The sequence below is a fragment of the Spirosoma endophyticum genome, assembly GCF_900112365.1.
GTDB lineage: Bacteria > Bacteroidota > Bacteroidia > Cytophagales > Spirosomataceae > Spirosoma > Spirosoma endophyticum.
Map to the genome: position 1 here is coordinate 56,089 of NZ_FOLQ01000019.1, position 57,671 is coordinate 113,759.

Genomic DNA, 57,671 nt, shown 5'->3' on the forward strand with positions numbered 1-57,671 from the left:
ATTAGGGTGGGGCAGTAGGCTCTTATACAAAGTAACGTGTTCTCATTTGTTTTGTCGCTGAAACCAGGTAAAAAAATCATCCTCTGGGGTAAAATCGCCGTTTTTGTCGGCCTTATTGCCTACATCGGCTATGTACTTCGGCAACAGCAGTTCGACTGGACAACGGTGCGCACGCAACTGCAAACAGTCGATCACCCGGAGCGTTGGGCCATAACGCTTTTGGTGCTTACGCCCATTAACTGGGGATTGGAAGCTTTAAAATGGCAAATCCTGCTCCAGCGTGTTCAGAAAACCTCCTTTTGGGATGCCTACCGAGGGGTGCTGGCGGGTGTTTCGCTGGGGTTTGCGTTACCGGCGCAATTGGGCGATACAGCCGGTCGGGTGCTCTCGTTACGTACTAACCGGGCTGAGGCCGTTGGCGCGTCGCTGGTGTCGGGCGGCATGCAGTTCTATGTCGCACTGGTCTTTGGAGCAGTTGCCTGGGCGCATCACCTGACCGTTGTCCCAGAGCGAGCGACACCGACTGGCCAATGGTTGCTGGTTTTATTCACGATTCTGTCTTTAGGTGGTGTGGGATTCGGGCTGGTACGCAGACGGCTTGTCAGGTGGTTGGAAAAGCGTCCGGGCCTGAACCAATTTTCGGAATATTGGAACGTAGCGGGACTCTATTCGGATAAAGAAATTGGGCTGGCGCTCAGTGTTGCTGGCTTGCGCTACGTTATTTTTTTGATACAATTCTATCTGGCGATGCGTCTGGTGGGAATAACCTTGCCGTTGGATATTTCGGCGTCGGGCATTGGCTTGGTATTTCTGGCGAAAACCATCACACCAGCGTTCAACTTACTTAGCGATTTGGGTGTTCGGGAAGCAGCTTCGCTTTGGGTTTTTGCTCCGTTTGGCGTGCAAGCTCCAATACTGATTACGGCAACGCTGACGCTCTGGATCGCCAACGTATTGACACCTGTATTGGTAGGACTTATTTGGGTCTGGAAACTGAAGATTAGTCAATAGTTGTCAGTCAACAGTCGATAGGGGGGGGCTGGTAGGCTATTAAGTAAGAAGTGACGACTGTATAGTAATGACTTTAATGACTATTTTTTTACTGGCAGTCAGTTTGCTTTATGCGCTGTTTACACTAACGCTCTGGGTTACCTGGTTACGAATGCCTTCGTTTAATGCCGGAGCCAGTCTGCCTAACGGTCCATACATTACGGTCATTATCCCTGTCCGTAACGAAGCTAACAACATCGCAAACTTATTGAATGACCTCACTGAGCAAACTTACGCTCGTTTTGAGGTCATTGTTGCTGACGACTCATCCACGGATGATACGCTCCGTATCGTTACAGAATACGCTGGAAAGGCTCCCTTTGCCCTTCATCCTCTGCCCTTAACCAACGAGCGAACGGCGTCGCCCAAGAAGCGGGCAATCACGCAAAGTATCGCGCTGGCAACTGGTGATCTAATTGTTACGACCGATGGTGACTGTCGGGTGGGTACACGTTGGCTAGCTACCCTGGCTGCTTTCTACCAGAAGACAGGGGCAAAACTGATTTCGGCCCCTGTAACCTTTACCGCCGAACGTAGCATCGTTGATTCGTTACAAACGGTCGAATTTTCCAGCCTGATCGGTACCGGTGCCTGTACGCTGGCCCTTGGCTACCCAACCATGTGCAACGGGGCCAACCTTTGCTACGTAAAAGAAGTATTTAGCGAAGTGGGCGGTTTTTCCGGAGTCGATCATCTGGCGTCGGGCGACGATGAATTTCTGATGCATAAAATTGCGGCTCGCTATCCAGATGGCGTTCAATTCCTGAAAAGTCCTGATGCAATTGTCAGAACACAGGCGCATCAGTCGTGGGCGGCATTTTATAACCAGCGGAAACGATGGGCCAGTAAGTGGAAGGCTTACGAAAGCTATTTGCCCTCGCTGCTGGCGGTGTTTGTTTTCCTGAGTAACGCGGCTCCAGTTGTGGCGATGGCTGGCTGGTTACTAGGATTTTTAAACGGAAATATGGGTCTTTTCGTTATTGGCTTGAAAGCCATCCCGGAGTTTTTGTTTTTACGTCAAGTTCTTGTTTTTTTACAAAAAAAATCGTCCGTAGGCGTCATTCCATTGACCCAATTGATCTATCCGCTCTATGTACTTTTCTTCGGGCTGGCCGCTCAGGGAAAAGGCTATGAATGGAAAGGACGAAATCTTAACTGATATAGGATATATGGTATAAGATGTGTGCGTTTTGAGTACATCCTATACCATATATCCTATATCATAAATCATACATCCCTTTGTCATTCTTTCTCCATAAGTCCAATTTTTTGCTCCGAACGGTGTACCCCGAGTTCTGGTGGAAGATCGAAGATAGAGTCGAACCAACGATTTATCTGACGTTCGATGATGGGCCAATCCCGGACGTGACGGAATTTGTGCTGGAGCAACTGGACAAATTTGCGGCACAGGCTACGTTTTTCTGCATTGGCGATAATGTTCAGAAACATCGGGACATTCTGTATAAAGTGCTCGAAGCGGGGCATATGGTCGGGAATCATACGTTCAATCACCTGAACGGCTGGAAAACGGACGATGCGATCTATCTGGAAAATATCCAAAAATGCCAGGCGCAGTTAGGCGTTGAAACGTCCCTGTTTCGGCCACCCTATGGCCGGATTAGAAAGTCGCAGGTGGCGGAGGTGCTGGAAAATTACTCAATTCTTATGTGGGACGTATTGACCGGTGATTTTGACCGTAAATTGCCCGCTGATGTGTGTTTGCGTAAAACCATTCAATACACCGAACCGGGTTCCATCGTCGTCTTCCACGATAGTTTGAAAGCCTGGCCGACGATGCGCTACGTGTTGCCGCGGATGCTGGCTTATTTTTCTGATCGCGGCTACTCATTTCGGTCTGTTCCGCAGCCTACCTATGCTGGCTACTGACCAACCAGCCGCGCATCGGTCAGACCGGGATTATCCGCAGATCAGTATCCTGATTGCCGCACGCAATGAAGAAGCGACTATTCTTGATTGCGTGCAGGCCATAACCCAGCTTGATTACCCGTCTGATGCCGTTGAGGTGCTGATTGGCGATGACCAGTCTACCGACCGAACCGGCTCCCTTATAACCGACTTTATCGCTGACAAACCGAATTTTCAACTGGTTACAATAAACGAAAGTCGGATAGGCCTGATTGGTAAAGCCAACGTACTGGCGCAGTTAGCGCACGTGGCGCGTGGCCAGTTTCTCTTTTTCACGGATGCCGATACGCAGGTGACGCCCGAATGGCTCACCGAAATGAGCCGTCAGTTTATGGAATCGGTTGGTATCGTTACGGGCGTTACGTTGCCCATGGGCCCAAAACTCTTTCACAAACTTCAGACCATCGACTGGCTTTATAACCTCACCCTGACGCATTTGATGAGTAGTATGGGCGTTCCCGTTACCGCTATGGGCAACAATATGGCTGTCAGTCGGGTGGCTTATGAGGCCGTTGGCGGGTATGAATCGCTGCCGTTTTCAGTGGTTGAGGATTATATACTGTTTCAGGCAATTGTGGCAAAAGGATATGCTTTTCGAAATTTGCTGAGTGAGCAGGTGCTGGCGCACACTAAGCCGGTCGATACGTTCCGGGCGTTCCTGCAACAACGTAAACGCTGGATGCGTGGTGCGATGAGCTTACCTGTCTGGATGGTTGTTTCACTGTATGCACAATACCTGGCGGTGCCGCTATTGTTGCTGCTGGCCTGGTTCTCGCCCGTGCTGGCCGTTGGTTTATACGTAGTGAAATTGTTCATTCAAACGCTGGTCATTTCATTCGGATCAGGCCGACTGCGGCAAACCAACTTATGGCCTTACGCGTTGCTATTCGAGATTTACCAACTCATTATCGGGCCGCTATCGGTTATTTATTACTTTTTACCCACGCCCATTGATTGGAAAGGAAGGAAATATAACTAGTCAACAGTTGCCAGTCGTTGGTTAATAGCAATTTTTCGCTGACGACTACAACCATTAACTAACGACTACCAGCTTATGACTTTTATCGACACCCACGCCCATATTTACGACGACCAGTTTGACGACGACCGGGACGTAATGCTGCATCGCGCTGAAACACAGTTGGTAAGCCAGATCTGGATGCCTAATTGCGCTCGTGAAACCGTGCCCGGCATGATGGCTCTCGCCGAACAATACCCGGAACGCTGCCTACCGATGATGGGCCTGCATCCAGCCTACGTTACCGATACGTTTGCGGATGAACTGGCGAATGTGGAAGACCAATTAAGTCGCCATGCGTTTATGGCCGTTGGCGAAATCGGCCTGGATTTTTACTGGGATATGAGCTTTGTGGATCAGCAGTTCGTCGCCTTCGAAACGCAGTTGCGTTGGGCAGCAGAACAGAAGTTACCCGTTTCGATGCATACCCGTTCCGGTCACGATCGAAACGCCTTTTCCGAAGCGGCTGACCTCATTGAGAAATTGGCACTACCCGGGCTAACGGGTATTTTTCATTGTTTCGTGGGTACGCTCGACGAAGCTAATCGAGCTATTAACTTAGGGTTCAAACTCGGTATTGGAGGTGTTAGTACGTTTAAAAACGGCGGTTTACACACTGTTCTGCCGCACGTTGACCTGGCGCAACTGGTGCTCGAAACCGACGCTCCTTACCTCGCACCAGTGCCGTATCGGGGGAAACGTAACGAACCTTCTTACGTACAAATCATAGCCCAACGCATTGCCGATCTAAAACAGATTAGCCTGGACGACGTAGCTCGCCATACCACCGCCAACGCGCTATCCTTACTACCAGCCCTTTACGCGAATTTATTACCGGATTGACATATCCAGGGAACGAGCCGCATTCGGCTTCAGCCCATGTTGCTTTTGACAAAAATTACGGGCTGAAACCCGTACATACCGATGCCTTACAAGACAGTTTACATTAACCCAAGTATTCTGAATCGCCCGCGCGCTTCGGTCTTGGTCATTTACACCGGTGGTACCTTAGGTATGGTTTATGACCAGAAAGCCAATCAGCTTATTCCCTTCGATTTCGAGCGCGTACTGGATCGTCTGCCCGAATTGCACCGCCTGGATTTTGAGATTACCATGCTCACGTTGCCCGAAATCATTGATTCGTCGAACATGAAACCAGCCATCTGGGTCGAGTTGGCACAAATCATTCAACAGAATTACGAGCAATATGACAGCTTTGTCATTCTACACGGTACTGATACGATGGCGTATACGGCGTCGGCACTTAGTTTTATGCTGGTTGGCCTGAATAAACCGGTTATTCTGACGGGCGCGCAATTACCCATTGGTGTAGCACGTAGCGACGCCCGCGAAAATTTTATTACCGCGCTTGAAATTGCGGCCGCCGTGGATTCGGCCGCCGTGGACGCTGCCGCTGTGGATTCGGCTGCTACTGGAGACCAGAAAAAAGGTCGCCCGATTGTTCCGGAGGTTTGCGTTTATTTCAATTCATTTTTGCTGAGAGGCAACCGTTCTACCAAGCACGAGAGCGTTCAATTCAACGCGTTTACGTCGGAAAACTACCCGCATCTGGCCACCGCTGGCGTCAGTATCGACTACAACCGACCATTCATTCGTCCGTATCAACCAGCTCAGCCCCTGGCACTACGTACTACTCTGGATACGAACGTAACGATTCTAAAACTCTTTCCAGGCATCACGCAGCCAGTGGTTGAATCCATTGTTAACCTAAAAAACCTGCGGGGCCTGGTACTCGAAACGTTTGGGGCGGGTAATGCGCCTACCGATAGCTGGTTTCTAGACACAATCAAGGAGGCTATTGATCGTGGGGTAATGATCTTTAATGTATCCCAGTGTGAGGGCGGTCGCGTTACGCAGGGCCAATATCAGACCAGCAAAGAACTTCAGCAAATCGGTGTAGTAAGTGGAGCCGACATTACAACAGAAGCGGCCATTACCAAACTCATGGTGTTTCTGGGTGGCGAAAGCAACCCATCAAGATTGCGAGCACTGCTAGCCCACTCGCAAAGTGGTGAAATGAACGATCAGGTAATGGTATAGGCTTTTCGTTTATCTCCTCAGTTCCAATAAGTTAGTAACAACTACATTTTTTCTTCCAACCTAGTCCTTGCTTTTCTAATTCTCTTCTTGTTATTTCGCGTTCCGGTTTGCGGTTACGCTCGTATTTTATTATAATCTACGAACAAAAGTTCTAAAAAAACGCGCAAATAGAAATAATTAACTGCCTGTTAATCAACCAAATGGGTAGTTTTACTAGAGAGGTGTCCGAGTGGTTGAAGGAGCACGCCTGGAAAGTGTGTATGCGGGAAACTGTATCGAGAGTTCGAATCTCTTCCTCTCTGCACCGCTCATAAGCGGACGTACGACCAACAAATAGAGAGCTGCCAGAGTGGTCGAATGGGTCTGATTCGAAATCAGAAGTACTCGCAAGGGTACCGGGGGTTCGAATCCCTCGCTCTCTGCTTAAATGATGCGTAACCAACTTATTTAAAGCTGGTTACGCATTTTTATTTGGCCTTATAGTAAACAGTACCCTCCACTTCACTGTTTACTGCTGACCATTGACTAACGACTATTTTTATGTGGCAGGAACAGGACAATCAACTTACCCGCGAGTTTACGTTTGCCAATTTTAGTGAGGCTTTTGCCTTCATGACCCGCGTGGCCCTCGCTGCCGAAAAGATGGATCATCATCCCTGGTGGTCGAATGTGTATAACCAAGTGACAATTAAACTGTCTACGCACGATGCCGGTAACGTAGTGACCGAAAAAGACCATAAACTGGCGGCTCAGATAGATAAGTTGGTTAGTCAATAGTGCCAGTCATCAGTACGGAGAAGATGACTATTGACCAATGACTGACGACTATTGACTAGTTTTGCGTCATGAAATTGTACCTCGTGCCGACGCCCATCGGTAATCTTGACGACATTACACTACGGGCCATTAAAATCCTGCAAAGCGTAGACGCGATTCTGGCCGAAGATACCCGCACGTCGGGCGTGTTGCTACGTCACCTTAACATCAGTAAGCCGCTGCACAGCTACCATATTTTCAACGAACATCAGACCGTACAGCGATTGGTGGCCCAGTTGAAAGAAGGGAAAACGCTGGCCTTGGTGTCAGACGCCGGAACGCCGGGAATCTCAGACCCTGGTTTTTTACTGGTACGCGAGTGTATCAAAAACAATATTCAGGTGGAGTGCCTGCCTGGCCCGACGGCCTTTGTGCCAGCCCTTGTCAATTCGGGCTTGCCCAATGATCGGTTTACGTTCGAGGGATTTCTGCCGCATAAAAAAGGGCGCCAGACCCGATTGGCTGAGCTGGCGGGGGAGGAGCGAACCATGGTTTTCTACGAATCGCCCCATCGATTACTCAAAACCCTTCAACAGTTTGCGGATACGTTCGGGGCTGAACGGCCTGCCAGCGTATCGCGTGAATTGACCAAACTGTTTGAAGAGAACCAACGGGGTCCGTTGTCGGAGCTTATTACGTATTTTGCTCAAAAAACGATAAAGGGTGAACTTGTCGTTTGTGTACAGGGAAAAGAACCGAGCCGGGGAAAAGCTAAACGAGTGTATGACAACGACAGTGATGACAATGAAGACGATGAGTAATTGGGTAGGGGCAAGGGGCAAGGAGCATGGGGCAAAGGGCAAAGGGTGTGGGGCATGGGGCAAAGGGTTATTTGTTTTACTCTTTATTCTTCATTCTTCATTCTTCACTACTCATTCATCAGTCGCCCAAAGTATACCCGTTAGCCAAACGCTGTCGCCTGCTGCGCGGATGAGTCTGATTACGTACGGCCCCGGTGATGATGACATTTCGTCGGTGTTTGGTCATACCGAAATACGGCTTGTTGATCCTGCCCTTGGCATTGATCGGGATTACAGCTATGGCGGCTTCGACTACAGCGCTGACGGGTTTATTCTTAAATTCTTACGTGGTACGTTGCCGTATCATGTCGCGGTTTACAACATCTACCAGGTCATGTATTACTATCAGCAGACGAACCGGAGTATTCGGGAACAGTCGCTGAATCTTTCCCCTGCCCAGCGGCAACGGTTGTTTGCCGCTCTGGAGAAGAACTACTTACCCGAGAATCGCGAATACCGGTATAAGTTCTATTATGACAACTGCTCGACTCGTCCCCGCGACATGATTGTCGACGCCTGTGGTGATAGCCTGACCATTCCATCCCGTTCGCGCATGACCGGCAAGTCGTACCGCGATCTGATGAATGAGTATCTGAATGAGCGTCCCTGGTATCAATTGGGCATGAACCTGGCGATTGGGCAGCCAGCCGACGAGCAGACCGATGGCTGGCGGGCCATGTACCTGCCCAATGAATTGCACGACCAGTTAGCCCGTGCTACGTTGCTACAGGCCAATGGACAAACGGTTCCACTGGTTCAGAGTGAGCAAACGATTTTTGCGGCTCAGAAACTATTTCGTCAGCAGGTTCCCTTCTTCTTCGACCCCGATGTAGTCTTCACAATCCTGGGCATTATTGTAGCGCTGTTCACGATTCGGCGGTACATGGTCGCCGGGAAAGTTGATCGCTGGTTCGACCGGTTTCTGTTTGGCATCGTAGGCTTTCTGGGTTGGTTTCTGTTCGTGCTTTGGATGATTCGGGATGATGGTGTTACGGGTTGGAATCCAACGTTACTCTATTCGATGCCTCTACACTTGCCCCTGATTTTCTGGGCAACCAGTTCGAAAGTTACCGCCCGGCGCCGGACCCTGTATTTTGGCCTTACGTCGGTTCTGATTCTGCTCGGGATTTTTTTATCGAACATACCCGGCGGCTTCGATGTGGTCTTCCCGCTGACGTTACTTATTCGGTGCATTGTGAATATGCAACCAAACCGGCGCGTTCAGACGCCAGCACTGATTGACTGAGTTACTTTTAAGCTGCATTGGTATTAATTCGGGAGCAGATCAAAAGCAGATCTATACGGCTGATTATAATTTCGGTGGAAGTTGCTTTCTCTGAATGAAGACCAAATTGTCCCTCTCATTCCATGAAAAAACTACTTTTCTCCAGTCTGCTGCTGATCTGGGTTAGTCAGGTGCTGGCTCAACCCGTCGAGCGTTTCATTAAAGTTATTGTCACGCCCGACCATGCCGACTGGGTATATAAAACGGGGGAGCCGGTTAAATTCAACGTATCAGTCTACCGAAGCAACGTATTGCTGAAGGGCGCTAAACTACGCTACGAGATTGGTCCTGAGAAGATGCAGCCTACCAAAAAAGAAACCGTTACGTTGCCCGATGGTATAGTAGCGATAGACGGTGGCACCATGAAGACGGCAGGTTTTCTGCGCTGCATTGCTACCGTTGAATTGGATGGTAAAGAGTATCGGGGTCTGACAACAGCGGGATTTGAGCCGCAGGCCATCAAGCCAACCGTTACTAATCCCACCGATTTTAAGGCATTCTGGGACAATGCCAAAGCGGATCTGGCCAAGATTCCGATGGATGCGCGAATGACGTTGCTACCGGAACGTTGCACCGAACTCACCAACGTTTATCACCTCAATCTGCAAAATATTAATAATTCCCGCTTCTACGGTATTTTGTGTGTTCCGAAAAAAGAAGGAAAATATCCCGCGATTCTGCGTGTGCCGGGGGCTGGTGTGCGGCCCTACAATGGGATGATTGCCGAAGCTGAAAAGGGTTTCATTACGCTCGAAGTGGGCATTCATGGTGTGCCGGTTACGATGGACCCTGTAGTCTATGACAACCTCAGCCGGGGCCCTTTGAGTGGCTATCCAGCGGCTAACCTCGACGACCGCGATCGGTATTACTACAAACGGGTTTACTTAGGTTGCGTACGGGCGGTGGATTTCCTGGCTAGCCTGCCGCAGTATGATGGGCAGAATATGGCCGTTACGGGCGGAAGTCAGGGGGGGGCGCTGAGTATCGTTACCGCCGGACTTGATTCCCGAATCAAGTGGCTGGGTGCTTATTACCCGGCGCTGTGCGATGTGACGGGTTACCTCAACGGTCGGGCGGGCGGCTGGCCGCATTTGTTCGTAGGTAAAGAATTGGATTATAATAACAAACCCGATCGGATCAAAACGACGGGTTATTATGACGTAGTAAACTTCGCGCGTTTGGTGAACGTGCCGGGTTACTACTCGTGGGGCTTCAACGACGAAACCTGCCCGCCCACGTCCATGTATGCGGCTTATAACGTCATCCCTGGCCCCAAGATGCTTGACACGTACTACAAGGACACCGGTCACTGGACCTATCCAGAACAAACCGAAAAGATGACCGCCTGGCTCCTGGGCCAACTGAAAGGAGGGAAGTAAATAGTAACGCGGCTTTCCACGGGGCTAGCGTTCCACCGGGCTGGCGTTCCAGCCGCGTTACGTTAATAAACGCAACCAAACTGGTCGATTTTTCGTAGAAATAGAATGAAACTCTTTGTTAATAGTGCGCTCAACGATTCGCTTAAAGCTGAACTCCAGCAACAACTTCCAACGGAGCTAACAGTCGTTTTTCGGCATGACCTTCCCGTCGATCAGCAGCAGGCCGAATTTCAGTCCGCAGAGCTGGTGCTGGGAAATCCGCCCGCTACCTGGTTTACCGACCCTTTGCCGAATTTAAAATTCTGGCAGTTGGATTCGGCCGGATTCGATGGCTACAAGCATGTGCAGCTAACGGCTTCCATTGCCAACATGGGCGATTACTTTGCCTGGCCCTGCGCCGAAACCATGCTGGCGGGAATTTTAGCCATGTACCGACGTATTCCCGAATTGGCGGTGCTGCAAAGCCGGTCGGAGTGGGTGGGTGCCCCTATCCGGGAGCGTATGGATTCACTACGTCACAAGCAGGTGGTTATTCTGGGGACGGGTACCATTGGGCAGGCCATGCGCCAAATGCTGAGAGGCTTCAACTGCGAGATAAAGATGCTGGCCCGGACCGATCTTCATGCCGATTTACATACTGCGGATCAGTTGAAAGCGGTGTTGCCGCAAACGGATATTGTGATCAATTGCCTGCCCGGTACGGCGGTTGGGTTCTACTCGGCTGATTTGATCGGCGCGATGAAACCCGGTAGCCTGTATGCCAATGTAGGGCGGGGCACAACTACCGATGAGCCGGCCTTAATTAAGGCACTGCAAGCGGGAAAACTAGCCGGTGCTGTACTCGACGTAACGGCTAAAGAACCCATCCCGTCCGACAATCTGCTCTGGACATTGCCGAACGTTTTACTGACGCAACATACGGGCGGCGGACAGCCCCAGGAAGATGCCGGGAAGATGAAGCAGTTCCTGCGTAATTTCAGTCATTTACGCGCTGGGGAGCCGCTGGAAAATGCGGTAGAGTTGGGACGGGGCTATTGAACCTATGAAACTGCGTAGTCATTAGAATTGGCCTTTTTGAGCTTTTGGTGCCTGTTTTTTCAACTTTTCTTTGTATATTTAAGGAGTCGAACATTATACGTAACGTTCACCATATCCGCCAATAAATCTAGTGGAATAGTTCCTGCAACAAGTCAATGACAAACGAAGAAAATGAACTACCAATGGACGACGATCAACTGCAGCCCGACGCGGAGTTAACTGCCGACGAAACTGTACCGACCGACGCCGTTGAGCTGACTGATACGCCAAGTGAACCACCTACCCAGGCCCTGCATGATCAGACGGTCGTGTCGGGCCTATATGAAAACTATTTTCTCGATTACGCATCCTACGTCATTCTCGAACGGGCGGTGCCTGCCGTAGAAGATGGGCTGAAACCCGTTCAGCGTCGGATTCTGCACGCGCTCAAAGAGATGGACGATGGTCGCTTCAACAAGGTGGCCAACGTGATTGGGCAGACGATGCAGTTTCACCCCCACGGCGATGCCTCTATTGGTGAGGCCCTGGTCAATATTGGTCAAAAAGAACTCTTATTCGATACGCAGGGAAGCTGGGGTGATGTCCGGACGGGCGATGGCGCGGCTGCTCCGCGTTACATTGAAGTACGGCTCTCCAAGTTTGCGCAGGATGCTGTTTACAACGATAAAACCACAGAATGGCAATTATCCTACGACGGTCGTAAACGCGAACCTGTTACGTTACCCGTTAAGTTTCCATTGCTGCTGGCGCAGGGTGTTGAAGGCATTGCGGTTGGGCTTTCAACCAAAATTCTGCCGCACAACTTCAATGAACTGATTGACGCGTCCATCAATATTCTGAAAGATAAGCCAATCTCGCTATTCCCCGACTTTCAGACCGGAGGCCATATCGACGTCAGTAATTACAACGATGGTCATCGCGGTGGCAAGGTGCGGGTAAGGGCTAAAATTGAAGAAATTGATAAAAAGACCCTCGCCATTCGCGATGTGCCCTACGGCATAACGACCTCGCAATTGATCGATTCGATTGTAAAGGCGGCCGAGGTAGGAAAAATACGTATTAAAGCCCCAAGCCGGAACGTAGCGGCCGTGGTCGATAACACCGCCAGAGACGTCGAGATTCTGGTGCATTTGCAACCCGGCGTCTCACCCGACGTAACGATTGATGCGCTCTACGCCTTCACCGATTGTGAGGTGTCCATTTCGCCCAACGCCTGTGTAATCATCGGCGACAAGCCCCATTTTGTCAGCGTCTCGCAGATCCTGCGGGTCAATACCCATCAAACGGTGCAGTTGCTGCAACGTGAGCTGGAAATTCGTCGTAGTGAGTTATTGGAGCGATTACTATACAGTTCGCTCGAAAAGATTTTCATTGAGAATCGGATTTATCGCAAAATCGAAGAGTGCGAAACGTTCGAGGCTGTTCTGGAAACGATTGACAAAGCGCTTAAACCATTCAAAAAGCAGTTTTATCGGGCTATCGTTCAGGATGACCTGATCCGCCTGACAGAAATTAAAATCAAGCGGATTTCCAAGTTCGATGGGTTCAAGGCGGAGGAGTTGATGCGTCGGCTGGAGCAGGAACTGGCAGAGACCGAAGACAATCTGGCCAACATCACGCGGTATGCCATTGCCTATTACAAAGACCTGCAAAAGAAGTATGGTAAAGGCCGCGAACGCAAAACCGAAATCCGGGCGTTCAACACCATTGCTGCGAGCGTAGTGGCGGCTGCCAACCAGAAACTGTACGTTGATCGCGAAGGGGGCTTCATCGGCTCTGGTCTGAAGAAAGATGAGTACGTTAGCGATTGCTCCGACATTGATGACATCATCGTATTCCGGCGCGATGGCAAGTGCATGGTTGTGAAAGTGGCTGATAAGGTGTTTGTCGGAAAGGATATTGTATACGTAGCCGTATTCAAGAAAAACGACGAGCGTAAGATATACAATATGATTTATCTGGACGGGAAGTCAGGCATTTCGATGGCCAAACGATTCCCCGTCACGGGTGTTACGCGTGACCGCGAGTACGATTTGACGATGGGCAACCCCAAATCGAAACTGACGTATTTCAGTGCGAACGATAACGGCGAAGCCGAAGTCATTACCGTAAATCTGACAGCGCAGAGTTCGGCCAAGATCAAACAGTTCGACTTTGATTTTGCGTCCATTGCGATCAAAAATCGCTCGGCGCAGGGCAACATTCTGACGAAATATCCGGTTCGGAAAATCACGCAGAAAACGGGTGGTGTATCGACGCTTGGTGGTGTCGATATCTGGTATGATGAACACCTTGGGCGACTTAACCGGGACGAGCGTGGTAAATTACTGGGTAACTTCGACGCTAAGGACAGCATCCTGGTTGTGTATAAGGAAGGCCAGTACGAACTGACAAGTTTTGACCTGACCAATCGATACGAGCCGAATGAGATTGCCATTTTACAGAAGTTTGATCCCGAAACGGTGATCTCTGCGATATACTATGAAGCGGTTCAGAAAGCATGGTATGTGAAGCGATTTAAGGTTGAGACAACGACGCTGGATAAGAAATTCAGCTTTATTGGCGACACAAAAGGGTCGAAGGCCTTAGCCGTGACGGCCGATAGTCATCCACGTATCGAACTTCAGCACCAGGTGAAAGATCGGGGACCCGTGGAGAAAATGGTGCTGGAACCGGAAGGCTTTATTGATATACGGGGCTGGAAAGCCCTGGGGACCAAACTGCCCTACGTTAAAGTGAAAGAAGTTAAACTACTGGCGCCAAAAGTGGTCAAAGAGGCTGCTAAAACCCCTCTGATTATTGAAACCATTGGTGAAGTTGCAACGGAATCAGAGGCTAAGGAGTCCGTACAATTAGGCTTGTTTTCTTAACAGAAGTAAGGCCGCAAATGCTCACTATGTGATGGATAAACCTTTGTTAGGATTACGAACGGTAATTTACGCGGCTCCGGATCTTACTAGCACAAAAGAGTGGTATGCGAAGGCATTAGGCATTGAACCGTATTTCGACCAGCCGTTCTATGTAGGTTTTAACGTGGGAGGTTACGAATTGGGGCTCGACCCTGCTGCACAGATTGCCGATGGCAGTACGATCACGTATTGGGGTGTTGCCAACATCGAAGATGGTCTGCAACATTTCCTTACTTTGGGTGCGACTACCCACACCGGCATTCAGGATGTGGGCGATGGAATTAAAACTGCAACTACCAGAGATCCCTTTGGTAATGTGGTTGGGCTAATTGAAAATCCGCATTTTAGCATGTAAATGAATGAACACGACCTTGGCCACTAAGTACAGCGACGATCCGCCCCAGGAAGCCGTGGGGGTCCGGGTGGTCAAACTGACCATCAAAATCGGTATTGTGTGCCTTTTTTTTGGCGCAACGGTCGTGCTTATTTGCAACTGGTGGGTGGTTAGCAGTACACGAAATCAAATCTATTTCAACGTCAGCGAATTGCCGTCCAATGAGGTTGGTCTGGTATTGGGTACCAGTAAATTTGTCAGGACGGGCAAAGAAAATCTGTTCTTTCGGTACAGGATGGAGGCTACGGCCCGGCTCTGGAAAGAGGGAAAAGTGAAGTACCTGATTCTAAGTGGAAACAATGATTCAGAGTATTATAATGAACCGGTAGACATGCAGCGGGCACTGGTGAAACTTGGTGTCCCAGCGTCGGTCATGACGCTGGATTATGCCGGTTACCGCACGTTTGATTCGGTAGTACGTTGCAAGGACGTATTCAATCAGGAGAAAATCACGATTATCTCCCAAAATTTCCACAACGCCCGTGCCCTCTACATCGGCAATCATGAAGGGATGGAAGCCATCGCCTTTGCTGCTCAGGACGTCCCCGACGGCTATTCACTACGTACCCTTATTCGGGAGTATCTGGCTCGGCCCTACGCGTTGCTCGACGTGTATGTTGTCCGCCCGCAGCCGGAAAAAGGCAATTTGGAGCGGAGATAAGCTGGAATTCTACGTGTGCTGTCTTCATATAATTGGCGATAAGTATGATTCGTTTACGGCGAAACAGGCTACTCTATTTTTGGTTTGTACCCCAAAGTTATAGTCGTTTGAGCAACAGTAGACAGCGCGTTTCCGTGGCTTTTTTTTCGGAAGCCTGTCAATATTGATTTACCTTTGCGAATTATTCATACTCACTTATGATTCCCAACGACGAACTAATCCGCATTATAGATCTTTTAAACACGACATACGAAGGAGAGGAAGCCTGGCATGGTCCCTCCGTTGTTGACGTGTTGCGGGGCGTAACGCCCGATATGGCCGGACGACGGATTTCTCCCAATACCCACAGCATTGCCGAACTGGTTTTCCACATGACCAGCTGGCGCATTTTCTGCGTGAAGAAAATGCAGGGCGATGAAAAATTTGATATTACGACGCCCGACAAAAACTTTGGGGCTTTGCCTGATAAAATTGACGATTTTGAGTGGGAAGCTCTCGAAATGGAATTGAGTTTAAGTCAGGAAGAACTCATCAACGAGCTGGATAAGCGTGACGACGATGAGTTCCTGGAGGATATAGTGCCCGGTCGTGACTACACGTATTATGACATGCTGCATGGGATAATCAATCACGATATGTATCATACGGGGCAGATTATGATCCTGCAGAAAGCACTGGCAACGAAAGGGCCTGTTTCGCGTTACGACGATGATGCCGATGAATACGGCTCACCGTTCGGCAGCAGTCAGGAACACGACGATTATTATTGAAAAAACAGTGAAGAATGTAGCCGGGGCCGCCCGTGCGGTGAAAAGTGAAAAATAGCTTCTCTACCTTGTTCTTCACTTTTCACCGCACGGGCGGCCCCGGCTACATTCTTTACTTAGTTTGAACTACTGGCTCGTTAAATCTGAACCCGACCACTACGGGTGGCATCACTTTATTGAACAGGGTCGCGCCATCTGGGAAGGCGTTCGTAATTATCAGGCACGTAATAATCTGAAAGCCATGCAACTAGGCGATCAGGTTTTGTTTTACCATAGCGTTATCAAGCCCGGTGTTGTTGGTTTGGCGAAAGTAGTGCAGGAGGCCTATCCTGATCCTACTGTGGCCAACGAGCCTGCTCAAGCCAAATTCGGGTGGGTAGTTGTTGATCTTGAACCGATAATGCTCCTGGACAAACCCGTCCCGCTGGCCCTAATTAAGGCTGAACCGTTACTGGCAAACATTAGTCTTATCAGGCAATCGCGGTTGTCGGTCATGCCCATCCGTCCCGATGAATTTGAGTTGATTTTAAAAATGGGACAGAAAGAGAATTATGAATGATAAATGATGAATTAGTATGCTAAAAAATAATTCATCATTTATCATTCATAATTAAAAAATTTATGGCTGACATTCAATTGATTACACCCAGGGCTTGGTCTGAATATGAACTGATCGACTCGGGTAATTTCCAGAAACTCGAACGTTTTGGCGAGTTTATTCTGGCCCGACCCGAACCGCAGGCCATCTGGGACAAATCGCTGTCCGATGCGGATTGGGAACGTCGGGCGCACGCCATTTTTCGGCGCGACCGGCAATCGCCAGAACGGGGTGACTGGCAAACTACGCCCGACATGCGCGATCCGTGGTACGTTAAATTTCAGCAGGATGGCTTAAACCTTAAGTTTAAACTGGCACTGACGACGTTTAAGCACGTAGGCTTATTTCCTGAGCAGGCTGATAACTGGGTTTTTATCCATGATAGAATAAAAACTATTTCGGAGAACGTAGCCCGGCCAAAAGTACTAAATCTGTTTGCTTACACAGGCGGGGCGTCGCTGGCGGCTCGTCAGGCAGGAGCTGATGTAACCCACGTTGATGCCGTGAAGCCCGTGATTAGCTGGGCGCGGGAAAATATGGACCATAGCGAGCTGGATAACATTCGCTGGGTGGTTGAAGATGCCGTAAAATTCGTTCGTCGCGAGGTTCGGCGGGGAAATAAATACAATGGCATCATTCTGGACCCACCCGCCTACGGCCGTGGTCCCGATGGTGAAAAGTGGGTACTTGAAGAACAGCTTAATGATCTGCTCAAATCCTGTGCTGATTTACTCGACCGCACCGATTTTTTCTTCATCATAAACCTGTATTCACTCGGGTTCTCGTCGCTCATTTTAGAGAACCTCATGCAGCAAACGTTTGGCAACGTACCGAACTCCGAATGGGGCGAGTTATTCGTGGCCGATCAGGCACATAAACGATTACCTTTGGGCGTATTTTATCGGTTCGCGTCGAGTTTATGAAAGAGCGAAAGTGCGAAAGTGCGAAAAAGCGAAAACCAGATTGGGCGGAAGGTTGGCGTAAGTTTCTTTCGCTCTTTTACTCATTCACTCTTTCGCTTTTACTATTTTCCTGTGGGAGCGATAACCGGCAGACCGCCAGCATACCGGATTTCCCAAAGCCCGGCGACAGTAGTCGTGCGGAAGGGGCATTGCGCGCGCTAACGCATGCTATTAATCAATCGTCACCTGCGTCGGCCTACGCCAAACGGGCCGTTATTCTACTGGCGATGGGACGGATAACGGATGCCCTTGCCGATATTGACGAAGCCATTAGCCGAAACGATAATGCCGGATTCTATTACCTAACCCGCGCTCAGATTCTGCGGGCGTTGAACCAACCTGACAGAGCGCTTCAGAATGCACAGCGCGCTGAAATTCTGGGTGTCGATACACCTGAACTTTATACATTGCAGGGTGATTTGCTGCAGCAACAAAATCAGTTCGATAAAGCAAAATTATACGTAGCAAAAGCCCTTCAAATGGCTCCATACGATGGCGAAGCGTATTTTTTCAAAGGGCTGATGGCCGCTCGCCAGGGTGATACGTTACAGGCACTCGCGCTTTATCAGCAGTCGCTTCGGCTTAAGCCTCGTTATTTGGAGACGTACAGTCAGTTAGCGTCCATTTATCGCGTGCTGCGTGATCCAAATTCGGCGCTTGTCTATAACAGGCAGGCCTTGCAGTATTTTCCCAATAATCCTAGACTCTATTACGGACGGGGCTTGATCTACCACGTAGAAGGCAAGCTTGATAGCGCGATTGCTTCGTACCAGCAAACCGTGCAGGTACAGCCGAGTTACTATCAGGCTTTTTTTCAGATGGGGTTAATTAATCAGAAATACCGCCGGTATGATGCCGCCCAGGCCAACTATCAGCGAGTACAGCAACTTCGCCCCCAGTTTCCACGTATTGATACGTATATTGGTTATTGTTTTGAGCAAATGGGTCAGTACGATCAGGCCATTGCTGCCTACACCAAAGCGACCACACAGAACGTAGCCGATCGGCAGGCTGCGGCAGGATTATGGCGATCGAGACGGCGACAATACGCGCAAAATTCATATAACTCATTACTTTTGCCGGATGCGCCTGATGAACAGGTGCAGACAGCCAGAAAGCGAACCGAAATAGATACGACCCGTGTTCGTATTATGACGATTCAGCCGAAAACAAAGGTTACATCCAGATCAGGCGATTCGCTTCAGCGAGCTGTAAAACCGTTGAATTGATGTAGGATGTATGCGATATGAAGTATGATGTATTTCTGTCCTTTATATCCTATATCATGCTTCTTATAGCATACAGAAAAAAGTAAGTGGTTTACAGTTGTAGGTAAGCCGCGGGTGCCCACAAATAAATAAGTACAAGTATGATTGCGCAGGACGAACAAATCCGCGTGACGCTGCCCGACGGTAGCGTTCGGCAGTATCCCAAAGGTAGTAGCGGGTTGGATATTGCTACCCAAATTAGCGAAGGGCTTGCCCGTAACGTACTGGCCGCCAAAGTGAACGGTGTCGTGCAGGATGCTACCCGACCCATTGAAGAGGATGCCAATGTGCAGCTTCTGACGTGGAATGATGCCGAGGGGAAAGCCACCTTCTGGCATTCATCGGCTCACTTGCTGGCTGAAGCGCTCGAAGCCTTGTACCCAGGTACGAAGTTCGGTATTGGACCGGCTATTGAAACGGGCTTCTATTACGATGTTGACCTCGGCGGACAGCCGTTTTCGCAGGAAGACTTCAAGAAGGTAGAGGACAAAATGCTCGAGCTGGCCCGCCAGAAACAGCCATACATCCGCAAGCCCATGAGCAAAACCGATGCGATCGCTTATTTTGAGGAAAAAGGCGATCCGTATAAACTCGACCTGCTCGAAGGCCTGGATGATGGAACCATTACGTTCTACACCCAGGGCGACTTTACCGATCTGTGCCGGGGGCCACACATCCCAAACACGGGTTTTATCAAGGCGGCTAAGCTGATGAACGTAGCCGGTGCCTACTGGCGCGGCAACGAAAAAAATAAGCAACTGACCCGGATTTACGGCGTTACGTATCCGAAACAAAAAGAACTCGACGAATACCTGTACCTGCTCGAAGAAGCCAAAAAGCGGGATCACCGTAAGTTGGGTAAAGAGTTGGAGTTGTTCGCGTTTTCGGAGAAAGTAGGAGCAGGGCTTCCCTTATGGCTGCCGAAAGGCACGATGCTACGTGAGCGGCTGGAAAATTTTCTGCGGAAGGCACAATCGCGGGCGGGGTATTTACAGGTTGTTACGCCCCATATCGGTAGCAAGCAGCTGTATGTAACATCGGGTCACTGGGAAAAGTATGGTGAAGATTCGTTCCAGCCCATCAAAACGCCTGATCCGAACGAGGAGTTTTTGCTGAAACCTATGAATTGCCCGCATCACTGCGAGATATACAAAACCAAACCGCGTTCGTATCGCGACCTGCCATTGCGGCTGGCTGAGTTTGGAACGGTGTATCGCTATGAGCAGTCGGGTGAGTTGCATGGATTAACACGCGTGCGGGGGTTCACGCAGGATGACGCGCATATATTCTGTCGACCTGACCAGGTAAAGGACGAGTTCATGAAAGTGATCGACCTGGTGCTTTATGTCTTTAAATCACTTGGGTTTGACGACTATAGCGCCCAGATTTCATTGCGCGATCCAGAGAATAATACGAAATACATCGGTTCCGACGAGTTGTGGGAAAAAGCCGAGTCGGCCATTATTGAAGCGGCAGCCGAAAAAGGCTTGCGTACGGTAACGGAATTGGGTGAAGCGGCTTTCTATGGTCCCAAGCTTGATTTCATGGTACGTGATGCCCTGGGTCGGAAGTGGCAGTTGGGTACAATTCAGGTGGATTACAACCTGCCGAATCGCTTTGAACTGGAATACATTGGCGCGGATAATCAGAAACACCGTCCTGTGATGATTCACCGGGCGCCTTTTGGGTCGATGGAGCGATTTATTGCGATTCTGATAGAAAATTCGGGTGGTAATTTTCCGCTCTGGCTTTCACCGGATCAAATTGCCATTCTGCCGATTTCGGAAAAATATGAAAGCTACGCGAATGACCTGTTTTTTACCTTACAGGAGCAGGATATTCGCGGCTTTGTCGATTTGCGCGATGAAAAAATCGGTCGTAAAATCCGCGATGCTGAAGTAAATAAAGTGCCCTATATGCTTATCGTCGGCGAGAAGGAAGCGGCCGATGGCAAAGTATCGATCCGGCGCAAAGGCCAGGGCGATTTGGGTAGTATGAGCGTAGAAGAGTTTATCAATACGTTCAAAGCAGAAGTGAAGATGTAAGCATTTAATTATCAGTTGTCCGTCGATAGTGGGTTATGACGTATTCATTCGATCAACTATCGACGGATTACTATTGATTATAACCAGTATTTTAAATAGTTTTCCGAACTTTTTAGACGTGGGTACGTTATCCAAACGACCTTAAAACGTCAGTTTCAAACATTTGTTACGCTAAACACAATTTATGGCATTACCCCAGCGCAGACCACCCCGTCGCGTGGTTGAAGAACCCTACAAAGTCAATGAGCGCATACTGGCCCGCGAAGTGCGGGTGGTCGGTGAAAATGTAGAGCAGGGAATCTACGAAATAAGTAAGGCGCAGGCAATGGCCAAAGCGCAAAACCTCGACCTGGTTGAGGTGTCGCCCAATGCTGTTCCGCCCGTCTGTCGTATTGTGGACTACTCCAAGTTCAAATATGAGCAGAAGAAAAAGCAGAAAGAGATCAAGGCTAACGCCACAAAGGTTGTTATTAAAGAGATTCGTTTCGGTCCCAATACCGACGATCACGACTTCGATTTTAAGCTTAAACATGCCATTAACTTCCTGAAAGAAGGGGCGAAGGTGAAAGCCTACGTTCAGTTTGTTGGCCGGGCCATTGTCTTCAAAGACCGGGGCTTTCAACTGCTGGAGCGCTTTTCTAAAGGACTGGAAGACTACGGCAAGATTGAAGCCGAACCCAAACTCGAAGGCAAGCGCATGAGTATGTTCCTGTCGCCGAAAGTGGTTGTTCCCAAAAAATAACATATGAGTCACTGGTAGCGCTAAAGCAAGCGTTGATCCTGCTCGACTACTTCATTTTTATAACCCTGTTTCGATTCGTTCTAACGAAAATCGGAACAGGGTTTTTGGCGTAGGTTTGTAGTATTTGTCATTAGCCAATACAACGTATCTGTAACATTTTATACTAACGGCAATCAGCTGCTGATTATGAGCTTTTTTTTGTATCTTTGCGCCCTGTTTACTTAAATTTCCGTACAAAGCGGTTTACTGCAATGCCAAAAGTAAAAACAAACTCGGCTGCCAAGAAGCGTTTCAAGCTGACAGGCACCGGAAAAATCAAACGGAAGCACGCCTTCCACAGTCATATTCTGACGAAAAAAGGAACCAAGCAAAAGCGCAATTTAGTGCATGATACGCTGGTTGCTGCCCCTGATGAGCGTCGTATCAAAGCGCTGTTGAACATCTAGTCAGAATTAAAAAGATGGACACAATGATACTCGTTGTGTACTAATCGCAAAGGACGCGATTGCGTCCTGGTTTCACGTTTCACCCGAGGCCGGGCTAAAAAAGAGAATGATGAATGATGAATGATGAATGGTAGTTAACGAAAAGATTATTCGTCACTATTCATTCTACATGCACGTTCTTCTTCCGCCCGTCGTCAAAAAACAAGTTACAAACAATGCCACGTTCAGTCAATCACGTAGCCTCACGGGCACGTAGAAAAAAAGTAATGAAGCTCGCCAAAGGGTACTTTGGTCGGCGTAAAAATGTTTGGACGGTTGCTAAAAACGCCGTCGAAAAAGGCTTAGGCTACGCTTACCGCGACCGCAAAGCCAAAAAGCGTGATTTCCGGGGTCTCTGGATTCAACGGATCAACGCAGGTGCCCGGATTCATGGTCTTTCGTATTCCGTGTTCATGGGTGCACTGAATAAATCAGGTATCGAACTAAACCGGAAAGTATTGGCTGATCTGGCCATGAATCATCCGGAAGCGTTTGCCGCTGTTGTTGAACAAGTGAAGTAAACAGAACTGTATAGATGAAACCCCGGTGATGAGCCGGGGTTTTTCTGCTTTATAGGATTCAATTTACGATGGCCGACGCATGAGCAATTCGCGTCAGCCATCGTAAACTGTAAACTGAGTACCGTACTACGTCTGTACTATTTTTGTCTTGATTCCTGCCCGTTCACCGTCGGTTTGGCGGCCCAGCAAATAAACGTCCATTTCAGTCTCGCCCACACGGAACACTTGCCGCCCTGTCAATTCTTTTTCCAAAAACTGCCTGAGTTGCTGGAATTTGGCCGTTCGGGTTTTCTCCTCATCAGTATACCAATCCTGTTCAGTGGTGACTGGCTCCCAAAAGTCATTTTCTGGAATTTCTTCCACATACATGGAAGGCGGTAGCATCTGCCAATCTTTAATTTGGCTGACCGTTAATGGTTCAGTTTGTTTGAGATAGCAGGTTACGGCTTCCAGGGGTTCATCGGATTCGCTCGGATAAAGTAAATCTATCAGTAAAGGATTGATCTGTTCGCTAAAGGGGCTATTATCGGCATTGGGATGGCTACTTCCAGGCTCTTCGTTCGTCATACGTACAGGCAGATTCAAGACAAATTAACCAATTCTGGGTTAAGTATCTAATCAATATAATTTCAATGCGGATTGTTACAAGTCTTATCCGTTAAACTCAGTAAAAACCTTTATTATCATGTTCGAAACCTTAATGAATCTGGTCAAGCAGCACGCTGGCCAGGCCGTAATCAACAATCCCGCCATTCCCAACGAGCAAAACGACAATGTGATGCAAACGGTTACCAGCAGCATTCTGAGTGGCCTGGGGCAACAGGCGCAGGGTGGTGGTCTTGGTAATTTGCTTGGTATGGTCGTTAATGGTGGCAGTGAGCAGCAAAGCTCCGTGACACAGGGCGTCCAGCAGCACGTTGAGCAAAACCTAATGGAGAAACTGGGCATTTCGCCCCAAGTAGCTATGTCGATAGCGAGTGCCGTCGTGCCAATGGTATTGAGTAAACTAATGCACAAAGCCTCTGACCCGAATGATTCCAGTGTCGATGGTAATTCGATTCTGGGAGCCGCAACGGGTCAGCAGGGGGTTGATTGGATGGGTATGGCCGGTTCTGCTATGGCTGATGGCAAGCTGGATATGAACGACTTGATGCGGGCTGCTGGTCAACAGACGGGTGGCGGAGGTGGTCTTGGTGGTATGCTGGGTGGCCTGTTCGGCGGCAAATAAGTAGCAGATTCATGCTAGGTAAGTCACGTAGTGATGGTCAGACAGGTGTCGGGTCGTTGCTACGTGACTTATTCGTTGGTACATGGGAGCACTATGTAAGCTATACAGACGACTAGATTTGTCATGTATTTGTGCCGTAAGTTACCGATGAGCGCCAATATGGCTCTTTCCCTTTTATATTCTGCCAATCTGACAGCAAATCAGGCAATTTTCCGGGCTGGCATTTGTATTGTTAGATAGAACATGTCTGTCAGTTTTAACCACAGCATACAAGAAACTAAACCAAGTTATGGGAAAGATTATTGGTATTGACTTAGGCACCACGAACTCGTGCGTGGCCGTGATGGAAGGCAACGAGCCGGTTGTAATCCCCAACTCCGAAGGAGCCCGGACTACACCGTCTGTGGTCGCGTTTATGGACAACGGCAACGGCGAACGTAAAGTCGGTGCACCCGCCAAACGCCAGGCCATCACCAACCCAAAAAATACGATTTCTTCGATTAAGCGTTTCATGGGTAAACGCTATAGTGAAGTAACGAATGAAATTAAAAATGTCGCTTACGACGTAGAGAACGGGCCGAACAGTACGCCCCGCGTACGTATCGGTGATCGTCAATATACGCCCCAGGAGCTTTCGGCGCTGATTCTGCAAAAAATGAAGCAGACCGCCGAAGATTACCTTGGCCAAACTGTTACAGAAGCCGTTATCACGGTGCCTGCCTACTTTAATGATGCTGAGCGTCAGGCTACTAAAGAAGCGGGTGCTATTGCCGGTCTGGATGTGAAACGCATAATCAACGAGCCAACCGCTGCTGCGCTGGCCTATGGTTTGGATAAAACCAACCACGATCAGAAAATTGCCGTATTTGACCTTGGTGGCGGTACGTTCGATATCTCGATTCTGGAATTGGGCGATGGCGTATTTGAAGTAAAATCGACCGATGGCGATACGCACCTCGGTGGTGATGACTTCGACCAGGTGATCATCGACTGGCTTGCCGATGAGTTTAAGAAAGACGAAGCGATCGATCTGCGTCAGGACCCAATGGCCCTGCAACGGTTGAAAGAAGCCGCTGAAAAGGCAAAAGTTGAATTATCGAGTTCGAACTCGACGGAAATCAACCTGCCGTATATCATGCCGGTGAATGGTATTCCCAAGCACTTGGTACGGACATTGAGCCGGGCCAAGTTCGAGCAATTAGCCGATTCGCTGATTCAGCGGAGCCTGGAGCCTTGCCGTCGTGCTCTGAAAAACTCCGGTCTGTCGGCTAGCCAGATTGACGAAGTTATTCTGGTGGGTGGTTCGACCCGAATACCCAAAGTTCAGGAAGAAGTTGAAAAACTGTTCGGTCGGAAGCCTTCGAAAGCCGTTAACCCCGATGAAGCTGTAGCCATTGGTGCGGCTATTCAGGGTGGTGTGTTGACGGGTGAAGTGAAAGACGTACTGCTGCTCGACGTAATTCCGCTGTCGTTGGGTATCGAAACGATGGGTGGCGTATTTACCAAAATGGTGGATGCTAACACGACGATTCCAAGCAAGAAAGTTGAAACCTATTCGACCGCTTCGGATAATCAGCCCAGTGTAGAAATCAACATCCTGCAGGGTGAACGCCCAATGGCGGCTCAGAACCGTCAGTTAGGCCGGTTTATCCTGTCCGATATTCCACCAGCACCACGCGGTGTTCCTCAGATTGAAGTAACGTTCGATGTAGATGCCAACGGTATTCTGCACGTAACGGCCAAAGATAAAGGTACTGGCAAAGAGCAGAAAATCCGGATTGAAGCATCGAGCGGCTTGACCGACGCTGAAATCACCCGGATGCGTGAAGAAGCCAAAGCCAACGAAGAAGCAGATAAGAAGGAACGTGAAACGGTTGAGAAAGTCAACGCGGCCGACTCAATGGTGTTCCAGACCGAGAAGCAACTGAAAGAATACGGTGATAAATTGTCGGCTGGTAACAAGACGGCGATTGAAGATGCGCTGGCTAAACTTCGCACGGCACACGGTGCCCGCGATATAACCGCCATCGACACGGCGCTCGAAGCGTTGAACGCTGCCTGGGCAACGGCCTCGACCGAAATGTATAGCGCCGGTGCTGCGGATGGCACCAGTGCCAACCCAACGGATGGAGCTGGTTTCGGTGGCAACGGCAATGGTTCGGCCAACGGCCAGGGCCAGCCAGCCGGCGACAACGTATCGGACGTGCCGTACGAAGAAGTGAAGTAAGACCGAGGTTTATCGGATTACGCTGATTGGCCTGATATATGAAAGCCCCTGCCGGAAACGGTGGGGGCTTTTTTATTTAGATAGAGTGAAATTTTAAGAGATTAATATCTATAGAAATAGGAGAGTTGTAAAAAAGGTAGCTTATATTTGGCTTTTACGTCCCATCTACTACATCCAGAAACTAGATCGATACTATGATTTCGAAAAAAGCTAAGTACGCGATTAAAGCCTTAAAAGTGCTTACCGAAGAATATGGAAAAGGGCCAGTCTTAATTTCCTTTATTTCAGCTAAAGAAAATATACCTAAAAAGTTCTTAGAGGCTATCCTGCTGGAACTGCGTAATCATGGCATCCTCCAGAGTCAGAAGGGAAAGGGGGGCGGGTATCTGCTACGTGTTGATCCGGGACGGGTTAATTTGGCTCAGGTGGTGCGCATTATCGATGGCCCGATTGCGCCAACACCCTGCGTCTCGCTGAATTTCTACGTTCGCTGCGATGATTGTGCGGATGAAGAAACGTGTACCATCCGACCTATTATGTTGCAGGTTCGAGATGCGAATCTGTCGGTGTATGAGAACACTACGTTACCCATGTTGGTTGAACATAGCGTGTATTCCCAACAGATTTTATAAGACTTTTTTGTAGGTTAGCCACAAAGCCTGGTGTGCTTTTGTTCGATGGGACGACCAGCGCCCCGGTAGATGAACCAATCGATTAAACCAACATAAAGGGTGGCACATACCCCTGATTCATCTTCCCGGCTACTCCGTGGCATTGGCCGGTTCGATTTTATTGCGCTCATTATTAACATCACCATTGGCGCGGGTATCCTGGGGTTACCCGCGAAACTATATGCGCTGATTGGTGTCTGGAGTTTATTCGCTTACGTTGTCAGCGCGACGGTCGTGGTTCTGATTATCCTGTGTTTTGCCGAAGTAAGCAGTCGATTCAGCGCTACGGGCGGTCCGTATCTGTACGCTCGGGTTGCCTTCGGACCACTGGTTGGCTTCGAGGTCGGCTGGTTGTTCTGGCTATCACGCATGGCGGCCTTTGCGTCAATTTGCAACCTGTTCGTTAGTTACGCGGCTCTGTTCAGGCCCCAATTGGCGGGCGGCTGGGAGCGGGCAAGTTTGATTACGGCGCTGATTGTTGGCGTAACCGGTATAAACTACCTGGGTGTGCAGCGGTCGGCGCGGGTGAATACTGTATTTACCGTCAGCAAATTATTGACGATTGGTCTCTTTGCCATTGTGGGCTTATTTTTTGTCGATACGGCCGCCTTTTCGTTCCCTACATTTCCTGACTATACCTCCTTTTCACAGGCGGTATTGCTCCTTATTTTCACATTTTCGGGCTTCGATGTTGCGGCCATACCGGCGGGGGAGGTCCAGCAACCCCAGCGAACGGTGCCCTTGTCGTTGCTGATTTCTATCGGAACCGTAGCTGTATTGTTTATCGCGGTACAACTTGTCTGTATTGGCACCTTACCCGATCTAACCCATTCCGAACGTCCGCTCGCCGATGCCGCCGGTCACTTTATTGGACCGGGTGGGGCTTTGTTTATCACGATTGTGGCGTTAATTACGGCAATGGGCACGCTTCATGCGCTGATGCTGACGGGGCCGCGCCTGCTATTTGCAATGGCCGAACAAAAGCAATTACCGGCCTGGTTGGCCTGGACACATCCCCGTTTTCGAACGCCCTACGTAGCGATTCTCCTAACGGCTGCGTTGCAACTCCTGCTGGCAATAACGGGTACGTTTCTGTATGCACTGACGCTTAGCACGCTGATTCGACTCGCCTATTTTGCCCTGACTTGTGCGGCTGTCCCCATACTACGACGACGTAGTGACGTGCCAATGGCGCAGTTTCAGGTAACGGGTGGACTGGTCGTTTCGGGATTGGCGGTGTTACTTTGTGCCTGGTTGCTCAGCAACAGCTCTGGACGGGAAGCCCGCGACGTAGCGATCGCCGGAGCTGTGGGGTTAGTCATTTACGGTGTCAATCGGTATCGACGGGCTAAAACCCACGTAACGCATGACCAACCTAGCCCTGAATGAAGTTAATACGTTTTAGTCTATCAAGTTTACTTACGGCTATCAACCGGATTGTCCATGCTTCAACAGCCAATTGAGTCTGTCCCTGTTCGAACAACCGGGCGTGTTTGCGAGGTATCCTGGTTTTCTGATCTCTGCGGAGAGGATACCGAATTTCTGAGCGTTCGCGATCCTGCTCGCAGTACATTTGCCCATTGCCGGAACATTGCATTGACCGCCGAACGGCTGGGCTTTAGTAATCTATTATTGCCCACGTCTTACATGACGGGTCAGGAAGTTATTCCCTTCGCAGCGGGCGTTGCCCCCGACTTACAGAAAATCAGTTTACTAACGGCAATCCGCTGCGGAGAAATGCATCCACCGATGCTGGCCCGTACGTTGGCCTCGCTCGATCAGATGCTGGAGGGCCGGTTGACGATCAACATTATTAACTCTGATTTACCTGGTTATCGTGAAGACGCCAACCTGCGCTACCAGCGCTGTGCCGAAACCATTCAAATTCTGAAACAGGCCTGGACACAGGACCGGATTGAACACGATGGCCCCATCTATGGTAAAATCAGTTTAGCGACCGACCCCGTAAAACCCTATCAGCAAAACGGCGGGCCACTGCTCTATTTCGGCGGTACGTCGGATGGAGCGCGGGATGTATGTGCCCGTTACTGCGATGTCTTTCTGATGTGGCCTGAAACCGAGGAGTTGTTGTATGGCAACATGAAGGACGTAGCAGAACGGGCAGCCCGCTATGGTCGACAGGTCGATTTCGGGTTGCGTATTCACATCATCGTGCGGGAAACGGAGGATGAAGCCAGGGCCTGGTCCCGGCACATTATGTCGAAGTTTGACCCGGTACGTGGTGCCGCTCTGAAAAATGCCTCACAAAGCTCGTGGTCATTGGGGGTCCAGCGGCAAAATGAACTACGTAAAGGTGCCGATAACGACGGCTTTGTGGAGCCGCTGCTCTGGACCGACATTGGTAAAGCCCGTTCGGGAGCGGGTGGTGCTTTAGTCGGTAGCGCGGATCAGATCGTAGAAAAAATTAATCGGTATATAGACATGGGCATACGAGCGTTTATTTTCTCTGGGTATCCCCTAATGGAAGAAGCCGAGTGGTTTGCGCGATTAGTTTTGCCCAGATTACCGAATGTCACGCTGGCCCGATTGCAGGAACGTATTCCAGCGAAGCCTTTTTTAACGGTATAGGGTTTTTCTGTGGTCCGGGAGATTAGCCTAGCCACATCACGGCGCAGACCAGTAGTAGTACCCTGTAGGAATCAAACTAATTAGCTGATAATCATGCTTTGTATTGCCAAATAGAATACAAAGCATGATTATTCGCTTTTGCGTATTACTTAAAAATATCCAGGTCCTGGTACCAGCCTAAACACGTTAGCAAAAGCTCTATTTTGTAAGCTTCGATACGTATGGCTTTTTGGTAACCTTGCCTCATTTTCGCGTAATGACCTCACTAAGGCTGTCCACCCCCACCAGCCGCTCCGTACACCTGCCCTGTGGCATAACTACCATCATTTGCAGCCAGTTGAACGTAAATAGACGCTAGTTCGGCGGGTTGACCAGGTCGACCCAGGGGCGTATTTCCACCAAAGGTTTTTAGTTTTTCCTGCGTGGCTCCTCCACTGGGTTGCAAGGGCGTCCAGATAGGCCCCGGTGCTACGCCGTTCACCCGTATGCCTTTGGGACCAAGCTGTTTTGCCAGCGACTTGACAAAATTCATCGTGGCTGCTTTGGTTTGGGCATAATCATATAAATTGGGTGAAGGGTCATAAGCCTGCTCCGATGTCGTACCAATGATAGACGATCCGGCTGGCATATGCGGTAGGGCGGCTTTAATAATCCAGAAAGGCGCATAAATGTTCGTCTTCATGGTCGCGTCGAAATCCTCTGAAGATACGTCAAGAATGGATTCACGGCTTTGCTGGCGGGCGGCATTGCTGACCAGAATATCCAAACCACCTAAGCCTTTCACGGCTTCATCGACCAGTCGTTTGCAAAAAGCTTCGTCACGGATATCGCCGGGAATGGCAATCGCTTTTCGCCCTTCTTTTTTGATTAGGTCGATCACCTCTTTGGCATCGGGTTCCTCGGCCGGTAGGTAGTTAATGGCTACATCAGCTCCTTCACGGGCATAGGCAATCGCGGCTGCTCGGCCCATACCTGAATCACCGCCGGTAATCAAGGCTTTACGGCCCTGTAACCGTCCCGATCCTTTGTAGCTGGTCTCGCCATGATCGGGCCGGGGGTCCATTTTACTGGCCAGACCCGGCCAGGGTTGAGGCTGAGGTTTAAACGGAGGCTTGGGGTATTTTGTGGTCGGATCGACAAGCGCTGCCGGAGCAGCTCCCTCGGTAAGTTGAGGGTCCGAATCAGCAAACACTGGAGATGCCATTAGGGTAGCGGCAATACCACTACCAAGGCCGCCAATAACCTGGCGTCTGTTTAATTGATTTTCATTCATAATGGTTGTATGCTGACGTTGAGTACGTGTTTGTTTGTACTATACTATATCCATAGGATACCCCCTTTAACGAATGGTATAGTGTTAAGGTTAGATTTTCTTTAGATTTAATGAGGAATGATTAGGTAGTAAGAATAATCCGCAGGCACAACGTTGAAAACACTGGCTGAGCCTGTTATTGGCCGATCTCCTCACATGTTTCGCCGGTACTGCCCGCCCACTTCGTAGAGTGCGTTGGACAGCTGGCCAAGTGAACACACTTTGGTTGCTTCCATCAAACTCTCGAAAATATTGCCATTGGCCAGGGCTGTAGCTTGCAGGTTTGCCAGGGCCATAGCGGCTTCATCGTGGTGAGCTGCCTGAAATGCCTGACAGGATTCAACCGCGTAGCGTTTTTCTTCGTCGGTTGAGCGGATGACTTCGGTGGGAACGATGGTTGGCGAACCAGCCGGATCGAGGAAGGTATTGACGCCAACAATCGGCAAAGCACCGTTGTGTTTCATCGTTTCGTAATACATCGATTCTTCCTGGATTTTGCTACGTTGGTACATGCGTTCCATTGCACCCAGAACACCACCGCGCTCGTTGATGGCCAGAAATTCCTGATACACCGCTTCTTCTACCAGATCGGTTAACTCTTCCACAACGAAAGCACCCTGCAACGGATTCTCGTTTTTCGTCAACCCAAACTCCCGGTTGATAATAAGCTGGATGGCCATCGCCCGCCGGACAGATTCTTCGGTTGGCGTCGTAATGGCTTCGTCGTAGGCGTTGGTGTGTAGCGAGTTGCAGTTGTCATAGACAGCCAGCAAGGCTTGCAACGTAGTACGAATGTCGTTGAACCCGATTTCCTGGGCGTGGAGACTTCGACCGGACGTTTGAATGTGGTATTTGAGTTTCTGGGATCGGTCGTTGGCATTGTATTTATTTCGCATCGCCTTCGCCCAGATACGTCGGGCCACCCGACCCAGAACGGTGTATTCCGGGTCCATCCCGTTCGAGAAAAAGAACGAGAGGTTAGGGGCAAAGTCATCTACGTGCATACCCCGGCTGAGGTAATATTCCACGAATGTAAACCCATTGGACAGCGTAAAAGCCAGTTGCGAAATCGGATTGGCACCAGCTTCGGCGATGTGATAGCCTGAAATCGACACCGAGTAAAAATTCTGCACCCGGTTGTCGGTGAAATACTGCTGAATATCACCCATCATTTTGAGGGCAAACTCCGTCGAGAAAATGCAGGTATTCTGGGCCTGATCTTCTTTCAAAATATCCGCCTGCACCGTTCCACGCACCTTACGCAACGTATCGGCTTTAATTTGCTCGTAAATTTCTGGCGGCAACACTTTATCGCCCGTTGTCCCAAGCAGCAGCAAACCAAGTCCATCGTTGCCATCGGGGAGGGGGCCTTGGTAGCGCAGAGCAGAGGGCACGGGGCTCGGAGGAAGGGAAAAAAGCGTGTCAGCAGCTCCCTGCTCCTCGCTCCCTGCCCCACGTCCACGTAACCATTTTTCACACTGCTGATCGATGGCTGCGTTCAGGAAAAAGCCAAGGAGCATGGGCGCGGGGCCGTTAATGGTCATGGACACCGACGTCGCGGGGTCGCAGAGGTCGAAGCCGGAGTAGAGTTTCTTGGCATCATCGAGGGTGCAGATGCTTACCCCCGAATTGCCAACTTTCCCGAAAATATCGGGACGTAGTGCTGGGTCTTCACCATAGAGCGTAACCGAGTCAAAGGCGGTTGACAGACGCTTGGCTGGTAAGCCTTTTGATACGTAGTGAAATCGGCGATTGGTACGTTCAGGCCCGCCTTCGCCCGCAAACATGCGCGTTGGATCTTCGCCCTCGCGTTTTAGAGGAAATACACCAGCCGTATACGGAAATTCACCCGGTACGTTCTCCGTCAGGAGCCAGCGCAGAATATCGCCCCAATCATGGTACTTCGGTAAACTGACTTTCGGGATTCTCAGATGGGAAAGAGTTTCAGCATACAGCGGCTGCCGGATGACTTTATCCCGAACGTTAAATTCGTAAAATTCCGCTACGTAGCGTTTCTGCATCTCAGGCCACTGTTGCAGCAAGGTTCGGCAAATTGGGTGGAGCCGAGCGTCGAAATTAGCGTAAAGGGTTTTTAACTCTTCTTGCAGTGGGTTACCCCCCTCCCTTTGGTTTAAGGGGAGGGGTTGGGGGTGGGGGTGGGGTAGCAACTTCAACGTTCCATTCAACTGGTACAATTGCCGCGCCAGCGTGGTTTGCTCATGAACGAACGCATCATAACGTCGGCTTTCTTCCACAATTTCGGCCAGATACCGCACTCGGTCGGGAGGTATAATGGCATGGGGCATGGAGTTTGGTGCAGGGGCGTTCACCATGCTTTCTTCCCTGCTCCCTGCCCCAAGCTCCACATTCATCAACCTCATCAGTCGCTCATACAACGCGTTCATGCCCGGATCGTTGAACTGGGCGGCAACGGTTCCCAAAATGGGTAATTCATCATCCGCTACATCCCAAAGATTGTGATTGCGTCGGTACTGTTTCCTGACATCGCGCAGGGCGTCTAACGAGCCTCGTTTATCGAATTTGTTGATGGCAATGACATCGGCAAAATCGAGCATGTCGATTTTTTCTAACTGCGTGGCTGCGCCATATTCGGCGGTCATCACATAGAGCGTTTTATCGGCATGTTCGGTAATTTCCGTATCCGACTGACCAATGCCCGACGTTTCGACGATAATCAGATCGAACTGAGCGGCTTTACAAATATTGATCGCATCCTGAACATGGCGACTCAGGGCCAGATTCGACTGCCGTGTTGCCAGCGACCGCATGTATACACGAGGAGAATTGATCGCGTTCATGCGAATGCGATCCCCCAGCAACGCTCCACCTGTTTTACGCTTCGACGGGTCTACCGAAATGATTGCCAGTGTTTTATCTGAGTACGTTCGTAGGAAACGTAGTACCAACTCATCCACCAGCGACGATTTGCCCGCGCCCCCAGTGCCGGTAATGCCGAGGACGGGCGCCTGATGCAGGGTGGCAGGAGCGTGGTATTGATCTGGGTGATTTTCGGCCGTAGTGATGAGTCGGGCGATTACATCGACATCTTCCGGGGACATATTTCCCCCCTCCCCTGAAAACAGGGGCGGTCCGCCGATGCGGGGGGCTGGGGCGAAATCGCATTGCCGTAGCAAATCGTCAATCATACCCTGCAAGCCCATCGAACGGCCATCGTCGGGCGAATAAATCCGTGCGATGCCATAGGCGTGAAGTTGATCGATTTCGGAGGGGAGAATCGTGCCGCCACCGCCCCCAAAGATTTTGATATGGCCCGCCCCACGCTTCTGAAGCAGGTCATACATGTATTTGAAAAACTCCAGATGCCCACCCTGATAGCTCGTTACGGCAATGCCCTGGACATCTTCCTGAATGGCACAATCCACGATTTCGGCCACTGAGCGGTTGTGTCCCAGGTGAATCACTTCCGCACCCGACGCCTGCATCAGCCGACGCATCAGGTTGATAGCCGCATCGTGACCATCGAACAGAGAAGCCGCCGTAACAAGGCGAATCTTGTTCGTAAAAGCCTGGGTTTGGTGTCGGTCGGGTTTGGGTTGTTGCGTAATCATGGGTTCAATACGTTTGTCAGGCAGGGTCGGTAAAATCAACGTTACGAAGCAAAACCGAATGTGACTTTGGGACACAAAGTTGTAGCTTTGTTGATCGTTCTGCTTAGTTTTAAACCCGGCGAAGAGTAAATTATACTACCCAACTAAGGACAATTATGAAGAAAAAGAAGGTCATCCAATACGTACTGACTGGCTTGCTGGCAGCGGGTGCGCTGGTCACCACGCAGGCGCAGGATAAAGCGTTGCTATACGAAGTAACGGGTCCGGCTTTGGCGAAACCGTCGTACCTCTACGGTACGTTCCACCTCGTTTGCCCAACGGATTTGATCATCACCGATGCTATGAAAAAAGCCGTGGGTGAAAGCCAGCAAGTGTATCTTGAACTTGATATGGACGACCCCACAATGATGGCCGACATGCAGAAAGCTATGATGATGCCAGCCGGTAAGAATGTGAAGGAACTACTTAAGCCTGAGGATTATACGATACTGGATAAGTACCTGAATGAGAAAATGCACATTGGATTGGCGCAGATGGGAATGCTCAAACCCATTGCCCTGCTTTCGATGATGTATATGACGATCCTGCCGTGCCAGCCTGTGTCGTATGATCTGAAATTTTCGGAGATGGCAGCCAGTGAAAAAAAGGAAGTACTGGGCCTGGAAAACTTATCGACGCAACTGAATGCGATGGATAAAATCCCCATGCAGGATCAACTGAAAGGATTGGTCGATATAGCCAAAAAGCCTGAAGCTGCAAAAAAGGAGTTTTCAGATTTCATTGCCCTGTATAAAACCCACGACATTAATAAACTGATGAGTGCAATGGAAGCCAGCGAGTTCAGTGGGGGCGACTTTTCGCAGTACGAGGAAAGTCTGCTGACCGAACGTAACACCAGCTGGATTCCGGTGATCGAGAAAGCCGCCAAAGAAAAGCCGACCTTTTTTGCCTTCGGTGCCGGGCACCTGGGTAACGAAAAAGGTGTCATCAATATGCTGCGCAAAAAAGGCTATACCGTTAAGGCCGTAGAATAGGTGGAAGGGGCTATGTTTCAGTTAGTTTAGCCGGCCGATAATAGTTAGACAGGGAGTAAGATATGCTTTGGTGATAGTATGAGCAGGGGTTCAGATTTTTCCTGACTCATCGAAACATATTATCCCTAAAACCATGTCCTTCTCCCTGTATACTTATTTGTCGCTGGGTAGCGCCTTGCTGGGTACGCTTGCTACGCTGACCGGCACGGTTCATCACTATGGGACGCTCATAAACCCATCAACAGCCGAAGCTTCGATAGACACCACCAACCGACCTGCCGAAAATCGGTTTACGAAAACAGTGCTGTCGAATGATCTCAACGAGCCGATGGAACTGGCCGTTGCGCCCGATGGCCGCGTATTTTTTGTGGAACGGCATGGCAAGTTTTATATGTACGATCCGGTGCAGAAGAAGACCCGACTGTTGCACGATTTTCCGGTGAAAGCCGTCGAAAAATACCTGAACGGGCTGTTGGGAATGACCATCGACCCGAATTTCAATCAGAACCATTACCTCTACTTCTTCTACACGATTCAGGACAAAGAACAGACTAGACAACGTATTGCCCGCTTTGTTATCACGAACGACAATACGCTGGATTTAGCCAGTGAAAAGTCCATTATCGAATTTCCGATCGATCTGGAAGTGAGTGCACATACGGGCGGTTCGATGGCCTGGGACACACACGGCAATCTCTTTATTTCGACCGGTGATAACACGGTTCCATTTGAGTCGAGCGGGTTTGCACCCATCGACCAGCGCGAAGGTCGGCTTACGTTCGATGCCGAACGCTCGGCAGGCAACCCGAATGATTTGCGGGGTAAAATACTACGTATTCATGTTGAGGCCGATGGTTCCTACACCATTCCGGAGGGTAACCTTTTTCCAAAAGGCACCGAAAGGACTCGCCCGGAAATTTACGTAATGGGATGCCGCAATCCCTACCGCATTTCGGTCGACCCCGCTACGTCGATTGTGTATTGGGGTGAAATTGGGCCCGATTCGGGTACCGATGGACCGCAGGGGCCGCGCGGTTACGATGAATTCAATCAGGCAAAAAAAGCCGGAAATTATGGCTGGCCTTTCTTCGTAGGGGACAGCAAACCGTATCATCAGTACGATTTTGCCTCAAAAGTCGTCGGTACGTTGTTTGACCCGAATGCGCCAATCAACAACTCACCGAACAACACGGGGGCGAAACAACTGCCGCCGACGAACAAACCAATGGTCTGGTATCCGTACAATAAATCCGACGAATTTCCTGAACTGGGCGTTGGTGGCCGTTGTGCGATGGGTGGACCGGTCTATCATTACAACGCATCGCTTCAGTCGAAAACCAAAATTCCGGCTTACTACGACAAGGCGCTGTTTATGTACGACTGGATGCGGAACTGGGTCTTTGCGGTACGATTAGACGACCAGCAGAATTATCAGTATATGGAGCGGTTTATGCCCACGACGGGCGATTTTCGTCGTCCGGTGGATATGGAAATTGGGCCGGATGGGTCTTTTTACATGCTCGAATATGGTTCGGTCTATGGCATCGACAACGATGACGCCCGTTTGGTACGTATCGATTTCAATCCCGGCAACCGGGCACCGGTGGCGCAGATCACGGCAAAAGATACCATTGGTCTGGCTCCACTGACAGTGGCGTTTGGCAACACGAGTTACGATTATGACAAGTCGGATCAGCTAAAATACCAGTGGCGATTTGAGGGGAATCAGGTTGCATCAACCGAGGCCAGGCCAACCCATACGTTCCGTAAAAATGGGATTTACAAAGCCACACTGACCGTAACGGACCCGGCGGGTCAGGCGACTACCGATACGCTGACGATTAAGGTGGGGAACACGACGCCTTCGGTAGCCATCGCTACAACGGACAATAGTACGTTCTTCTTCCCGAGTGAGACGCCTTTACGATACTCGGTGGCCGTGAGCGATAAGGAGGATAAAGTGATAGATAAAAACAAGGTCAAAGTAGCGCTGACCTTCATCCCGAAAGTAGCCGGAAACGATTCGCAGATTGGCCACCAGCAGATTTCGGCGTCATACAATTTAGGAAAATCGCTGATTGCAGGCAGCGATTGCAAAGCCTGTCACCAGGTTGCGGCCAAATCCGTTGGGCCGTCATTCACTGAAATCGCCAAAAAATACCAGAGTGACAAAACCGCAACGGCCAAGCTGGCAAACAAGATCATCATTGGGGGCGGGGGTGTCTGGGGTGAACATGCCATGAGTGCACATCCGCAGCTCTCGCGGGAGGAAACGACAGAAATGGTGAAATATATTTTCTCGTTAGGCATGCAACCCGCCGACAATCATCTGCCGCAACAGGGAAGTCTGGTGCTGAAAGATCACGTGGGTAGCGAGGAGCAAAGCCGGTATATTCTGACCGCTACGTATACCGACAAAGGGAGCGTTGGCGGAACACAACCCAAACTGGCGTTAATGAAAAGCGATGCTTTAGTGCTTCGGACAACCAAAGTGCTGGCGGGCGATGCCGATGAAATCCACGAGATGGCGAAGCAGGGGAGACGGTTAGGTAATATCAATAATCAATCCTACTTTGTACTGAAGGCGATTGACCTGAAAAGCATCGACCAGTTAACGTATCATTACGCTTCGCTGGATCAAACCGCCACCATCGAAGTGCATACCGACTCACCAACGGGACCCGTGATCAGTACGGCGAACACAACTGCCACGGGTGACCGACGCAAATTTGCCGATGTCACTACATCGATTCAGAACCCGGGCGGCAAACACGATCTGTATTTCGTATTCGTCAAACCCGACGGTAAGAATCTGCTTTCTCTGGAATGGGTAGCGTTCCAACGAAAGGATGCTGCCAATACGATGAATGCGAAGGCTGATGGGAAATAGCTGAAGTGCTCCGTTGTTCGGCTTAGTCTCTGACTACGCCGAACAATGGGACAAAACCGAACGTTTACTTCACCACATTCACTTCTAGCACAACACTTTCCCGGCGGGTGCTCACCTGGGGGTTGAAGCCGATGGTCATCAGGTAGTTGCCCGAATAGGTAGCGGTGGACGTATTGACCGCTGATTTGGTACCTGGATAGACATTAAGCTCTTGAATCGTATAGTTTTTGTCGGGGTCGAGTCCTTTCAATTTAATGGGCGCAAGGCTGCCCGCTTTGTAGCGGTTCTTGACAAGATACGTAAACCACATGGCCTTGTCTTTGGCTTCACTCACGTAGAGCACAGACGCTATGTCGTTTGTGTAAGGAGACGCTAGTCGGAACTGGTCACCCTGCCAGATGACGGGTTTGATACGTTCGTAATCCTTCAGCGCCTGCTGGCTGAATTGCAGTTCGGGTTCGGTGAGTTTGCTGACGACAATGTCATACCCGATTTTGCCCATCATCGCTACGTCCGTTCTGAACTTGATGGACTGTTTGCCCCAATCCGTTACGTGGTTACAGCTCGCGATGGACGGGAAAAAATACGAGTAATTCCACTGAATAAATACCCGTTCCAGACCGTCGGTGTTGTCGCTGGGCCAGTATTCGGTGAAGTAACGTAGCGCGCCGTAATCGACGCGGCCCCCGCCCCCCGAACACAGCATCATGGGCAGCGTTGGGTACTTGGTCCGAAGCCGTTCGACTACTTTGTACAGGCCCTGAACGTAGTCGACGAAGAGGTTCGACTGGTTCGGATTGGTGGCTGAGTACGCATTGTAAATGACGGCGTTACAATCCCATTTGATGTAACTCAGCGTTGGATTTTTTGTCATGATACCGTTCACAACCTCATACACAAAGTCCTGCACCTTCGGATTCGACAGGTCCAGCACCAGTTGATTTCGGAAGTAATATTCCTGACGGTTCGGCAGTTTAATGACCCAGTCCGGATGTTTTTCGTACAATTCGCTTTTTGGGCTGACCATTTCCGGCTCCAGCCAAATCCCGAATTTGATACCGGCACTTTCGGCTTCTTTTACCAGATACCCCAGCCCATGCGGCAACTTTTTGGCATTCTCCTGCCAATCACCCAGCGAGGTGTGGTCGTCGTTACGGGGGTATTTGTTGCCAAACCAGCCATCGTCAAGGAGAAACAGATCGACGCCGAGTTTTTTGCCATCCTTAATGAGTGTCGACAGTTTTTCTTCGTTGAAATCGAAATACGTAGCTTCCCAGTTGTTGAGCAGCGTCAGTCGATTTCCCTGTCCCTGCGGAATCCGATGTTTACGCGCCCAACGGTGCAGACTCCGGCTGGCGCCACCCGTGCCTTGTTGCGAGTAGGTGAACAGAAAAGCAGGCGTAGTAAATTCAGTATTGGGCGCCAGAGTATAAGCCGATGCGTATGGATTGATGCCGGGAATGATACGTAGGTTATGCAGCGGATCGACTTCAAACGCCAGTTGGTAATTGCCCGACCAGGCCAGCGTCCCGGCAATCACCTCGCCCTTATCTTCGTCGGCCGGTTGGTTAAGTGATACCAGAAACGACGGTGGCTGGAATAAATCGGCGCGTGTGCCCAACTTGGAATCCAGGATTTTGATGCCTTCGGTAAGCGGTATTTCGGAAGGATTCATTTCGTTGGCCCAGTCGCCGTGAAAATGAGTCAGGTAATAATTCTGAGCCGGAATGTAGAGGTTCGCCGACGCATACTTTTGCAGCACAATCGCCTTTTTTTCGGTGTGCCGAATGGAAGACCATTGTTCAATGACATCTTCGTTCTGATACGCTTTATAATAGAGCGTCACCTCAAACGGGTACTGCGGATCTTTCAGATACACCTTCGTCAGTACGACGCCATCGGACGCATTTTGTGTTTCATGCCGAACGTACCTGAGGTCGAGCGACGGGTTTCCATCGGCATGGGTTACCTGAATGGCAGGTTCCAGCAAATTGCGGCTACCAGCGGGCGTATACGCCGAATTGTAGATACCCGTATAATCTTCCCCACGCTTGCCATTCCCCGGGATGGAGGCATATTCAGCCGCGTTACGTAGCTTCGGGCCCAGGTGAACAATGGTTGGCGTTTGCTCTTTATCGACCCGAATCACAAGCGCTGTCTGCCGGGTTTCAATGGCGATATGTACATCGCCCGGTGCGGCTTTGGTCAGAAAGGGTATTAGTAATAAAAGAGGTAGGTACAGGCAGAATCGTTTCATTCGTAAATAGTGAGAAATGGGGGTAATTGGCTAAGCCAGAGACAGCTCCCGACTTAGGGCTGCCAGGTCGATCTGGGTAGACGGCGTTGTGTCGGCATCCAGAACTCGTTTCATATACGCCAGCGCATCCGTCGTGTGCGTCGGTTTAATGGACGCAACGCAATCGGATGGTACGCTGAGCTTTAAGTCGCGCATATAGGCATCGTTGGCCGTAAACAGCACGCATGAATCAGTACTGAGCCCGGTTAGAATCAGGTATTTTGCGTTCAGGTAGGTTAGCAACGTATCGAGCGTAGTTGCATAGAATGCCGAGTTTTTGGGCTTAAGCACAAAGTAATCATCAGGGTCGGGCCTGAGTATTTCGGCCAGGTGCTGGCCCCGAACGTCATCCGTTAGTACGTGTTCCAGTACGTCATTGAAATTGGATTGCCAGCGGCCAAAGTTATCGTTGACATAAACAACAGGAATGTTCAGTGTTTTGGCTTTGCCTTTTAGAGCTGCAATGCGGTCGGCTGCCGCGCGGGCTGTTTCTTCTAGCAGATCTCCTCCGGGAAACTCCAGATCGTTAATCATGTCAATAATCAACAGGGCTACCGGAGATTTATCGGGAGCATTACCGTGTAAATCGTCACTCTTTCCTTTCATAACGTGGTTGAAAATGGTCTTACCACAGAGCTTCACAGCGATCAAAAGGATAAATATAATTTTCTGTGAATCTTTGTGTTTACTCTGTGACTTCTGTGGCACAAATTTTTATTTGCCAGGTTTAACAGTGAACTCCTGAAAGCGGTAAATTTCCTGCCGCACTACGTCGAACGTCTGGCTAATTTGGGAACGGAACTGTTTGTAGGCCGGATCAGCCAGCGCACTCATGTTTGCTACGTATTGCGTACTGGTAAACTCATAACCTTTCTCGCTGCCGTTAGGAACCGCCAGCGCCGAGAAGTCCCAGCCGAGGAGCGTATTTTTCTTGATACGTTCGTCACTCAGGCGTTTCAACGGGCTCAGGTCAACAGTGGCTAGCGGGTTTCGGCGTTGAAGCCGGTCAACCACCATGAGTTGTGTGCCGTCGGGGGCGAATTTTGGGTCAAATGAGGCATCCGTATTTTCCCAGATTTCTATTTTAACAACGGGCGCCGTTGCGCGATCACGGCGTCCCAGATCCGCCATTTTTGTCTTTACGCTATCGCCATACATCCGGGCCATAGCCTCCGGTGAGGCTCCTTTGATGGCCATTTCCGACGTAACAATTTTAGTTACGTAGTCATATTCCGTCTGGTTGGGATTCGACGTAAACTGCTTGACGGTCATATACCAGCCTTCGAGCTTGCTTTCATCGACGGCTGCCTGATTGACTTTTCGCCATTCCCGTTCAACGGACAGGGCATCCTGAACGGTGAGTCCTGGATTCAGTTTGTGGTAAATGAGAAACGTATAGGTTTTGGGCTTTGTCTGCGCCAATGCGCTAAGAGCATAAGCCATAAAAAGACTCAACAGGGCTGTTTTACGAAAGAAGGATAGCAGGGCGATCATGAAATAGATAGTGGTTGGAAAGATTTGTACAGATACTGATAGGTAAGGGAGTTGCGGAGAAAATCTAATTGAAAAGCCATTTGGTTTGAAGATAAAATGTGATAAACATAGAGAACATGAAGGATTCAGAGAGATTTAAGACTACAAAGCCGTTTTCTTAGATCTCTCTGAATCCTTCGTGAGAATGGACATTTAATCACTACTTAATCGGTAGAATGTCAAAAGCAACGCTTTACTACGTAGTAGAAAACCTGGCGATAAGCTTGCCTGTTCCTGAATTATGACCCTGATGAAAAACCTGAAACTGATCTTTTTTGCCTGTTTAGGCAGCTTATTCCTGACAACTAACGTCGCCGTTCAGGCGCAAAAGATAGGCCTCTTTGATGGACATGGCGACGTTGGTGCCGTGCTGAAACCCGGATCTGCCAGCTATAATTCCAGGACGCGTACCTATGAATTATCCGGCTCGGGCTACAACGTCTGGTTCGATCACGACGAGTTTCATTTCTTGTGGAAACGCCTGAAAGGTGATTTTATCCTGTATACCCGAGCTGCGTTAGTAGGTAAAGGCGTTGATCCACATCGAAAAGTTGGCTGGATGGTTCGCAGTAGCCTGGACGGTAAATCGCCCCATATCAATGCTGTAGAACATGGAGACGGCCTTACGTCACTACAATTTCGACGTACTGCCGGAGCTAATACCGAAGAAATTAAGTCAAAATTAACGGGTGCCGACGTTATCCAGCTGGAACGGAAAGGGAACACCTACACGATGCGGGTGGCCAAATTTGGGGAACCATTCGTCACCGAGCAGGTGGCCGATCTGCCGCTTGGCGATGAGGTGTATGTTGGTTTATTTGTTGGCTCGCACAACAAAGACGTAGTGGAACGGGGCGTCTTCCGCGACGTGCGGATCAGTGCGCCCGCCCCCGATGGACTGGTGCCTTACCGCGAGTATCTGGCCAGTAATCTGGAGATTCTGGATGTAACAACCGGAGATCGGCAGGTGATTTTCAATTCGCCCAAGTCGCTTCAGGCACCCAACTGGACGCCCGATGGTAAAACGCTCTTATACAACAGTGATGGGCTGATGTATTCCTTCAACCTGGCCAAACGTAAGCCTGCGGTACTGAATACGGGTGACGTGAAAAATAATAACAATGACCACGTACTGTCCTTCGATGGGAAGATGCTGGGCCTGAGCAGTGGCGTCAAAGAGCTAGGCGGCTCCATTGTTTACACCGTCCCGGTAACGGGTGGTCAGCCGAAACAGATTACGCCCAAAGGCCCCTCGTACCTGCACGGCTGGTCGGTGGATAAGAAGACATTGATATTCACGGGTCAACGGAATAATGAATTCGACATTTACAGCGTGCCTGCGGCCGGTGGGGAAGAGGTTCGGCTCACGGACGCCAAAGGCCTGGATGATGGCCCGGAATTTACGCCCGATGGCCAGTATATATATTTTAACTCGAACCGCACGGGAACCATGCAGATCTGGCGAATGAAACCCGATGGCAGTCAGCAGGAAGCCGTCACGACGACGGGAGAGTTTCACGACTGGTTTCCGCACATTTCGCCCGACGGTAAATGGCTGCTGTTCATTTCCTTTTTGAAGGAAGAAGTGAAGCCCGATGACCACCCGTTTTACAAGCACGTTTACCTGCGGATGCTCCCCATCTCGGGTGTTGGGCAACCCAAAGTGGTAGCCTACATCTACGGTGGTCAGGGTACGATCAATACACCTTCCTGGTCGCCCGATAGCAAGCGAGTCGCGTTTATCAGTAATACGGTTGAGAGCAGTATGAGTCCCGTGGACAAATAGTGAAAAGGAGCCAAACAGTTTAAGTGCTCTTTTATACGATTCATACGGTCTTCTGTACCGTTTGACGCACTTACAGTTGAACGGAGGGGGGGTGACAGCTAGGTTTGTTCTCAATATCAAGCACGGCAATCTTACCCCCCTCTTCCAATGACTACAATAGCACCTCTACCCACTAGCCCGGTTCACACAACCGACTCCGCTGTATATTCACCAGCAACGCATCGAATTACGCTTTTCTGTCAAAATCGATCCATCGTGATCGCCAGTGAAGACATTGTCTGGCTGGAAGGTTCAGGAAATTACACATTTATCCATACCCGTGATAAACGGCGGTACCTGATGGCAAAAACGTTGAAAAGTTTTGAGATGGAATTGAGCAATGCGCCCTTTGCCCGTATTCATAAATCACACGTAGTAAATCTGGCGTATGTGAAGCGTATTGCCTTTGGAATGAATGCCTTTATCGAATTGGCTGGCGGCAAGACACTCACCATAGCCCGCCGACGATTGACCCCTACACGTACTCAATACAACCAGCATCAGAAAGTGATGGCAAACTAAGGTATCAACGGTCCGACCCGTAATTACAGAAAACGACGTGCCACGGTTATAACCGTGGCACGTCGTTTTCTGTAAACACCATAAAAAAAGCCTGCTGCGTTCTTACGATCGCAGCAGGCTGGGAGTTGAATGGAGCGGCAGGGCTTGTCCGAAAAGCCTGACCGCATTGTGTTGAGAATGTGTAATTAAATATGCCCGGGGGCTAACGTATCACATTGCAGCAACCTAGTGCCGAATGTTTACGCGTGTTGTAAATTGCTTCTGGTTTGGGCCAACCACAAACGTGTAGGCGCCATCGGGAAGACCCGATAAATCGAACCGGCGGGTCGAGCCTTTGAACGAGTCGGTTTGAACCAGTACGTTCTGAGCGTCATAGATCGCTACGTTCGCTTCGGTCAGGTTTTTGTTGGGAAGCGACACTTCGATTTTGTTCTTTTCGTAGGCCGTTAACGTTGGCTCCGTTACCTGCTGAATGTTACGATCATCGATGCTGAGTGCGTTTGCCTTGATCGAAATTCCCTGCGACATCCACCAGGCATTGTTACCGGCCGTCAGGTAATACTGACCATCGGGCAGGTTGTTCAGATTGAATGCGGTCGCCTTCTTGCTGTTTTTAGAAATGACTCCCCGGTAGAGTACGTTGCCGTCGGCATCAATAAGTGCCAGGTCAACCGCTGCGCCCGGCTGTGTATAAATGCGTACTTTCTTTTGTTCGGACTTCTCAACTTTCACCCCATTCGCTCCTGCACCATTGTCGGCGATGGCCACTCCTGTGCCTGCCAGACTCCATACTGATAATAGTACGGCGATTGATAAACGGAACTGTTTCATGTTGGATTGAAATTTATGTTTTACCGGGACAAAGGTGTGGGCTAAACTCGGTTTAATGCAACGGTATAAGCCTCATATGGCCTCGTTTCGATGAAGATTCTTCTAAAAAGACAATTCGCTATCAGTATAATGGGGTGATTATTGAAAAAGTGCAACAAGTCCCTATTTTTGGCTTATGGATTGTATTTTTCTAATAATCCTAATTTTTAGGACTTTATTTTTTTTTACACCTAGTTTTCATGCTAATAATCCAATTCTATAAAAAATGTCCATTTACGCTAATACGTAAATGGACAGCTATAAGTACTAATTAGGGACGTATTTACGCGCTCTCGCCTAAGTTTCCAATTGATTAATAAGGACTTCGTAACAGATCGAGTCGTTGTGCCAGGTTGCTTTTCTGAACATTGATCAGGCGTTACATGCGGCAAAGTCGTCCCAACTACATCAGAATATTATCCACGGCCTGCATACGTTGGGGAAGGTCCGATTCGCCCAGCATGTCGCGCAGGTCGATTTCAATATTGCGGCAGATTGACGTCATGGGTACGTCGTTGATACTGTTCTCAAACGGATTTTCGCTGGTATCGCCAATCACCTCCATCGTGTTAAAAATCCAGGCAATAACCGTATAGAATGGAATGGTTAACCAGACATGCCAGCCACTGACACGGGCCATTTCGGTGAGTAGGCCATAAGGCAGTACAATGATAAACAGCCAGGTGAAAACAAAGCTGAAATAGGCGTACTGACGCGGGAACGGAAACGATTTTATGCGCTCGCAGGCCCCCTGTTGATTATAAAATTCGGCCAGCATTCGTTCCAGTTCTACGTGGTAATAATCACTCATATACCCGTTGTCGCGTAGCTGGGCCAGTAGCGCCGACTGATCCCGGAGCAGATTCGTAGCTGGATTCGGGTGCTTTATAATTGCTTCTACTTCGTCTTTAGGCAGAAAACGGCTTAACTCAACATCCAGACTGCATTGCCGGAACGCATCAATACGCTCCACAAGCTCATGAGCCGTATTGTAATGTTGTTCCCAGACGAGTTTTTGCCGAAGCTGTACGCGCAAAGCGGTTATGTAGGCCAGATGCCGGTAAAGTAGCTGCTGCCGAATGTGCGCTAAGTCCGTATCAGGAAGCGGTTGAGTCGTTGGATGTTCTTTAACGTAATCGAGTACCATAATGGCCCATGACCGACTGGCGTTGGTGATACTTCCCCAAATCCGGCGGGCCTCCCAGAGTCGATCGTAGGAAGAGTTATTTTTAAAGCCAACATAAAAAGCAACGGCCGTACCAATGGTGGCAATCGGTACGAAAGGAATGGCAAGAAATGTCCAGTCCAGGACCTTGTAACCTATACAAATAAGGGTTGAATACCCGAAGAAGATCAGGACCGAGCGCCAGGCAAAGGGAAAAATTATGTGGAACGGAACACGTTTTGTGATGAACATGAGGAAGTTGTATACTAGTGGAAAGAGTTGAAGTCAGAAGCCCTAAAATAGCCGATAAATTTTAGAAAAAGCCCGATGCGTTATCTATAGACTTTCTCAAAATTTGGACTTTGGCCTGGAACCGTGCCACGGTTGTATTGAACGTACTTAGGAACTGTGGCACGGCTCTAAGCCAAAATTAACAGTTGGTTAATTTATTGTGTGACCGATGGGGAGTCTGTACTTTGCATCAATAAATAAGGTAATGATGGTTTATTTACAGATTCGGTAAAGGCCATGCCACTAAAAAACGCTTCGTAAACTTTATGGATCAAGTATTGAAAGGACAAATTGCATTGATTACCGGGGCCAGCAGCGGCATTGGGGCTGGTGTCGCAAAGGCGCTGGCGGCTGCCGGGGCCACCGTGGTGATAAACTATCCGGTTGAGGCTACAAAACCAGCGGCCGATGCCGTATTAAAAGAGATCACCGATGCAGGTGGCGCGGGTATGGTTGCCCAGGGCGACGTCAGCAAGGAAGATCAGGTAATCAGCATGTTTGCCAACGTAGTAGCAACCTATGGTACGATCGATATTCTGATCAATAATGCGGGCCTGCAACGCGATTCCAAATTCCACGAAATGACCCTCGACCAATGGAATACGGTGATTAATGTCAATTTGACGGGCCAGTTTCTGTGCGCCCGTGAGGCCATTCGGGAGTTTTTGCGCCGGGGACCACGTCCGGACGTATCGGCAGCCACCGGAAAGATAATTTGCATGAGTTCAGTCCACGAACTGATCCCCTGGGGTGGCCATGTCAACTATGCTACGTCAAAAGGGGGTATTAAAATGCTGATGCAGTCGCTGGCGCAGGAATACGGCGACCGTAAGATTCGCGTCAACAGCATTTGTCCAGGTGCTATTCAAACACCAATCAACCGGGCCGCCTGGGAAACTCCCGAAGCTTTGAACAGCCTGATGTCGCTTGTTCCGTACAACCGCATCGGTCAGCCTCAGGACATTGGGAATCTTGCCGTTTTCTTATCCTCCGATCAGTCAGACTATATTACGGGCGCCAGCATCTTCATCGACGGCGGTATGACGGTGTTTGAAGGATTTTCTACAAACGGGTAAAAGTTTAGGGTATATGGTTTACGGTGGGTCGGAGAAAGCAATAATGCGTCAGCCCACTGTAAACTATATACCCTAAACCGAATACTATCAAAATGACAATAGAACAACAACGATTGGAAGACCCTGCCTGGCGAAGGTGGGGCCCCTATGTTTCTGACCGCCAGTGGGGAACTGTGCGCGAGGATTACAGTTCAAATGGCGATGCCTGGAACTACACGACGCACGATATGGCACGTAGCTACACGTATCGCTGGGGCGAAGAGGGCATTGCGGGCTTTTGCGACGAGAAACAGCAGCTTTGCCTTGCCCTGTCGCTCTGGAACGGTCAGGATACTATTTTGAAGGAGCGCTATTTCGGCTTGACTAACCACGAGGGCAATCACGGCGAAGATGTTAAAGAACTCTATTATTACATAGATAACACCCCAACGCATTCGTACCAGCGGATGCTGTATAAATATCCGCAAACCGCCTACCCGTACCAATGGCTCATTGATGAAAACGGCCGTCGAACGCGCCACGATCCGGAGTTTGAGCTGCTCGATACGGGCCTGTTTGATGACGATCGCTATTTCGATGTCTTTGTTGAATACGCTAAAGCAGGTCCGAAGGATATCCTGATGACCATAACCGTCCATAATCGCGGCCCCGAAGCTGCCAGCCTTCATGTGTTGCCCACGCTCTGGTTCAGGAACACGTGGGGGTTTGGCGACGATACCGATGGCGTGCCAAACTATTATCCCCAGCTTGTTTTACAGCCCGATAAAACGGTCTCCGTTGAGGATTCGGATTTAGGTCACTACGTATTGAGTGCCGACGGGAGCCCGGAGTGGTTGTTCTGCGAAAACGAATCGAACCTGGCCCGACTTTACAATACGCATAACGGATCACGGTATCCTAAAGACGGTATCAACGATCATGTGATTCATGGGGCGCCTACCGTCAACCCTGCCCAGACGGGTACGAAGGCAGCCGCGCACTACGTCCTCAATATTGACACGGGAGCGTCGTCTACAATTCGGGTGCGGCTCGAATCGGCTGGACTGGCGAAGCCGATGGACGATTTCGATGCGATTGTTACGCAGCGAAAAGTGGAAGCCGACGAATTCTATAAACACCTCCAGCCTAAAAAAGCGACTGACGACGAGAAACTCGTGCAACGGCAGGCGTTTGCCGGCATGCTGTGGAGCAAGCAATACTATTATTACGACGTATCGCGCTGGCTGGCGGGAGATCCGAATAGTCCACCACCACCACCCGAACGCTTGCAGGGGCGCAACCATACGTGGCTACAGCTCATCAACGCGGGGGTTATTTCCATGCCCGATAAATGGGAATATCCCTGGTATGCGGCCTGGGACTGGGCCTTTCACTGCGTGGCCCTGGCGGTCATTGACCCCGACTTCGCCAAGCAGCAACTGATGCTGCTCACGAACGAATGGTTTATGCATCCCAATGGTCAACTGCCTGCCTATGAGTGGGCGTTCAGTGATGTAAATCCGCCCGTTCAGGCGTGGGCCGCGTGGCGAATCTACCACCTGGAACTGGAGCGAAAACCGCCGGGCGAAGAAGATCTGACCTTTTTAAGGGGTATTTTTCATAAGCTCATGCTCAATTTCACCTGGTGGGTGAACCGGAAAGATCAATCGGGAAATAACATTTTTGAGGGTGGTTTTCTGGGTTTAGACAACATTGGCGTCTTTGACCGGAATACGTTGTTTCCCGACGGAAGTCATCTGGAGCAGGCCGACGGGACGAGCTGGATGGCCATGTATGCGCTGAATATGATGCGTATTGCGCTTGAGCTGGCACAGCACGATTGTGTGTATGACGAAATGGCCACCAAGTTTTTTGACCATTTTCTGTACATCGCCGGGGCCATCACCAACATTGGACAAACCAATGTTGGGTTGTGGGATGAGGAAGATGCGTTCTTCTACGATCAGCTACGTCTCGATGATGGGAACGTGCTGCGGATGCGCGTGCGGACGATTGTGGGCTTAATTCCGATGTTTGCCGTGGAGATTCTGGACAATGAATTACTCAAGGCTAATACGCCGTTTCTGCAACGGATGATCTGGTTTCAGGGGCACCGGCCTGATTTATACAACCAGGTTTCGCGCTACACCGAAAAAGGTGTCGGTGAAAAACGGTTGCTGAGTTTACTACGTGGGTTTCGGTTAAAAGCGCTGCTCACGAAAATGCTGGATGAATCCGAGTTCCTGAGTCCGCATGGTATCCGGGGGGTATCGAAAGTGTATCAGGATCACCCATACGATTTTACCCTGGAAAACACTACGTTCCTACTGGCTTATACACCGGCTGAAAGTGATAGCGACATGTTTGGGGGAAACAGCAACTGGCGGGGGCCTGTCTGGATGCCCATTAATTATTTGTTGATTGAAAGCCTGGATCGGTTCTACGACTACTTTGGCGATGAGTTCACGGTTGAATACCCCATTGGCTCCGGCCAGCAGATTACGCTTAAGGCAGTTGCGCACGAACTCACGAATCGCCTGATAAGCATCTTCACAAAAGATGCAGCTGGGAAGCGGCCCGTATTTGGTCAGCATCCAAAGTATCAGGACCCTCATTTTAAAGATTATGTGCTTTTCTATGAATACTTTGATGGCGACAATGGGAGGGGAGTGGGGGCCAGCCACCAGACCGGCTGGACAGGATTAGTGGCGGAGTTGATCGATCGGAAATACGACAGCTTTGTGTAGTAAAAAAGGCCATAAGTATTAAAACCCCTAAATCCCCTTCAGGGGCGGTCCGACGGGTCGGTTTAGGGGTTTTAATACTTAACAAGACCTGCTACATTGAAGGTAGCGGTAATACCAGTGTTGTTCAAAAATAGCCCAGCTTGAATTTCCATCCATCAATCTATATTGCCGATCATCCAAGAAAATAACCGTTCCCATTAATTAGATAGTTGTCTAAATGATTAATTAGATATTTGTCTAACAGTTTAATGATCTGGTTATGAACAACCTCTTTAAAGCCCTGAACGATCCAACCCGTCGGCAGATACTGGACCTGCTGCGCGGGGGTGATTTGAACGCTGGTGATATTGCCGAGCGATTCGATATGACAAAGCCCAGCATTTCGCACCATCTCGATTTGCTACGTCAGGCTGGCCTGGTTGAGTCGGTGAAGCAGGGGCAGTTCATCAACTACTCGCTCAATACCACCGTTCTCGATGAGCTGCTTGCCTGGCTCATGAGTTTCCAGAAAACCGAAAGCCCATCCGCCGAAATAAAAACCTCCGAACCAACTCGTTAAACTTCCTTACCAATTATGAAAACAACGAACACATCTGCCGAAACTCTGATAGCTACAGTGCTGTTGGCTCCTTTTGTGTACCTGGGATTATGCTGGAGCCAACTTCCAGCGGAGATCGCTACGCACTTTGATCTGCATGGTCAGGCTGACGGATGGATGCCAAAAGAGAAAGCCGCTTTACTTGTAGGCGTTACGTCGGTGATTTTTTATCTGGTGCTACGTTTCCTGCCCAGAATTGACCCCAAAGGTCGTCTGCAGTCGTCGAATTACCAAAAACTTCGTTTCGTCATTACGCTTGGCTTTGCGTCCATAATGGGCTGGGTGTGGTATAAGTCTGGCCATCAGGCCAATGAGCAACAATCGTATGGCGCTTTGTTGGCCATTATTGGGTTACTGCTGGCGGGTATCGGAAACTACATGACTACCGTAAAGCCAAACTGGTTTATAGGCATTCGCACGCCCTGGACGCTGCAAAACGAAACCGTCTGGCGTAAAACGCACCGCATGGGCGGCCGGTTGATGGTAGTGGGCGGCCTGTTGAGTGCGGTGTTAGCCCTGGTTGTGCCAACGCCGTATACTGAAGTTAGTGTAGTCAGTGTTATTTTACTCGCATCGCTCGTTCCGGTCGTTTACTCCTACATCTATTTTCAGCAGGAAAAAGCCCATCAACTTAATTAAGTGTTAGTCTTCTACGCCGATGAACCGCATCATTTTCTTCACCTTTTTTCTGATGGCTGCGTGCCCGGCTGTATTGGCTCAAACGGACGAACCTATCCAGCTTAAAACGGATGCCTTCCTGCTGGATGGTACATTGACATTGCCTGTTAATACAACAGGACCTGTGCCCGTAGTGTTGTTGTTAGCTGGTTCTGGCCCCACCGATCGGGATGGAAACAGTGGGCTTGGCCTGATCACGAACGTGCATAAGATGCTGGCTGATAGTTTAGTCAATCGCGGCATGGCAGTAGCGCGCTACGATAAACGGGGAGCCGGAAAAAGTAAAGCAACAGACGTTAAAAAAGTAACGCCAGCCGATCGGTTGTTCGACGCGGTGATTGAGGATGCCGTTGGTTTCATTCGCCTGTTGCAGGGCGACAAACGATTCTCGAAAGTTTTCGTGGTGGGCCACAGCGAAGGATCACAGGTGGGTATGGTTGCGGCACAGGCTGCCAATGCTTCGGGTTTTGTTTCGATAGCGGGCATTGGCCGTAACATTGCTGACGTCATGAAAAGTCAGTTTGCCTACGCGATGCCCGATTCGCTTAAATCCGAATCATACCGAATCCTGGAATCGCTAAAAGCGGGCCATGCGGTTTCGACGACCAGTCCAGCGCTGATGAAAGTTTTCAGGCCCAGTTCGCAAACGTACCTGATTTCGTGGATGAAGCATGACCCGGTCACTGATATAAAAGCCTATCGCGGTCCGGTGCTCATTATTCAGGGAACGAATGATTTTCAAGTGGCCGTGAAGGAAGCAGAACTCTTGAACGCTGCCCGACCCGACGCCCGACTTGTTCTTATTCCTAGCATGACGCACATGCTCAGAACGTATGAAGGAAAGGAACAGAGTGAAAATGCAAAAACATACACCGCTGTTACGCAATCCCTTAGCCCAGGTCTGGTGCCTGCCATTGCGCAATTTGTAAAGCCTAGCCCACATTGACAAACCCGACTGCCGTTGGATCAAAGCACGGTACCAAACCCAGTCAGTAATCAACAGTTCACTCCGTTTTCTGCACCATCCGATATGATACGTAGCATTCTATTTTCCGTCTTATTACTAACCTCAATTCCGCTGGTTTCACTGGCGCAAACAGAGGAGTCTATGTTGCTCGTTTCAGACGCGCTGACCCTCGACGGTACGTTGACGATGCCCGCCAATACCACGGGTCCAGTGCCGGTCGTGTTGTTGATTGCCGGGTCTGGTCCAACGGATCGGGATGGAAACAGCCCCGTGCCTGTGGGTACGTTAGGCCCGATAAAAGCCGCTTCGTTTCGGATGCTTAGCGATAGCCTGGTGAAGCAGGGAATTGCCGTGCTACGGTATGATAAGCGGTTTTCGGGTAAAAGCGTTGATGCAACCGCGAAGGAAATAGACCTGCGTTTTGAAACCTACATTGCCGATGCGGCCGGGTACATTAAGGAACTAAAGGCTGATCCACGTTTCTCGCGGGTTGTTGTCGTGGGCCATAGTGAAGGATCGCTGATTGGCATGATTGCCGCCCGACAGGCAGAAGCCGACACGTTTGTGTCGCTGGCCGGACCGGGTGAGGATATTGCCAATACGTTGCGGGCACAGTTGGGACCACAACTGGCTGAAACTGATCGCCAGGCCGTTTTTGCTTCGCTCGATACCTTGCGTTCGGGCAATACGTTAGGTACGTTGCCGACAAAAATCCCCTCTGTGCAGCAATTGTTCCGGCCAAGCGTGCAGCCGTACATGATTTCCTGGATGCGCTACGACCCAACCGACCAAATTGAATTGCTGAACGTACCGGTGCTCATTATTCAGGGGAAACGGGATTTGCAGGTAACGGTTACAGATGCTGAAAAACTGAAAGCCGAACGGCCGAAAGACAAAATGCTGCTGTTTGAGAATATGACCCACGTATTGAAAGATGTGGCCTCCGACGATCAACTGGCGAATCTGCAAACTTATGTCAACCCGGACTTACCGCTCACGCCCGGACTGGCCACTGCCATCGCTCAATTTGTGAAACAGTAAACGTACCACCGATCTTCAGGTCGGATATACGTATCAATTTCATTGGCTATCCTGATGATACGTTAATTGGCTGAATAGTGCTGTAAATACGAAATCAGGCGCTCAAAATGAAGTTGCTCGTAGGGATTCTGCGTCATCCGGATGAGCATATGCCGGTAACTGTCCACCAGCCCATCGAAGTGAGAATTATGGTTCAATCGGGCCGCAATCAAACCTTTATAGCAGCGATGAGTCTGATTATAAACGTATTGGCAAGGCTGGCCGGGATGTTCGTTCAGCAGTCGGTCGAGCGTTGGTAATGTACAAGCCGCGTTCAGAAAATTGAACCCCTGGGTCTCGAAAAATTGCTCAATTTGTGCACAAACATCGGCTAGTTCGTCCGGCGAGTGAATTCTGTAGCGGAAATATTGAAAACCGCTGAACCGGCCGATGGAAACAATAAGTGTATTCGCATCGGGTCGGTAATCGGGCAGGTTATTCAGGAACTGCTGGGCAATCTGCTCAACCTGATTGTTCCGACACCCAAAATTAACCTCCAGTTTCGTGTCTTCACTATAGAATACAGACGACAGAATGATGTTCTGAAATCCGTTGTCAATAACACGCCGGAATTGTTTCTTCTCGGGAAGCAACAGGAACTGATGCCCCGTAAAGAACGGCGTTAGTTGCTGATACAGATTTGTTTCAAAGGGGGTTATGGTCATCGCTGAGTCAAGCTAATCTATGAGCCGCGTTCTATACAACGCACAACTCATTCAACGACAATTAAGTTATTAAAATTCATTGAAAAATCATAATTAATGAGGCATCGTTGTCGAACTAAATAGGGTTTGTCGAGGTTAACTACGGTACACGCCCGGAAATGGGGCCGTTAATTTGGGGACGACCGGAATTGACAGCTTGCTGAGGTCGCGTGTAAGCATGCCGGGAGTTGACGGAATTTCCCGCCCAAACAAATCGTCAAAACAATAAATGGCGAATATAACTACGCCATGGCTGCCTAATCCGGAGGATTAAGCAATAGCCATTGTCTCCCCGGCCTACGTGCTGCTGGCTGGATCAGGAGGCATCGACTCGCAGCGCTGGCTCAGTATATGGTGTTAACGGCTGAGTGAGACACAAGCACCTACGGATGACGCTTGGTCTGGTATACACCGGGCCGATTCCCGACAATCCCAAGTGTACCTAAGCATGTAGAAAGCGCGTTGGTTTCCTTGACTGGACGAGAGTTCGAATCTCTCCGTCTCCACTTTGTAAAAGCCTGTAAGTCAAGTATTTACAGGCTTTTTTGTGGCAAAAAAGTCAAAAATGGCAAACCAGTGGCAAAAAAAATTGCACAAATCCGTGAAACTGGATATTTCGGAGGAACGCCTACCTTGGAAAGAACCCAAGCTGTCCAAACCCGCCGACAACGATTTGACCAAACAGTGGTGCGTCGTCTATGGCGTCTGGGACTTTAGCAAAAACAAGCTGGTTCGCCGGCGGGTGGTGCTGGTTGGCCCCACCGTGGCCGAGCGGCTGGCGCATGCGGACGTTGTCTTTTCGGAGTTGAAGCCACTGGCCGGCACGGCGTACCTGGGCGAGAAACCGATTGAACTTCGTAAGCCGAAGGTTGAGAAAATTGCGCCCGTCGATCAGGCCGTTGTCTCCCCATCGCTCCGGGTGCACCAGGCCGTCAAACTTTATCTGGAGTACACCAAAAAAGCCTTAGCACCCAACTCGTTTAAATCGTACCGGTCGGCTCTGCTTGCTCTGGAAACATATCTGGAGCGGCACCGGCGCGGATCGATGACGCTGGGTCAGTTCGAGACGGCCGACGCTATCGAGTTTTTAAATGAGCTGATCACGGTGGTGGGTCTCAGCAACCGAACCCGCAACAACATCAAAGGGCACGTCGGAACGTTCTTTTTCTATTTTATCAATCTCGACCGTTCCAAAAAATTAAAAAAGCAGGGCAATCCGTTTCATGACAATGAGATTGGCAAACTGCCCCAGGTTCAGAACAAGCACCAGTCCTATTCGCTCACCCAGCAATCGGAATACCGGGAGGTCTGCCTGGCCACAGGCAATGAATACTTACTCACCTTCTGCCGCTGGATGTATTATACCCTGATGCGGCCGCATGAGGAACTGCGCAGATTACGCGTCCGGGACGTTCGTACTAAGCTGATCTACGTTACGGGCGATACAGCCAAAACCAACGACGGTGATTTTGTCGATATTCCCCTGCCGCTGGAGCTAATGATCCAGCAACAGAAGATTCGGGAGTACCCGGGCCACTACTACGTATTTACGGCGTCGGGCGAGCCGGGTCCTGAGATGGTGGGGAATAAATTCTTTTACCGTCGTCACGTGAAGGTCATTGAGAAGATGAATCTGGCCGGATCGGGCCACGATATGTACTCCTGGAAACATACCGGCGCGATCGCTTTATGGACGGCGACCAAAGATATTGAGCTGGTTCGCAGCCAGGCTCGACATTCCGATATCAAACAAACGATTGAGTATTTGCGGGATCTGGGCATTCGCCTGGCGGATGACGATAAGATTGACAAGTTTCCCGTATTCTAACCACAAAAAGTATGAGCACACTTGATTTAACCGCTCCCCTTTATAAATATACCAAAAGTCATCACGCCGACCGGATGATGGCAGAAGGTTGGATTCGGGTTGGGACACTATATGAATATCGGGATATTGAACGACACGGCCCTGAGATTGGCGATGATATGGAAGGAAAACGACAATTGCGTTTTCAAGGAGATGGCGTTATTAAGCATTTCCGTGCCGGGGGTTTAACCATTACAAATGCAAGAGTTATAAATTCCGGTGGTAGGACGCTCAATATCTTTGCCCAAAATTCTCCAGACTCTTTTATGTTCTGCTGTACGCATGAACTGGATGAAGTTTCAATGAGAAAAATGGGCTACGACGCTTGCGTGTGTATTTCCAATCCTACTTTATTTTTTGCCGAAGTGACCGCTTCTATGACCAGGATGGGATTGACTACCGTTTCAGAAGCGCTCATTAACAAAGTTGTTTATGTGTCTAAAAACGACGTATTAAGCGGCACAGATGCTCGCAAGGATCACGGAACGCTTCCTTCGATCGAATTCCAAAAAGATGAACGATTTGATCACCAAAAGGAGGTGCGTGCGATTTGGAATACTAGACTCAAGGATTTTAAGCCTGAGCTCGTTAAGGTGCAACGAATAAAAGAGTCTTGTGAACGAATAATTTAACTAGAATGACGGATCTAGAATTCGGGCGATTGCTAATCGATATTCAACGGCTTGATTTTGTGGACAATGTAAACGCGCCAACAGGTACGGGCATGGTTTTAATTGAGGTGTCACCCACCCTTCGGGCTATTCTGCCCCAGGCGCTTCAGGTTCTGCAGGTGGAGCGATCAGCGTTATCGGTGAACGAGGTCATCCGGCTATATCAGGTCTACATCGTTGAATATTTAGAGGAGGTAACCCAGACCGCGCAGATCATGCTCCGGGCGGCTAAGAAGCAGACGGCCAAGTTAAAATGAGCTGCGAGTAATTACCCGTTAAGAAAGGTTGATCGGTTTGATACTAAATGTGGATTCATCGATTACCATCCTTTGGCGTTTGTCAGTAATATATCCCTTCTCCTGTAACAACTTCTCAACGGCTTCAATATCCTGAGTAGAGGTTTTGCATCCGTAATAGACATCTGTCAAACACTTTTGATCAAAATTGAAAAAGGTTTGGCCTTTTCTATCAATAATCACTGCACGTACTTCTTCCTCGTAAGCCCAAATTTGAGATTTTGTTAATAGTAAGTATTG

The 57,671-nt window shown here is 49.7% G+C and carries 50 protein-coding genes, 2 tRNA genes and 1 other RNA gene (1 of these 53 running past the window's edge); 43 read left to right on the forward strand and 10 right to left on the reverse strand.

Translation table 11 applies throughout. The features are described from left to right. Positions 1 to 51: 51 nt before the first annotated feature. From BM202_RS28775 to rplT, 24 genes are all read left to right on the forward strand, one after another. Complete coding sequence (locus tag BM202_RS28775) at positions 52 to 1,011, forward strand: lysylphosphatidylglycerol synthase domain-containing protein (RefSeq protein ID WP_093832727.1); 960 nt, start codon at positions 52 to 54, stop codon at positions 1,009 to 1,011. 76 nt (positions 1,012 to 1,087) lie between these two features. Further along, positions 1,088 to 2,209 carry a glycosyltransferase gene (locus BM202_RS28780; protein WP_093832729.1) on the forward strand — a complete coding sequence of 374 codons (1,122 nt, stop codon included), beginning with the start codon at positions 1,088 to 1,090 and terminating at the stop codon, positions 2,207 to 2,209. Positions 2,210 to 2,289: 80 nt separating this feature from the next. Beyond that, complete coding sequence (locus tag BM202_RS28785; RefSeq protein ID WP_093832731.1) at positions 2,290 to 2,937, forward strand: polysaccharide deacetylase family protein; 648 nt, start codon at positions 2,290 to 2,292, stop codon at positions 2,935 to 2,937. Continuing rightward, the gene (locus tag BM202_RS28790) at positions 2,924 to 3,955 is read left to right on the forward strand and encodes a glycosyltransferase family 2 protein (protein WP_093832733.1); all 1,032 of its coding nucleotides are present in this window, start codon (positions 2,924 to 2,926) and stop codon (positions 3,953 to 3,955) included. Before BM202_RS28785 ends, BM202_RS28790 begins: the two co-directional genes overlap by 14 nt. A gap of 75 nt (positions 3,956 to 4,030) precedes the next feature. Next, the gene (locus BM202_RS28795; protein ID WP_093832735.1) at positions 4,031 to 4,837 is read left to right on the forward strand and encodes a TatD family hydrolase; all 807 of its coding nucleotides are present in this window, start codon (positions 4,031 to 4,033) and stop codon (positions 4,835 to 4,837) included. A gap of 81 nt (positions 4,838 to 4,918) precedes the next feature. Further along, positions 4,919 to 6,055 (forward strand): asparaginase, encoded by a 1,137-nt coding sequence (locus BM202_RS28800; protein WP_093832737.1) that lies wholly within the window; start codon positions 4,919 to 4,921, stop codon positions 6,053 to 6,055. Positions 6,056 to 6,270: 215 nt separating this feature from the next. After that, positions 6,271 to 6,357 (forward strand) — tRNA-Ser (locus BM202_RS28805). A 33-nt stretch (positions 6,358 to 6,390) separates the two neighbouring features. Further along, positions 6,391 to 6,477 (forward strand) — tRNA-Ser (locus tag BM202_RS28810). Positions 6,478 to 6,595: 118 nt separating this feature from the next. Next, complete coding sequence (locus tag BM202_RS28815) at positions 6,596 to 6,832, forward strand: 4a-hydroxytetrahydrobiopterin dehydratase (protein ID WP_093832739.1); 237 nt, start codon at positions 6,596 to 6,598, stop codon at positions 6,830 to 6,832. A gap of 68 nt (positions 6,833 to 6,900) precedes the next feature. After that, the gene (rsmI, locus tag BM202_RS28820; protein WP_093832741.1) at positions 6,901 to 7,632 is read left to right on the forward strand and encodes a 16S rRNA (cytidine(1402)-2'-O)-methyltransferase; all 732 of its coding nucleotides are present in this window, start codon (positions 6,901 to 6,903) and stop codon (positions 7,630 to 7,632) included. Further along, on the forward strand, positions 7,595 to 8,917 hold the full coding sequence (locus BM202_RS28825) for an Lnb N-terminal periplasmic domain-containing protein (protein ID WP_245776827.1): 1,323 nt from the start codon (positions 7,595 to 7,597) through the stop codon (positions 8,915 to 8,917). Before rsmI ends, BM202_RS28825 begins: the two co-directional genes overlap by 38 nt. A 122-nt stretch (positions 8,918 to 9,039) precedes the next feature. Next, positions 9,040 to 10,335 carry an acetylxylan esterase gene (locus tag BM202_RS28830; RefSeq protein WP_093832745.1) on the forward strand — a complete coding sequence of 432 codons (1,296 nt, stop codon included), beginning with the start codon at positions 9,040 to 9,042 and terminating at the stop codon, positions 10,333 to 10,335. Between the two features lie 105 nt (positions 10,336 to 10,440). Continuing rightward, positions 10,441 to 11,373, forward strand: a complete 933-nt coding sequence (locus BM202_RS28835) for a D-2-hydroxyacid dehydrogenase (protein ID WP_093832747.1) — start codon at positions 10,441 to 10,443, stop codon at positions 11,371 to 11,373. A gap of 155 nt (positions 11,374 to 11,528) precedes the next feature. Beyond that, the gene (locus BM202_RS28840; protein WP_093832749.1) at positions 11,529 to 14,243 is read left to right on the forward strand and encodes a DNA gyrase/topoisomerase IV subunit A; all 2,715 of its coding nucleotides are present in this window, start codon (positions 11,529 to 11,531) and stop codon (positions 14,241 to 14,243) included. 31 nt (positions 14,244 to 14,274) lie between these two features. Further along, entirely contained in the window at positions 14,275 to 14,637 is a 363-nt protein-coding gene (locus tag BM202_RS28845; protein WP_177236715.1) for a VOC family protein, read from the forward strand. Between the two features lie 4 nt (positions 14,638 to 14,641). After that, positions 14,642 to 15,337 (forward strand): SanA/YdcF family protein, encoded by a 696-nt coding sequence (locus tag BM202_RS28850; protein ID WP_093832753.1) that lies wholly within the window; start codon positions 14,642 to 14,644, stop codon positions 15,335 to 15,337. 197 nt (positions 15,338 to 15,534) lie between these two features. Beyond that, entirely contained in the window at positions 15,535 to 16,107 is a 573-nt protein-coding gene (locus tag BM202_RS28855) for a DinB family protein (RefSeq protein WP_093832755.1), read from the forward strand. Between the two features lie 118 nt (positions 16,108 to 16,225). Continuing rightward, positions 16,226 to 16,663, forward strand: a complete 438-nt coding sequence (locus BM202_RS28860; RefSeq protein ID WP_093832757.1) for an EVE domain-containing protein — start codon at positions 16,226 to 16,228, stop codon at positions 16,661 to 16,663. 62 nt (positions 16,664 to 16,725) lie between these two features. Next, positions 16,726 to 17,625 (forward strand): class I SAM-dependent methyltransferase, encoded by a 900-nt coding sequence (locus BM202_RS28865; protein WP_093832759.1) that lies wholly within the window; start codon positions 16,726 to 16,728, stop codon positions 17,623 to 17,625. Continuing rightward, entirely contained in the window at positions 17,622 to 18,893 is a 1,272-nt protein-coding gene (locus BM202_RS28870; protein ID WP_093832761.1) for a tetratricopeptide repeat protein, read from the forward strand. The genes BM202_RS28865 and BM202_RS28870 overlap by 4 nt, the downstream gene beginning before the upstream one ends. Before the next feature lie 140 nt (positions 18,894 to 19,033). After that, positions 19,034 to 20,977: a threonine--tRNA ligase gene (gene thrS / locus BM202_RS28875; RefSeq protein ID WP_093832763.1), complete on the forward strand. Its 1,944-nt coding sequence runs from the start codon at positions 19,034 to 19,036 to the stop codon at positions 20,975 to 20,977. 184 nt (positions 20,978 to 21,161) lie between these two features. Beyond that, positions 21,162 to 21,719, forward strand: coding sequence for a translation initiation factor IF-3 (gene infC, locus BM202_RS28880; protein WP_093832765.1), 558 nt, complete (start codon positions 21,162 to 21,164; stop codon positions 21,717 to 21,719). Positions 21,720 to 21,970: 251 nt separating this feature from the next. Beyond that, positions 21,971 to 22,165 (forward strand): 50S ribosomal protein L35, encoded by a 195-nt coding sequence (gene rpmI, locus BM202_RS28890; protein WP_093832769.1) that lies wholly within the window; start codon positions 21,971 to 21,973, stop codon positions 22,163 to 22,165. A 215-nt stretch (positions 22,166 to 22,380) separates the two neighbouring features. Then, positions 22,381 to 22,725 carry a 50S ribosomal protein L20 gene (gene rplT, locus BM202_RS28895; RefSeq protein ID WP_093832771.1) on the forward strand — a complete coding sequence of 115 codons (345 nt, stop codon included), beginning with the start codon at positions 22,381 to 22,383 and terminating at the stop codon, positions 22,723 to 22,725. A gap of 126 nt (positions 22,726 to 22,851) precedes the next feature. Here the strand turns inward: rplT and BM202_RS28900 are convergent, their stop codons facing one another. Next, positions 22,852 to 23,292, reverse strand: a complete 441-nt coding sequence (locus BM202_RS28900) for a nuclease A inhibitor family protein (protein ID WP_093832773.1) — start codon at positions 23,290 to 23,292, stop codon at positions 22,852 to 22,854. 118 nt (positions 23,293 to 23,410) lie between these two features. Here BM202_RS28900 and BM202_RS28905 point away from each other — a divergent pair, with 118 nt between their 5' ends. From BM202_RS28905 to BM202_RS28925, 5 genes are all read left to right on the forward strand, one after another. Next, on the forward strand, positions 23,411 to 23,953 hold the full coding sequence (locus BM202_RS28905) for a DUF937 domain-containing protein (protein WP_093832775.1): 543 nt from the start codon (positions 23,411 to 23,413) through the stop codon (positions 23,951 to 23,953). Positions 23,954 to 24,242: 289 nt separating this feature from the next. Beyond that, positions 24,243 to 26,180, forward strand: a complete 1,938-nt coding sequence (gene dnaK / locus BM202_RS28910) for a molecular chaperone DnaK (protein ID WP_093832777.1) — start codon at positions 24,243 to 24,245, stop codon at positions 26,178 to 26,180. Positions 26,181 to 26,374: 194 nt separating this feature from the next. Next, positions 26,375 to 26,812 (forward strand): RrF2 family transcriptional regulator, encoded by a 438-nt coding sequence (locus BM202_RS28915; protein ID WP_093832779.1) that lies wholly within the window; start codon positions 26,375 to 26,377, stop codon positions 26,810 to 26,812. A 99-nt stretch (positions 26,813 to 26,911) separates the two neighbouring features. Continuing rightward, the gene (locus tag BM202_RS28920; RefSeq protein ID WP_093832781.1) at positions 26,912 to 28,240 is read left to right on the forward strand and encodes an APC family permease; all 1,329 of its coding nucleotides are present in this window, start codon (positions 26,912 to 26,914) and stop codon (positions 28,238 to 28,240) included. Between the two features lie 54 nt (positions 28,241 to 28,294). Then, positions 28,295 to 29,440 carry an LLM class flavin-dependent oxidoreductase gene (locus tag BM202_RS28925; RefSeq protein ID WP_093832783.1) on the forward strand — a complete coding sequence of 382 codons (1,146 nt, stop codon included), beginning with the start codon at positions 28,295 to 28,297 and terminating at the stop codon, positions 29,438 to 29,440. Positions 29,441 to 29,705: 265 nt separating this feature from the next. Here BM202_RS28925 and BM202_RS28930 read toward each other — a convergent pair whose 3' ends face one another. Together BM202_RS28930 and BM202_RS28935 are read right to left on the reverse strand one after the other, a co-directional pair. Next, positions 29,706 to 30,713: an SDR family oxidoreductase gene (locus BM202_RS28930; protein ID WP_093832785.1), complete on the reverse strand. Its 1,008-nt coding sequence runs from the start codon at positions 30,711 to 30,713 to the stop codon at positions 29,706 to 29,708. A gap of 191 nt (positions 30,714 to 30,904) precedes the next feature. Beyond that, a complete protein-coding gene (locus tag BM202_RS28935; RefSeq protein WP_093832845.1) occupies positions 30,905 to 34,342 on the reverse strand; it encodes a methylmalonyl-CoA mutase family protein in 3,438 nt (1,145 codons plus the stop codon). A 155-nt stretch (positions 34,343 to 34,497) separates the two neighbouring features. Here BM202_RS28935 and BM202_RS28940 point away from each other — a divergent pair, with 155 nt between their 5' ends. Together BM202_RS28940 and BM202_RS28945 are read left to right on the forward strand one after the other, a co-directional pair. Further along, positions 34,498 to 35,376, forward strand: coding sequence for a TraB/GumN family protein (locus BM202_RS28940; protein ID WP_093832787.1), 879 nt, complete (start codon positions 34,498 to 34,500; stop codon positions 35,374 to 35,376). 133 nt (positions 35,377 to 35,509) lie between these two features. Next, on the forward strand, positions 35,510 to 38,266 hold the full coding sequence (locus tag BM202_RS28945) for a PQQ-dependent sugar dehydrogenase (protein WP_093832789.1): 2,757 nt from the start codon (positions 35,510 to 35,512) through the stop codon (positions 38,264 to 38,266). A 64-nt stretch (positions 38,267 to 38,330) separates the two neighbouring features. Here the strand turns inward: BM202_RS28945 and BM202_RS28950 are convergent, their stop codons facing one another. The 3 genes from BM202_RS28950 to BM202_RS28960 all read right to left on the reverse strand — a co-directional run bounded on the left by BM202_RS28950 (position 38,331) and on the right by BM202_RS28960 (position 42,056). Next, positions 38,331 to 40,523, reverse strand: a complete 2,193-nt coding sequence (locus BM202_RS28950; RefSeq protein WP_093832791.1) for an alpha-galactosidase — start codon at positions 40,521 to 40,523, stop codon at positions 38,331 to 38,333. A gap of 30 nt (positions 40,524 to 40,553) precedes the next feature. Next, positions 40,554 to 41,168, reverse strand: coding sequence for a cysteine hydrolase family protein (locus BM202_RS28955; RefSeq protein WP_093832793.1), 615 nt, complete (start codon positions 41,166 to 41,168; stop codon positions 40,554 to 40,556). Between the two features lie 108 nt (positions 41,169 to 41,276). Then, positions 41,277 to 42,056, reverse strand: coding sequence for a hypothetical protein (locus tag BM202_RS28960; protein WP_245776828.1), 780 nt, complete (start codon positions 42,054 to 42,056; stop codon positions 41,277 to 41,279). A 289-nt stretch (positions 42,057 to 42,345) separates the two neighbouring features. Between BM202_RS28960 and BM202_RS28965 the strand changes: the two genes are divergently transcribed. Together BM202_RS28965 and BM202_RS28970 are read left to right on the forward strand one after the other, a co-directional pair. Then, the gene (locus tag BM202_RS28965; protein ID WP_093832849.1) at positions 42,346 to 43,881 is read left to right on the forward strand and encodes a TolB family protein; all 1,536 of its coding nucleotides are present in this window, start codon (positions 42,346 to 42,348) and stop codon (positions 43,879 to 43,881) included. Between the two features lie 147 nt (positions 43,882 to 44,028). Further along, a complete protein-coding gene (locus BM202_RS28970) occupies positions 44,029 to 44,442 on the forward strand; it encodes a LytR/AlgR family response regulator transcription factor (protein ID WP_093832795.1) in 414 nt (137 codons plus the stop codon). A gap of 225 nt (positions 44,443 to 44,667) precedes the next feature. Here the strand turns inward: BM202_RS28970 and BM202_RS28975 are convergent, their stop codons facing one another. Next, positions 44,668 to 45,273 (reverse strand): T9SS type A sorting domain-containing protein, encoded by a 606-nt coding sequence (locus BM202_RS28975; RefSeq protein WP_093832797.1) that lies wholly within the window; start codon positions 45,271 to 45,273, stop codon positions 44,668 to 44,670. Between the two features lie 442 nt (positions 45,274 to 45,715). Then, positions 45,716 to 46,729: a bestrophin family protein gene (locus BM202_RS28980; RefSeq protein WP_093832799.1), complete on the reverse strand. Its 1,014-nt coding sequence runs from the start codon at positions 46,727 to 46,729 to the stop codon at positions 45,716 to 45,718. A 305-nt stretch (positions 46,730 to 47,034) separates the two neighbouring features. Here BM202_RS28980 and BM202_RS28985 point away from each other — a divergent pair, with 305 nt between their 5' ends. The 6 genes from BM202_RS28985 (at position 47,035) to BM202_RS29010 (ending at position 53,854) form a co-directional block, all read left to right on the forward strand. Continuing rightward, on the forward strand, positions 47,035 to 47,844 hold the full coding sequence (locus BM202_RS28985) for a glucose 1-dehydrogenase (protein ID WP_093832801.1): 810 nt from the start codon (positions 47,035 to 47,037) through the stop codon (positions 47,842 to 47,844). 92 nt (positions 47,845 to 47,936) lie between these two features. Then, entirely contained in the window at positions 47,937 to 50,570 is a 2,634-nt protein-coding gene (locus tag BM202_RS28990; protein ID WP_093832803.1) for an MGH1-like glycoside hydrolase domain-containing protein, read from the forward strand. A 259-nt stretch (positions 50,571 to 50,829) separates the two neighbouring features. Continuing rightward, positions 50,830 to 51,129, forward strand: a complete 300-nt coding sequence (locus BM202_RS28995) for an autorepressor SdpR family transcription factor (protein WP_093832805.1) — start codon at positions 50,830 to 50,832, stop codon at positions 51,127 to 51,129. Between the two features lie 15 nt (positions 51,130 to 51,144). Further along, positions 51,145 to 51,807, forward strand: a complete 663-nt coding sequence (locus BM202_RS29000) for an SdpI family protein (RefSeq protein WP_093832807.1) — start codon at positions 51,145 to 51,147, stop codon at positions 51,805 to 51,807. A gap of 19 nt (positions 51,808 to 51,826) precedes the next feature. Next, positions 51,827 to 52,792: an alpha/beta hydrolase family protein gene (locus tag BM202_RS29005; protein ID WP_093832809.1), complete on the forward strand. Its 966-nt coding sequence runs from the start codon at positions 51,827 to 51,829 to the stop codon at positions 52,790 to 52,792. Positions 52,793 to 52,876: 84 nt separating this feature from the next. Continuing rightward, positions 52,877 to 53,854 (forward strand): alpha/beta hydrolase family protein, encoded by a 978-nt coding sequence (locus BM202_RS29010; RefSeq protein WP_093832811.1) that lies wholly within the window; start codon positions 52,877 to 52,879, stop codon positions 53,852 to 53,854. Between the two features lie 62 nt (positions 53,855 to 53,916). Here the strand turns inward: BM202_RS29010 and BM202_RS29015 are convergent, their stop codons facing one another. Further along, a complete protein-coding gene (locus tag BM202_RS29015) occupies positions 53,917 to 54,558 on the reverse strand; it encodes a hypothetical protein (RefSeq protein ID WP_093832813.1) in 642 nt (213 codons plus the stop codon). A 174-nt stretch (positions 54,559 to 54,732) separates the two neighbouring features. Here BM202_RS29015 and ssrA point away from each other — a divergent pair. The 4 genes from ssrA (at position 54,733) to BM202_RS29035 (ending at position 57,392) form a co-directional block, all read left to right on the forward strand. Beyond that, positions 54,733 to 55,106, forward strand: a transfer-messenger RNA (tmRNA) gene (ssrA, locus tag BM202_RS29020). Between the two features lie 92 nt (positions 55,107 to 55,198). Further along, positions 55,199 to 56,425 (forward strand): hypothetical protein, encoded by a 1,227-nt coding sequence (locus BM202_RS29025; RefSeq protein ID WP_177236716.1) that lies wholly within the window; start codon positions 55,199 to 55,201, stop codon positions 56,423 to 56,425. Positions 56,426 to 56,436: 11 nt separating this feature from the next. After that, positions 56,437 to 57,096 carry a hypothetical protein gene (locus tag BM202_RS29030; protein WP_093832817.1) on the forward strand — a complete coding sequence of 220 codons (660 nt, stop codon included), beginning with the start codon at positions 56,437 to 56,439 and terminating at the stop codon, positions 57,094 to 57,096. A 5-nt stretch (positions 57,097 to 57,101) separates the two neighbouring features. After that, positions 57,102 to 57,392 (forward strand): hypothetical protein, encoded by a 291-nt coding sequence (locus BM202_RS29035; protein ID WP_093832819.1) that lies wholly within the window; start codon positions 57,102 to 57,104, stop codon positions 57,390 to 57,392. Positions 57,393 to 57,410: 18 nt separating this feature from the next. Here BM202_RS29035 and BM202_RS29040 read toward each other — a convergent pair whose 3' ends face one another. Continuing rightward, positions 57,411 to 57,671: the 3' end of a DUF2971 domain-containing protein gene (locus BM202_RS29040; protein WP_218160611.1), read on the reverse strand. The gene runs 378 nt beyond the window's last position; 261 of the gene's 639 nt are visible here — the last part of the coding sequence; the start codon falls outside the window, past its right edge; the stop codon is at positions 57,411 to 57,413.

What these genes read in the sequence shown, in the direction of transcription:
- BM202_RS28780 (WP_093832729.1), top strand. Translation starts at nt 1,088, where the DNA reads ATGACTATTTTTTTACTGGCAGTCAGTTTGCTTTATGCGCTGTTTACA.
- BM202_RS28790 (WP_093832733.1), top strand. Translation starts at nt 2,924, where the DNA reads ATGCTGGCTACTGACCAACCAGCCGCGCATCGGTCAGACCGGGATTAT.
- BM202_RS28795 (WP_093832735.1), top strand. Translation starts at nt 4,031, where the DNA reads ATGACTTTTATCGACACCCACGCCCATATTTACGACGACCAGTTTGAC.
- BM202_RS28800 (WP_093832737.1), top strand. Translation starts at nt 4,919, where the DNA reads ATGCCTTACAAGACAGTTTACATTAACCCAAGTATTCTGAATCGCCCG.
- BM202_RS28815 (WP_093832739.1), top strand. Translation starts at nt 6,596, where the DNA reads ATGTGGCAGGAACAGGACAATCAACTTACCCGCGAGTTTACGTTTGCC.
- rsmI (WP_093832741.1), top strand. Translation starts at nt 6,901, where the DNA reads ATGAAATTGTACCTCGTGCCGACGCCCATCGGTAATCTTGACGACATT.
- BM202_RS28825 (WP_245776827.1), top strand. Translation starts at nt 7,595, where the DNA reads ATGACAACGACAGTGATGACAATGAAGACGATGAGTAATTGGGTAGGG.
- BM202_RS28830 (WP_093832745.1), top strand. Translation starts at nt 9,040, where the DNA reads ATGAAAAAACTACTTTTCTCCAGTCTGCTGCTGATCTGGGTTAGTCAG.
- BM202_RS28835 (WP_093832747.1), top strand. Translation starts at nt 10,441, where the DNA reads ATGAAACTCTTTGTTAATAGTGCGCTCAACGATTCGCTTAAAGCTGAA.
- BM202_RS28840 (WP_093832749.1), top strand. Translation starts at nt 11,529, where the DNA reads ATGACAAACGAAGAAAATGAACTACCAATGGACGACGATCAACTGCAG.
- BM202_RS28845 (WP_177236715.1), top strand. Translation starts at nt 14,275, where the DNA reads ATGGATAAACCTTTGTTAGGATTACGAACGGTAATTTACGCGGCTCCG.
- BM202_RS28850 (WP_093832753.1), top strand. Translation starts at nt 14,642, where the DNA reads ATGAACACGACCTTGGCCACTAAGTACAGCGACGATCCGCCCCAGGAA.
- BM202_RS28855 (WP_093832755.1), top strand. Translation starts at nt 15,535, where the DNA reads ATGATTCCCAACGACGAACTAATCCGCATTATAGATCTTTTAAACACG.
- BM202_RS28865 (WP_093832759.1), top strand. Translation starts at nt 16,726, where the DNA reads ATGGCTGACATTCAATTGATTACACCCAGGGCTTGGTCTGAATATGAA.
- BM202_RS28870 (WP_093832761.1), top strand. Translation starts at nt 17,622, where the DNA reads ATGAAAGAGCGAAAGTGCGAAAGTGCGAAAAAGCGAAAACCAGATTGG.
- thrS (WP_093832763.1), top strand. Translation starts at nt 19,034, where the DNA reads ATGATTGCGCAGGACGAACAAATCCGCGTGACGCTGCCCGACGGTAGC.
- infC (WP_093832765.1), top strand. Translation starts at nt 21,162, where the DNA reads ATGGCATTACCCCAGCGCAGACCACCCCGTCGCGTGGTTGAAGAACCC.
- rpmI (WP_093832769.1), top strand. Translation starts at nt 21,971, where the DNA reads ATGCCAAAAGTAAAAACAAACTCGGCTGCCAAGAAGCGTTTCAAGCTG.
- rplT (WP_093832771.1), top strand. Translation starts at nt 22,381, where the DNA reads ATGCCACGTTCAGTCAATCACGTAGCCTCACGGGCACGTAGAAAAAAA.
- BM202_RS28900 (WP_093832773.1), bottom strand. Translation starts at nt 23,292, where the DNA reads ATGACGAACGAAGAGCCTGGAAGTAGCCATCCCAATGCCGATAATAGC.
- BM202_RS28905 (WP_093832775.1), top strand. Translation starts at nt 23,411, where the DNA reads ATGTTCGAAACCTTAATGAATCTGGTCAAGCAGCACGCTGGCCAGGCC.
- dnaK (WP_093832777.1), top strand. Translation starts at nt 24,243, where the DNA reads ATGGGAAAGATTATTGGTATTGACTTAGGCACCACGAACTCGTGCGTG.
- BM202_RS28915 (WP_093832779.1), top strand. Translation starts at nt 26,375, where the DNA reads ATGATTTCGAAAAAAGCTAAGTACGCGATTAAAGCCTTAAAAGTGCTT.
- BM202_RS28925 (WP_093832783.1), top strand. Translation starts at nt 28,295, where the DNA reads ATGCTTCAACAGCCAATTGAGTCTGTCCCTGTTCGAACAACCGGGCGT.
- BM202_RS28930 (WP_093832785.1), bottom strand. Translation starts at nt 30,713, where the DNA reads ATGAATGAAAATCAATTAAACAGACGCCAGGTTATTGGCGGCCTTGGT.
- BM202_RS28935 (WP_093832845.1), bottom strand. Translation starts at nt 34,342, where the DNA reads ATGATTACGCAACAACCCAAACCCGACCGACACCAAACCCAGGCTTTT.
- BM202_RS28940 (WP_093832787.1), top strand. Translation starts at nt 34,498, where the DNA reads ATGAAGAAAAAGAAGGTCATCCAATACGTACTGACTGGCTTGCTGGCA.
- BM202_RS28945 (WP_093832789.1), top strand. Translation starts at nt 35,510, where the DNA reads ATGTCCTTCTCCCTGTATACTTATTTGTCGCTGGGTAGCGCCTTGCTG.
- BM202_RS28950 (WP_093832791.1), bottom strand. Translation starts at nt 40,523, where the DNA reads ATGAAACGATTCTGCCTGTACCTACCTCTTTTATTACTAATACCCTTT.
- BM202_RS28955 (WP_093832793.1), bottom strand. Translation starts at nt 41,168, where the DNA reads ATGAAAGGAAAGAGTGACGATTTACACGGTAATGCTCCCGATAAATCT.
- BM202_RS28960 (WP_245776828.1), bottom strand. Translation starts at nt 42,056, where the DNA reads ATGATCGCCCTGCTATCCTTCTTTCGTAAAACAGCCCTGTTGAGTCTT.
- BM202_RS28965 (WP_093832849.1), top strand. Translation starts at nt 42,346, where the DNA reads ATGAAAAACCTGAAACTGATCTTTTTTGCCTGTTTAGGCAGCTTATTC.
- BM202_RS28970 (WP_093832795.1), top strand. Translation starts at nt 44,029, where the DNA reads ATGACTACAATAGCACCTCTACCCACTAGCCCGGTTCACACAACCGAC.
- BM202_RS28975 (WP_093832797.1), bottom strand. Translation starts at nt 45,273, where the DNA reads ATGAAACAGTTCCGTTTATCAATCGCCGTACTATTATCAGTATGGAGT.
- BM202_RS28980 (WP_093832799.1), bottom strand. Translation starts at nt 46,729, where the DNA reads ATGTTCATCACAAAACGTGTTCCGTTCCACATAATTTTTCCCTTTGCC.
- BM202_RS28985 (WP_093832801.1), top strand. Translation starts at nt 47,035, where the DNA reads ATGGATCAAGTATTGAAAGGACAAATTGCATTGATTACCGGGGCCAGC.
- BM202_RS28990 (WP_093832803.1), top strand. Translation starts at nt 47,937, where the DNA reads ATGACAATAGAACAACAACGATTGGAAGACCCTGCCTGGCGAAGGTGG.
- BM202_RS28995 (WP_093832805.1), top strand. Translation starts at nt 50,830, where the DNA reads ATGAACAACCTCTTTAAAGCCCTGAACGATCCAACCCGTCGGCAGATA.
- BM202_RS29000 (WP_093832807.1), top strand. Translation starts at nt 51,145, where the DNA reads ATGAAAACAACGAACACATCTGCCGAAACTCTGATAGCTACAGTGCTG.
- BM202_RS29005 (WP_093832809.1), top strand. Translation starts at nt 51,827, where the DNA reads ATGAACCGCATCATTTTCTTCACCTTTTTTCTGATGGCTGCGTGCCCG.
- BM202_RS29010 (WP_093832811.1), top strand. Translation starts at nt 52,877, where the DNA reads ATGATACGTAGCATTCTATTTTCCGTCTTATTACTAACCTCAATTCCG.
- BM202_RS29015 (WP_093832813.1), bottom strand. Translation starts at nt 54,558, where the DNA reads ATGACCATAACCCCCTTTGAAACAAATCTGTATCAGCAACTAACGCCG.
- BM202_RS29030 (WP_093832817.1), top strand. Translation starts at nt 56,437, where the DNA reads ATGAGCACACTTGATTTAACCGCTCCCCTTTATAAATATACCAAAAGT.
- BM202_RS29035 (WP_093832819.1), top strand. Translation starts at nt 57,102, where the DNA reads ATGACGGATCTAGAATTCGGGCGATTGCTAATCGATATTCAACGGCTT.